Genomic DNA, 56,262 nt, shown 5'->3' with positions numbered 1-56,262 from the left:
CGAACGATCAGTTCCTATTGTTCTGCTTCGACTCTCCGACGATGGATGTCGCCGCCGTGCGGGACACGATCGCCGAACGTGCGACCCACATCGCGGACCTGCGCGTGCGGGCCGCCGACGTCGCCGGGCACCTCGACTACCCGTACTGGGCGCCGCGCGACGAATCCCAGGTGCCGTTGACCGTGCAGGCGCTGCCGGAGTCCAGCTGGCCGCAGTGCCGATCGGCGATCGCCGCGCTGCTCACGAGTACCGTCGACATCCGCGAAAGCCCTTGGCATTTACATCTTTTTCCTGAGGTGCATGGCGCCCCGCAGACATCGGGCCAGGCTCTCGTCGCGGTACTGCAGGTATCGCACGCGGTGGCCGATGGTCAGCGGGCTACCGCTGCCGCGCGCGCGTTGTTCGGCGATGAGGTGGCGGTGGGCGGCGCGCTGCCGGACGTGCCCGGGTATGCCGCGCTGCGCGGGCTGACCGGTTTTCCGGTGAAGCTGGGCCGGCTGCTGAGTGCGAGCCGCGCTGGGTATGTGGCCTACCGTCAGCAGCAAGAGCTCGTCGCGGCGGGCGAGCTGGAGCCCGAACCGCAAGGTTTTCCGCTGATCTCGCTCAATGCCCGGCCCGATGAGCACCGGGAGATCCGGATGATCGTGCGGCCGCGCGAGGAACTTCGCACTGACGATGTCAGTGTGACCGTCGCGGTCATGACGGCGATCGCCACGGCGCTGCCGCAGTATCTGCGCGATCACGGTCAGTGGGTTCCGGACAGGCTGGGCGCGGAGGTGACCGTCGCCGATTCTGGGGAATCTGTAGCACGCAACAATTTCCGCAACGTCGGAGTCGACCTCTGCTGGCGCGAGCCGGAGGTACGCACCCGTGCCCGGAGGATTGCGGACGGCATCGACAGCAGACGCCGTCGTGCCGCGCACCCGGTGCTGGTCGCGCAACGTGCCGGTGGTGCGGCATTGCCCGCGCCGATGATGTGGGTGGGTGTCAACGCCTTCAACACCGATCTCATGCCGCCCACGGTCGCGGGCAACACCGTGGTGTCGAGCGTCGTTCGTGGCGCGGCCGATCTGACTCTCGCCGGTGGACGGGTGGTGTTCACCGCAGGGTTTCCGGCGCTCTCGCCGGTGATGGGCCTGACACATGGGGTGCACGGGATCGGCGACACCGTGACGGTGAGCGTGCACACCAGCGCCTCGGTGATGCCCGATGCCGATCACTATGAGGGCCTGCTGGCCGCCGCATTGACCGAGGTATCTCGCCAATTGCGATGAGTTTTCTCATCACCGCGGGTCGATACCGATATGCCGACGATTACTCCATGCCTTTGGTTCGACACCCGCGCCGAAGAGGCCGCCAACTTCTATGTGTCCGTGTTTCCGAACTCCCGGATTCTCGAGGTTACTCACTACGGACCGAACACCCCCATGCCGGAGGGCACGGTGCTCACCGTTGAGTTCGAGCTCGATGGGCAGCGGTACACAGCGCTCAACGGTGGACCCCAGTTCACATTCGATGAGGCGATCTCGTTTCAGATCGACTGCAGGTCGCAGGAGGAGGTCGACCGCTACTGGGAGGCGCTCACGGCGGACGGGGGAGAAGAGTCCCAATGTGGTTGGCTCAAGGACAAATTCGGAGTCTCCTGGCAGGTGGTCTCGCGCGAGCTGATCGACCTGATTTTCCACTCCGATCCCGTGACCGGTAACGCAGCGATGCAGGCCATGATGACCATGCGCAAGCTCGATGTTGCCGTCGCCAAGGAGGCCGTAGCCGCAGCGCAGTCCGGGTCTTAGTCGTCGTCTCCGAAGTCGACGTTCCAGCCCATGGACTTGTAGCGGCGTTTCTCCGACTCGCGGCGCTGCTTCTCGGCACGTTCGTGCTCGGACCAGTCGCCGATGACGCCGGGGGACGCCTTGGGCAGATCGCCGAACAGCTCGTTGCCGTTGTCCCAGTTGATGAGGAACTCGGGGGTCTGGTGTTCGTCGTCGTCTTCGCCCTTGCCGCCGCGGCCGTGGGCGCCGCCCATGGGGGCCATGCCCATGCCGCCCATACCCATTGCGCCACCTCGGACTCCGGCACCGCCGATGCCGGCGGCGTTGGTTCCGGCGCCGCCCGGTCCGGGAACGCCCGCGCCACCGCGCAATGCTCCTGGGCCGCCGAGGGTTCCGGTACCCGAGCCTGAGCCAGAGCCCGAGGGAGAGCCGAACCCTGCTGCGGTCGTGTTGCCGGGTGCCAGGCCGGAGCCGTCCTTGCCTAGGCCGCCCGCGAGGCCACTGAGAGCATTGCCCAGGCCGCTACCGGAACCGCCGGAGCCGCTTTGGGGGCTGCCGCCGCCCGCACCACTGCCGCCGCCCGAACCCGCGCCCTGGCCTTGTCCGCTCTGGTTACCCGCGCCGTCGCTGAAGGCAGGTTTGGTGTTTTTGTCAGCGAGGCCGTTGGCGAGATTGTTTGAAGAGCTGGGGCTTTGGCCACCGCCGCCGTTCTGGCCTCCTCCGCCTTCACCGCCGTTGTTGTTGATCACAGGATTCGGTGTGCCAGTGCCTGTTTCCGGATTGTAGGCACTCTCAAACTTGCGTTGTTCGCCGCTGAGCGGGTTGGTGTACGTGGACTGTGCGTACCCCTGTAGAAGCTTGAGCTGTTTGTCGTACTCTTTCGGGTCCTTCTTTTTGTCTGGTCCGGGATCGTGGCTGAGCGCCATCTGAATCGCCGCTTGCAGATTCCGGGAATCGCTCCGCAGGATGTCTGCAACGTGCCGGGTCGTGCTCGCCAGACTGTTGGATTTGCCATCTAACGCGACATTCTGCTCGCTCTTGGTGACCCCCTCCTTTGCGGCGTTCGCTGCTTCGCCTGTCCAGAAGTCCGGTTGTCCCAACTTGCCGCTGAGAGTCTTCATCTCATTGGCGGCGGCGTTGAGCTCGGTGGCGATGCCGTTCCATATTTCGGCCTTGGCTGAAACTAGGTCGGGGGCCAGGCGCTTGAGTTCGCCGATTATCTGCTGATAGTCATTTTTGCCATACCAATTGTCATTACCCATGTCGTTTCCCTCCCGCTTGCTAGGGCAATCTCGGTGCGACAGCTGTCGCTACATCAATGGCTTTGTTACACGCGTCGGGAACCAATCTGGGTCCCTCATCGCCGCTGTAGACACGCACTGTGAAGATCACGACGGCCTGCTGGGATGGCAGAACTACGTCGCACTGATTCTGTCGGCCGTCGGAGGAATTCATTGCGCCCGATTTGCCGGCAATCGTGATTGGTTCTTGCAGTTTCAGAGTGCTGTCTTGCTGCAGATACTTCTCTACAGTCGCATTGTGGACTCTGATCGCCAACGACCAAGATCGGTTTTCTTGTCGCCATCGGCACCCGCGTAAAAGAGGGTTTTCGACGCCAATGTCATCGACTTTGGTTGGGTCCACGCCCCACCCTTTGAGCTCGTCTGCGGTGAACGCTGTGCACGGCTCGAAGGCGCTGCCATCTGTGTGTTCGTTGGCGGGAGGGTGTGGCGCTGGCAGGGTGTTGCTTATTGTTGTCGGAGCCGCCGTTGCATGGCTGTTTGAAGGCACATCGCTCGACGTCGACAGCACGGCTTCACCAGCCGTCGGTGTTGTGCAGGCTACGAGGGCGCACCCCACGACTGTGGCTACTGCGAGCCGAACTGAGCTACTGCATGCCAGGTGCATGAGGATCTATCGAAATCTGTCGGCCGCTCAGAGCCTGGGTGTTGTTGGACTCGACCGCACGGATAGCCATCTCGGTAGCGACGAAGCGATCGGCGAAGCCTTGGTACTCCTTGCTGAGTGTGTTCAGCGCTTCACGAAGACTTTCGGCGATTGACTTGTACTGGCCAGCGACTCCCTGGCCCGTGTCCAGCGGAACGTCCTCCCCGAACCCCTTGGCTGCTGCAAGATCGTCAATCTTGTCTAGCTGTGCGTCGACCTTCTCCTTGGCGCGCAGACAGTAGGCTGCAGCCTTTTGGCCCGCGTTCTCGGCCATGTGCAATGTCCGGCCATTGGAAGCGTCGTTCATCGCATTCTGCTGCAGGTCTGGACTGAAGTTGTCCCAGTTGAAGCCAGTGGTCACGATTTCCTCCCCTCGTGGTGGTTGTCAGTATGCCTTTGATGCATCTGTGCGCCAAGGCGTGTTCAGGTGCCCGAGGCGGGCCAGCCAGGCTCGGCTGGAAGTGTCGGGTAGTCATCTCTCGGATGCTCGCCGAGCAGAAGGAAACGGCGCCTCTCGAACGGATCTGGTGCCTTGTCCGCACATGTTTGCCGGTCTCGGTCGTACTCATCCTTCGGCCACATGTTGGGCTCGCTGTCTTGGGGCACTGTATACAGAACGAGACTGGCGCGTACGGTCCATGCGCCGAATACGTCGACACTGGCGTTGGGTGCGGTACCTCGTTGCAACGTCGTCGTGGGATCGGGTCCCTGCGGCGGCGGGACGAGCGAGATCCGGTAGACCTGGACGCCCGTGATGGGGTCCGCCGTGTCAAGGGGCTGTGGGGGGTTGCGGTGCGGGTAGCGGTACTGTCCGCTGGATTGCAGCGTGGCAGTGGCGTAGTCCCAGTCGCACATCTTGACGGTGTAGCCAGCTTGATGGTCTCCGGTCACCGACAGGATGTGTTGTCTCCAGGTTCCGACAATCGGAGTGGTGGTCTGGAACCCGTCGACGCTCAGATACTTGTCTCCTGCGACAGGCGGGCGAATTAAGGAATTGCGCCCGTTGTCGTTGGTAGGTACTGCGCGTTCAAAGCCGGGGTAGTAGAGGGCGGGGCTGGCCATCAATCCGGCAAGGATGTAGGACTCGCGGTAGGCCCGCACGATGACTGCCGGACCGGTGAGCAGGTCGATGCCGGGCTCGGCGGACCAGCGGATCCGCAGATCCTTGGTCAGACCGGTGAACGGAGCCGTGGGCTGGTCGGCGGGACCACTGCGGTCCCAGAGGGTGCAGCCGGTCAGGGTCAACGTGACGGCAAACAACATGCGGGCGACGACCCGCACGGAGGTCCGGCACCGCGGACCGGCTGTCATGCCGGCCACTGCGCAACCATGTTGTAGGCAACCCTGATCGGATCGGCGTTACCGGGCTCTCCGGGCACACCCTTGAGGCCGTTATTTACCTGGGTGTGATAGTTGGATGCGGACATCTTCTCGTTGGGGTGTGCCTTGTTGATTTCCTCAAGAGTCCCGATCTTCTGTGGCCCGTTCGGATGAGCGGCGTCCACTGGCACAAGAATTTGTGGTGAGACCTGGTCGGGATTAAGCGTGCCATTGGCTAAGTAGGCATTGAGAAGTAGGTGCTGTGCGCTTTCTGGCGCCATGTCTACGCCGTTGGTCATACCGCCGTCGCCGACGGACCCGATGATGCTGGATTTGAGCGCGTCGGCCATCATGCCGAACTCGGGCCCTACGCCGGGAATTGCGAGCTTCGCAAGTTTGGTACCGGCGTCGTAGGCCTTGCTCTTAAGGTCGTGCAGAGCTTTCTCGTCTCCGTGTTGCTGGTTATTGGCCGCCGTAAGCCCGGAATCGGCAAGGGCCTGGAACCTGCCCGCCTGATCCAGATCACCGATCGCACCACTACCGGAATTGTGCACGGAATCAGCGTAATGCTGGGTTGCCGTGACCGAGTCGCGGTACAACGCACCGTTGATCGTCTTTGCCGCTTCTGGGTCCGACGACAGGACGTTGAACACGTTCCTGGCTTCGGGAAGTTTCCCGTTGCTGGTGTTGGCATCGGTATCGAACGCGTCGCCGAATCCCGGAAACTGGCCGAATACGTCCTGTGTGCCGCCCGCAATGGCCGCGGTGTACGGCGCGAGACCGTTTGCCATGCCCTGCATGAGGCCAGGGTTGTAGTCGCCGACGGAGGCGAATATACCCATGGGGTGTTTCGCAAGACCGGGGTGTTCGGAGAGGTAGCTGGCGTAGGCGCGGGCCGTCTCACCAGACGTCCGCGCATCTTCCAGAGAAACCCCATCTCCCGGCACGGCTGATGTGCCCGTCCAGCTAAACAGGTTCCCCGCCGCTGCGCCGCGGTCGGGAAATACATGGCTGGTCAGATCGCCAAGGAATTGGTCGTTACGATGGCCGTCGGGCCCGACCAGGATGTCGTGAACGGCAATGTGATCGCGGCTGGTTGCCTTGAATATGTTCTGTAGCTCGGAATCGACGGGGCCCTTGAGGGAGTCGCCGTGCTGGTTTTCGTATTGCAGAATGTCGGCGCCACGTTGCAGTAGTTTGTGGTCGAGCTCGGTGCCGCGTTGAAAGCCCGCGTCGCCATCCATGATGACCTCGGACAAGCGGTTGAGATTCCCTGCAGCGGCACCGATCTGGGCCTCAGGCCTGCTCGGGTTGAAGATGGTTGGGTCATCGCGGTGATAGACGGGTGACTTGTCGTTCAGCAGGTTCTGAACCGAGGTGGGCAGCTTGTCGTACCCACCCGTCGTAAGCTCGGTGGTGGAACCCTGTGCGCCAGGGCGCAATTCGGTCTTCGCGTAGCCGTACTGGTTCGAACCCATCATCTGCAGCGCGTTACCGATAATGCTCTTGTTGTTGCCCAGGCGTCGCTCGGCCCGGTGAATGTCCTCGACTGACATCCCATTCATCTGCGCCTGTAGTTGCCCCAACACCTGCTGCTGCGAACGCGTCAACTGCACCGGCCTGCCCGCGTCGCGATCCGCGATCTGCTCCGGGCTCAGGATCGATGCCGCCTGAACGCGTGCCTTCTGCTCTTCCGTGGCGGTACCGGCGAGAACGTCGTGGACATCGCGTTCGGCTTGTTCGGGGCTCCCCTCGGCGATTTGTTTCTCGGCCATGGTGTGACCGCCGGTGCCCTCGTCGAGCACGCGAGCCAATGAGTCGTCCAACATTTCGCCGCGCGCAACGAGGCCCGTCACCCGCTGGTGAAGTTCCTTCAGTTTGTCGATGACCTTCTGTAATTGGTCTTTGTTCAAACCAGTGATATCCGGCGGCGTCACCGTGTTCGTCTTGGGATAGATGTCCACCTTCGGGGGCGCCGCAGCGTATGCCAAGAAGGAGCCGATGTCGTCGGCCAGAGCTTGCGACTCTCCGTAGGCCTTGTTGGCATGCATCGCCACATACATCGCCTCAAACCCGGAGTTCTCGAAGCGGGCGGCCGAGCGCTTCATCGCATCCCTGGCAGCGTCGCCGGCATCACCTTTCCAGGTCGACATGTCGATGATGGCCTGCACCTTGTCCGCGGCCTGCTGACTGGCATCACCCCGTTTAGATGCGGCATCCGCGAGTGCCTTGATCTGCGGTGGCCAGTGCTGCAACTCGTCGAGCGTCATCCCCATATTTGTTCCCCCCTTAGACCGAGCTGCCGGGCCCGGCTTGCTCGATACCCGCACGATTGAGCTCGTCCCGGTTCACGAATTTAACCGCGGACGCCTTGTGGTTCTCGCCGTGACTAGTGAGCTCTGCGTGATGGTCTGCGGTTTCCTTCTCCCACTCGGAAATCCGGTTGCCCAACGCGTTGGCGGCGCGCCCCGATCCGAAACCGGCCTGCGCGTCGGTCAATGCGCGATGGGCGGCGTCGTGCGCGTCCTTCAGGTCGGAAGCGTGCGTGTGGAGTTGGTCCCCATGAATCTGCAATTCGGCCGGGTCCACATGCAAGTGCCCACCCGATGAACCCGAAACGCTCGCCATGCCTGACTCTCCTCGTCCATACGGCATGCATGCCGCTATATAAAGATCCGACGGGGTAGGGACCCGTTTGGTTCCATGTTTTTTCGACGGATTCACAGACCAGCCACGGGGGCAACGCACACCGCTCGGAGGTCCGGCGCCCACGCTTGACCCGCCTAACTTATCGCTGATAACTTAACGCCGTTATCCTCCGGAGGAAGGCGTTGCGATGCTGGAACGTTTAGCTCGATCGGTTATCGCGGCACCCCGCGTCGTACTCGGCGCGGCGCTCCTCATCGCCATAGCAGCCGCCATCTTCGGGGTCCCGGTGACCAAGCATCTGGCCGCAGGCGGACAGCAGGACCCCAATTCCGAGTCGGCGTATGTGACACGAGTTCTCGCCGACAAGTTCGACATCAGCGACCAATCCCTGGTCTTCATGCTCACCAGCGATCAGGGCGTCAAGAGTCCGCAGATGCGGGCCGTCGCAGCCGATCTGGAGCGCCAGCTCAAAGACTCCGGTGAGGTGCTCAACCTGACCTCGGCGTGGACGGCTCCGCCGCAGGTCGCCGATGATCTCTTCGGCACCGACGGCAAGTCGGGGTTGATCGTCGCCGGACTGACCGGCGGTGAGAACGACGCTCAGAAGCACGCGGCCACTCTCATCAAATCGCTCGCCGTCGACCGCGACGGAGTCTCGGTCAAGGCCGGGGGCGTGGCCACGCTTTACAACCAGATCGTCACGCAGTCCGAGAAGGACCTGCTGGTCATGGAATCGATCGCGATTCCGATCAGCTTCGTGGTGCTGGTCTGGATCTTCGGCGGTCTCTACGCGGCCTTGCTGCCCCTCGTCGTCGGGGTGTTCTCGATCGTGGGGGCGATGTCGATCCTGCGCGGTCTGACGTACGTCACCGACGTATCGGTGTTCGCGCTGAACCTCGCTGTCGCCATGGGATTGGCGCTTGCCATCGACTACTCGCTGCTGATCATCAGTCGCTACCGCGAAGAGGTGAACGCCGGTAAACCGCGCGACGAAGCGCTCGTTCTGACCATGACCACCGCGGGCCGCACCGTGCTGTTCTCGGCGCTGACGGTCGCCCTGGCGCTGGTGGCACTGATCCTGTTCCCGATGTACTTCCTCAAGTCCTTCGGGTACGCGGGTGTGGCCGTGGTGTTCGTCGGCGCCATTGCGGCTCTTGTCATCGTGCCGGCGGTGGTGACTCTGCTCGGTGACCGGATCGATGCTCTGGACGTACGCCGCCTCATTCGCAAGATCCTGGGCAGGCCGGAACCCGCCGCTAAGGAGGTCACCGAGACCTTCTGGTATCGAAACACCAAACAGGTTATGGCCCGGGCGATTCCGATCTCGATCGTGATCGTCACGGCATTGGTGGTTCTTGGCATGCCGTTCCTCAACGGAACGTTCGGATTCCCGGACGACCGGGTGTTGCCGGCATCGGCCTCGGCGCATCAGGTCGGCAACGAGATGCGCCGAAACTTCAACAACAACAGCTCCACCAATCTGTCCGTCATCGCCGAGGGCATCGGTGCGGTGCCGCCACGGGCCATCGACGAGTACGCCACGGACCTCTCGAAGATCGAGGATGTCAAGGAAGTGGCCGCCCCCACCGGTGCGTTCATCCGGGGCATGAAGGTCGGTCCGCCCTCCGGTGCGACCGGGATCAAGGAGGGGACAGCGCTTTTCACGGTCCAGACCGGTGCCAAGCCCTACACCGATGCCGCCGAGCGTCAGCTTGACGCCATCCACGCCCTCCCCGGTCCGGGCGATACCACCGCCAAGATCGGCGGGGGAGCCCAATTGGATCGCGACGCCGTCGACGGCATCGTGCACAAGCTGCCCTTGGTACTGGCCATCATCGCGATCGTCACCTTCGCGCTGCTGTTCCTGTTGACCGGCTCGGTGATATTGCCACTGAAGGCGCTCGTCCTCAACGTGCTGTCGCTGACGGCGACCTTTGGCGCGCTGATCTGGATATTCCAAGAGGGGCACCTGGGTGGATTCGGGACCGAGGTCACCGGCACGATCGTCGCCACCATGCCGATGCTGTTGTTCTGTATAGCGTTTGGGCTGTCGATGGACTACGAGGTGTTCCTCATCTCGCGGATCCGTGAGTACTGGATGGCATCCGGACGTACACGCGCGGACAACGACGAGGCCGTGGCACTCGGGGTGGCCCGCACCGGACGGGTGGTCACCGCGGCAGCGATGATCATGACCATCGCTTTTGCGGCACTGATGGCCGCGCAGGTGTCCTTCATGCGCATGTTCGGCACCGGACTGACCATCGCGATCGTGGTCGACGCCACCATCATCCGGATGCTGCTGGTGCCCTCGTTCATGCGAATGCTCGGGCGCTTCAACTGGTGGGCTCCCAAGCCGCTGGTCAAACTCCATGACCGAATCGGATTCAGTGACTAAGCGTCAGCGTTCCTCGCGCGGGGAAGGAGACCAACTGCGCGACGAAATCATCGACGCCGCAATCGAACTTGTCCTGGACGCCAAGGAGCTGCGTGCGCCGTCCATTCGTGAGGTGGCGCGCAAGATTGGTGTGACCCCGCCGTCGATCTATCTGCATTTCGCGGATAAGGACGAGCTGATGGACGCGGTGTGTGGGCAGTACTACCAACAGCTGGACGATGAGATGGTGGCCGCGGCCGTTGATCAGCCGACCACGCTGGAGCGTCTGCACGCGCAAGGTATGGCCTACGTGCGCTTCGCCGTCGCGACCCCGCTGATGTACCGGCTGGCCACCTCGGCGCCGCCCCGCGATGACAGCGAAGTGGATGAAACGCTGGTCAGTGCGGCATTCGCGCACTTACACAAGGGGGTTCAAGAGCTCGTGGAAGAAGGTTTCTACCCCGACGGCGACACCGTCGCAATGGGCCTGCAGCTGTGGTCGGCGGCGCATGGGGTGGCCTCGATGCTGGTCACCAAACCGTACCTGCCGTGGGGTGATGCGGAACTGTTCGCCGACAACGCGTTACGTGCGGCCTGCTTGGGACAGGCAGTCAGTGATATCGACCTGACCGGGGTGCTGCCGCGTCAGAAGTAGAGCTGCACCGAGGCCAGCGTGCCCGGTGCCGCCGAGTTGTCGGAGAACTCGAAGAGCCCCACCCCGCGCCGACTGCCCAGATGCACGGTGGCTGACACCGACGAGCCTGCGGCCAACAGCTTGTCGACGGTCAAAGAACTTGCTGCCGAGGCGAACTCGGCCAGCGATGCCTCGGTCACGCCGTCGAGCGAGAGGACGGCCTCCGGGGCGAGCAGCCGGGTGACCGTCGGGATGTCCCGGGCCGCCAGCGCGGCCGCCAGCTCCTGGACGCGCTGTTTGCCGGTCTGATGCACGCCCTTGAGTCCGCGCATGAATCCCAGCACACCGTTGAGTCCCTGGTTCTTCAGCAGTTGCGGGCCCAGCTTGGCGCTCGCGAGCAGTCCGTCGCCGCCGGAACCCAAGAGTTGGCTGATCATGGCGCGCAGCTCCCAGTACGCGAACAACCGGTCGATCTTGAGTGATGAGGCCGGCCCGTCCTCCACGACGTCATAGCGCAGATGCATCGGGATGTGCATGGTGACGCCGGTCGACATGGTCGTATGAATCGTCAGATCACGGAGTACCGACATCCCGGCGACCACATCGTTCTCGACGTCGAACACGATCGTGTTGGGCGCGATGAAGGTGTCGTAGAACTTGCTGATCGCGGCCTCGCCGATATGCGGCCGCGAGCCCACCGGATCATTGACCTGGCCGTAGGTGGCGAACAGGCCGACCCAGGCGTCCTTGTCGTGTGCACCGACAGCCGCTGGCGACGCCTGAACGGTCGCCAGCAGCTCGTCGGCAAAGGGTGCGCTGGTCACTGGGCTTTAGGACAGTGCCCCGAGCACCGCGTCGTAGTCGGGTTCCTGAGCGATCTCGGGCACCAGCTCGGTGTAGGCGACGTTGCCGTCGGCACCGATGACGACGATCGCGCGGCCCAGCAGTCCGGTCATCGGGCCGTCGGTGATGACGACGCCGAAGTCCTCGCCGAACGAGCTCCGGAAGGCCGACGCGGTGCCCACGTTCTCGATGCCCTCAGCGCCACAGAAGCGCTTCTGGGCAAACGGCAGGTCCTTCGACACACACAGCACCGGCGCGCCCGCCTCGGCGGCGCGCTGGTTGAAGGTCCGCACGCTGGCCTGGCAGACGGGGGTGTCGATCGAGGGAAAGATGTTGAGGATCACCGGCTTATCCCGGTACTGGTCGCTGGTGACGGGGCCGAGATCGGCGCCTACCAGCTCAAATGCCGGGGCAGGAGAGCCGACAGCGGGAAGCTCGCCGACCGTGTTGATGGGGTTTCCGCGCAACGTGATCTGTGCCATGGCCCCAGTGTTCCAGAGTTCGGTTATCGCTGGGGTGGTGGGGTGGGAGCTAGTTTGAGTGGCGGATGGGGGCTGGATCAGCGCCAGCGGGGCTAGGTTGGATGACATGGCGACGCCCGTCAGCTTCGACAACAGATTCTTCTCGGCAGTGTGGTCTGCCATCGCGCGCCGCGAGCCGGCCGAGATCAAGGAGTTGCGCGCCGAGAACCTGCGCGGCCTGACGGGACATGTCCTGGAGGTAGGTGCGGGAACCGGCTCGAACTTCCCGCTGTATCCGAAGACGGTGACGTCGGTGACGGCGCTCGAACCCGAATCCAGGCTGCGTCCGCAAGCCGAGGAGGCCGCCGCGGCGGCGTCGATCCCGGTGACCGTGACCGCCGGCGTGTTCGAAGATCTGGCCGTCACGGGTGAGGACCGCTTCGATGCGGTGGTGTGCTCGCTGGTGTTGTGCTCGGTCAGCGACCCCGATCGTGCCGCCGCGCAGGCATTCGAGGTACTCAAGCCCGGTGGCGAGGTGCGTTTCTTCGAGCACGTCGCCCACGGGGGTGCACTCGGATTGGCGCAGCGTGCGGTCGACGCGACGTTCTGGCCCCGACTGTTCGGGAACTGCCATACGCACCGGGACACCCTGGCAGCGATCGAACGGGCGGGATTCGAGATCGAGGGGCAGCGCGACGACTGGCTGAAGATCTTCGGTATTCCCATGCCGTCCTCGTCGATCGTGATCGGACGTGCGGTCAAACCCGTCTAGAGCGCTGCGGATCAACCGAATTCAACGACCGTCATCGCCGGCCTGATCCGGCCGGAGAACGGCAGGTCATAGAACAGCGGCGTGGCCAGCTTCAGGAAGTTTCCGCGTCCAGCAGGCATCCGCACCTCACGCACCGTGCGCACACCCTCGAGGGCCCGCAGCTGCCCGTACTGGTGGGCGGTGAAGGAGAACGGCATCGGCGGCACCGTGTAGTGCTCGCTCAGCTTCCAGCCGCGCCGCTGCGAGTACACGCTCATCAACCAGGGGATGGTGTCGAAGACCATCCACCCGCCGGGGAAGCGTTTGGCACAGGCGGCGATGAGGTCGAACACCACATCGCGTTCCAGGTACATCAACAGCCCCTCGGCGGTGATGAGGACGCCGTTGGAGTCGTCGACCTGGTCCATCCAGGAGTGCTCGAGTGCGGACTGCGCGATGTATCGGAGCCGATCGGCGGGCGGAAGCAACTGCTGGCGCAACCGCACGATGGGTTCCAGGTCGACGGACAGCCAGTTCAGCTCGCCGTTGTCGATACGCCAGAAGCTGGTCTGCAGCCCCTCGGCCAGCGCCACCACGGTGGCCCGCGGGTGATTGGCCAGATATTCGTTGGAGACGTTGTCGAATGTCAACGCCCGCAGGGCAATTCCCTGATGCGTGCGGCCGAAGTGGTGGTAGTCGTAATCCAGGCTGTCGCGCAGGACGATGGCCATCGGATCCTCGAGCACACCGTCGGGCCGGTTCGCTTCGGTCGCTCGTTGATTCAAAGTGATGAGCGCGGTTTCGGACACCCCGTCGAGGTGGCGGGCATCAATGGCAGCCATGCACGCCACAGTACTAGCGAACGAGCTTGTGCAACGTTCTCAGATTGCGGGTGGTCGTCGTCGACTTGTATCGCTTCTTGCCGGTCGTCTTGCCGATGGGGCTGCTCAGAGTCTGCGACCTGGGCACCTGCCAATACAGCACGCCGTCGCCGGCGGCGATGCGTTCGCTCTCGTCGAGTTCGCCACCGAGGGCAGCCAGCTCGGTGAGCACCGCGGGGTCGCTGCAGAACATCACGTACGAGTGCACGCCCTCGATCTCCGGCTCCCAGGGGAACGCCGCGATGATGCGGCCGATCGTGTCCAGGTTGTACACCAGCACCCAGGCTTCATATCCGAAGCGATCGCCGAGTACCTGCTGCAGCCGTTCCTTGACCGCTGAGGCGGATTCGGTGGAATCCAACAGCACGTTTCCGCTGGCGAGAATTGTTGTCACACCGGTAAATCCGTCGGCCTCGAGAGCATCGCGGACATCGGCCATCTTCATCGTGATGCCACCGACGTTGACTCCGCGCAGCAGGGCGGCATATCTGGTCACGGCTATCCGAACTGCAGGAGCGTCATGGAGGGGCGAGTTCGGCGCAGAAACCCGCGATCAAGGCGCTTGGAGTTGACGAACTTCCAGATTCCGCGCCCCGGATGCAGCGGTATGTCGATGGCGGCCGTCACCCCCGGAACAGAGGTGAGTGCCTCGCCCTCATCGGGTGTCAGCGCGAACGGCATGGGTGGTGCCACGTAGCGGTCCGACAACGTGAACCCCTGCAGGGTCCGCCTGCTGAACCAATGCGGGATGTTGTCGAACATCATCTGTCCGCCGGGAAAACGCTTGGCGCAGGCCTCGATTAGCCCGAGTGATTCGTCCGGCTGCAGGTACATGAGTAGACCCTCGGCCGTGATGAACACGCCACCTGAGGCGTCGACCCGATCCATCCAGCTCAGGTCCAGGGCCGACTGGGCCAGCTCGACAATCCGTTCATTCTTGGGCAGCAGCTTGTTGCGCAACTCCATCACCGGTGGCAGATCAACGGAGTACCAAGTGAATTGGGTCGTGGATTCCGCGCCGCCCAACCGCCAGAAGCTGGTTTGCATGCCTTCGGCGAGTGCGACCACCGCTGACCGGGGATGCGTCGCCAGATACACACGTGCCTGCGTGTCGAAGGCACGGGCCCGCAGGGCGTGGCTCTGCGACGGGCGGCCGAACTTGCGGTAGTCGTACTCGATGGCGTCGAAGAGTTCTGCGGCCAGCGGATCCTGAATCACCCCATCCGCGCGCTTGGCCTCGGTGCCGCGGTTGTGCAGTGTCCACAAGGTGGTGGCCGAGACACCCTCCAGGCTGTCTCCGCTGATCCGCGATGAGTCACTGGGGCGAAGAGCGTCAGACTCGGTCATGAAGCTGATGCTAGTGAAATGGTGCGACGATCGGTCTATCCCTTGGTTAGGCTGATGGGCATGACCGATTCGAAGGCGAGCGGCGATTCGGCCGCGGACGATGCCAAGCGCAGGTTCCGCGAGGCCCTTGACCGTAAGAACAACAAGGCCAACGCCGCAGCCGACAATAAGGACACCGCCAGCAAGCCGACCCATGCACATGGCCGGGCCGGCTCGCATCGCGAATTCCGCCGTAAGAGCGGTTAAGCCTCTCGCCTCTGGTTGGCCAGTGCCCGGGCGATAATCAGTCCGGCCAGGGCAACCACCCAGCACGTAAGGCCAAAGCCCTTGAGTCCCCAGACGACTGAGGCCAGGGTGAACCCGCCGGCCGTCATCAGCGCTATGCCGACGGTGGCACTGCGCAGACCGGGATGCGCGACATAACCACCGTCCCAGCTGGGCAGTGGGTTGTTCTCCAGCGGTCGCAGGGCCAGGAAGAGTCCGGTCACCAGGACCGCCATCGTCGCGACTTGAAGTACCGACAGCGCGGCGAAATCCGGTGCTGCGGTGTTGTATCGAGGGAACCCGAGGAAATCGAACACCAGGTGCATGCCCAGCAGCGCGGGCATGTGCCAGAGGTACAGCGTCATCGCGCCCGAGTTGCCGATGGCCACGGCCCACCACACCCGAGGGCGCTGAGCCCATCGATTGATGGCGGGCATTGCCGCGATGGCGAGTGCGGACAGGATGATGGCGTGCCCGGCCAGCACCAGCGAGGGCGGAATCATGTTCGGCACCTTCTGCCCGGCCACGCCGACCAGACTGATCGTGTACGGCCCGAAGGTCACCAACGCGATGTTGACCGCGAATACGGCTGCGGCCAGTAGCAACGCCGCCTTCTGGGTGATCAGCTGCCGGCGGTACCCCACGCCCAAAACCGCCGGCAGCAGCCACACCACGAAGTTCACGTATCCGATGCCCTTGGGCGCGTCCAGGCCCAGCCGCAGCACGTCGATTGCCGCGATGCCCAGGTAGATCGCCGCCAGCGCAGTGAACATGGCGCGTGTCGTCGTAATCCGGGCCAGCAGCGGAACCGCCGCCAGGACCAGTACATAGGCGCCCAGGAACCAGAGAAGCTGGGTGCTCACACCGGCGACCGGCTCGTACACGTGCAGCGGCAGGAGCTGCCGAAGTATCAGCAGCGCCACCGCCCAGAAGCCCAGATAGTAGAACACCGGGCGGTACAGCCGGGTGCAGCGATGCATGAGCCAGGACCCCCAGCTGGTGCCGGGCTTCCAGGAGCCCACACTGGCGGCGACACCGGCGAAGAAGAACAGCGGCATGATCTGGAAAACCCAGGTCAGTGCCTGGAAAACGGGGCGGCCGTTGAGCAGGTTGCCCCATAGCAGCACACCGTTGTCGATGGCGCTCACCGCCATGATGGTGTGCCCGAGGACCACGCCGACCAGCGACACGATCCGGATCACGTCAAGTGCGCGGTCGCGCGTTGTCGGAGTGGCAGCGCCCACCTGGGCGGCTGTGGGCAAGCCCAGAGTCATCGTCATGCACCTAGCGTCGCCCAGTGCCGATCACCGACACAGCGCGTCGCTACGCGACCTCGCTAGGTAGTTTCCCCTGGACCTGGCGAGTAGGACTAGCCGCCGAGCGCGGCGATGAGGTCCTTGATCTTGGCGGCCTCGTCCTCGGTGACGGCTTCCTCGGATTCGACTGCCGTCAGGAATCCGACCTTCAGGCCGGCGCCATTGGCGGTTTCCTGCGCGGTGAGCCGCGCCCGTCGGCGCGCGGTGTAGAGACGTTGTCCCAACGTCGCGCTGGGGCTGTTGGCCGCGTCCTTCATCAGATCGTCGTACCGATGGCGCACTCCGCTCAGCGCGACGACGACCGAGGGCGTGACGCGGCTGCGGCCGGCCGCCTTCGAGATCGCACCCTCGAGCTTTCGCAACCCACTGAGGACGACGCCAACGCGTTCGCCGTACTCGGGATCGGTGGGTTCGGGCAGGGTGTCGATGGCGGAGGCGTACATGTGCACCGCCGCATCGACGAGGCTGACAATGACTGGGGCTTCGCCGTCATCCGGCACGACTTCAGGCACGACCCATCGACTCCTTCTGAAAAGACCGGTAACGACCCCGGAGTAGGCAGGGGCCGCCGACAACTTAGCGCCGATCCACGGCCCGGACAACCCTTATCGGATGAACGGTTTCTGGCCCGAGCGTCTCAGTGGGGTGTGTGAACTGTGCTGTGCTACCTATATTTTCGGCACCACAGCTGTGGTCATGGGGTGTAGCGGCAACAGATCTTGATTAGCCGGTGGTCGCCGGTGCCGTCGTTTCCGCCCGGCGTGGGCGTTCTTGCCAGATGACCGCGATCAGGCAGAGCGCCGCCAGGGCGGCCACCGCGAGCGCGAACGTGATCCCCGCGGTGCGTAGTCCCCACGCTTGCGCGGCCAGGCCCTCGCCGATGACCGGCAGGGCGATTCCGATGTAGGCGACGACGAAGTAGCTGGAGGTCACCTCCGCGCGGTTGTCCTCCGGAGTGCGGTCGGCGATGGAGGCCAGTCCGCGGCTGAAGCTGATGCCCTGCCCGATGCCCACGACCACGGCGCTGGCCAGGTACCAGGGCAATGACGAGGTGTGCAGGGCCACCACCACGAGCAGCATCCCGGTCAGCAGGATTGCGCAGCCAAGGATCAGCGCCTTGGCCGCCGGCACCTGCCGGACGAGAATCTGTGCCACACAAGAGGATCCGAATGTGAGGAAGACACTTGCCCCGGCCACCGCGTGGTTGTCGATGCCGAGCACCCCGGACAGGAATCCGGGGGCCACAGCCGTGAAGGAGCCGAGAGCCGCGAATCCGGCGAACCCCGCTGTCGCCGCGGCCGCGAATGTCGCACGAACCTGGGGAGGTAGCGAAAGACGTTGCACACCAAGTGTTCCATGCCTCGGCGCGGTCTCCGGTGCCGCGAGTAGAGCCACTACGGCGATGGACACGAGTCCGATATGGACGATGAACGCGAGGTGGGTGGGCCAGGGTGCGTACTGAACGAGGATGCCGGCCACCAGGGGTCCGAGTCCGAGGCCGCCGGTGTTGGCGATGGTGGCGACGGCGGCCGCTCGTCCCCGCCATTGTTCGGGTGCCGCCTCGATGACGGCGACGGTAGCCGCGCCGGTGAAAAACCCCGCGGACAGCCCCGAGACGATGCGGGCGATCAGCAGCAGCGGAACCGAATCGACGAACAGGAAGATGACTGAGCTGAGGATGGCGAATCCGGCGCCGGTCAGCAACAGGGGCCGACGGCCGAGAACGTCGGACCAGCTGCCGAACAGCAGCAGCGCGAACAGCACGCCGGCCGCGTAGGTCGCATACACGACCGTCGTCGTGAGCACGGAAAAGTGCATCTGCTGCGAGTACAGGGCGTACATCGGGGTCGGCATGGTGGTGCCGATCATGACCGCCGAGAAGCTGAAGGCCAGCAGGATGAACGCGGCCGAACGCCGCAGACGGGCAATCACAACCCAATGTAAGTCATGGGCGGGCCCGTCTCATTCCGCCCGGATCAATGGGCGATCGCCTTTTCCGCGCCGATGCCCGTCAGGGAGCGCACCTCCATCTCCGCGTTCAGCCCGGGGTCGCCCTTGTCGTTGGAGGTCAGCGTCCCGGCGATGCCGAGCAGGAAGGCCAATGGAATCGAGACGATGCCGGGATTGGCGAGCGGGAACCAGGCGAAGTCCGCGCCGGGGATCATCGCCGTCTTCGCGCCGGAGACGGCGGGGGAGAAGACGATGAGCACGATGGTGGAGATCAATCCGCCGTACATGCTCCACAGCGCGCCGCGGGTGTTGAACCGTGCCCAGTACAGCGAGAAAAGGATGGTCGGCAGATTGGCCGCTGCCGCGACCGCGAAGGCCAGTGCCACCAGGAACGCGACATTCTGCCCGTTGGCCAAGATGCCGAGCCCGATCGCGATGACGCCCAGTACCACTGCGGTGATCCGCGACACCCGGACCTGTTCCGCTTCAGAGACGTTGTGGTTCTTAATGACTGAGGCGTAGATGTCGTGTGCGAATGATGCCGATGCGGTGATCGTTAATCCGGCCACCACGGCGAGAATGGTCGCGAAGGCCACCGCCGAGATGACCGCGAGCAGGATCACCCCACCCAGCTCGAAGGCCAACAGCGGTGCGGCCGAGTTCTGGCCACCGGCCGCTGCCAGGATGCGATCGGGTCCGACGAGTGCGGCGGCGCCGTAGCCCAGCGCCAGCGTGAACAGGTAGAAGGCGCCGATCAGTCCGATCGCCCACACCACCGATCGGCGAGCCTCCTTGGCGGTGGGCACGGTGTAGAAGCGCATCAGGACGTGGGGGAGTCCGGCGGTGCCCAGTACCAGCGCGAGTCCGAGCGACAGGAAGTTGATCTTTGATGTCAGGGAGCCGCCGTACTGCGCGCCCGGGGCTAGAACATCGCGGGACGCAACACCTTTGGTGTGGCTGTCGGAGACGGCGTGCTGCGCGGCGCCGAGGATGTCGGAGAAGTTGAAACCGAACTTGGCGAATACCGCGGCCGTCATGAGTGCGGCGCCGCTGATCAGTAGGACCGCCTTGATGATCTGCACCCAGGTGGTGCCCTTCATGCCGCCCACCAGGACGTAGACGATCATGAGCACGCCAACCACGCCGATGACAATCGACTGGCCCAGTCTGCTGTGGATATTGAGCAGGAGCGCCACCAGGCCGCCGGCACCCGCCATCTGCGCCAGGAGGTAGAACAGCGACACCGTCAAGGTGGAAGTCGCCGCTGCCAGTCGCACCGGGCGCTGCCTGAGCCGGAAACTCAGTACGTCGGCCATGGTGAATTTTCCTGTGTTGCGGAGCAATTCGGCGACCAGGAGCAGAGCCACCAGCCAGGCCACCAGGAATCCAATGGAGTACAGAAAGCCGTCATAGCCGTATACCGCGATGGCCCCGGCGATTCCGAGAAAGCTTGCGGCGGAAAGGTAGTCCCCGGCGATGGCGATGCCGTTCTGCGGGCCGGAGAACGCGCGCCCGCCGGTGAAGAATCCCTCTGCGGTCTTGTTACTGCCGCTGGCGCGGATAACGAGGTAGAGGGTGACGGCGACGAAGACGGTGAAGATCGCGATGTTGGTGGCCGGATTGCCGACGGTTTCGGCCGCCAGTATCGATGGGGTGCTCATGCCTGTTCCACCTCGGCACGGATGGCCGCGGCCTTCGGATCCAGCTCGCGGTTGGCGAATCTGACGTAGAGGCCGGTGATGACGAACGTGGTGACGAACTGGCCAAGGCCCAGTACGAGTCCGACGTTGATGTTGCCGAGGAGCTTGATCGCCATGAAGTCGTGCGCGAAAGCTCCCAGCACGACATAGAGGCCATACCACACGAGGAAAAAGGCTGTCATGGGAAAAACGAAGCGGCGCAATGTTTTCCGGAGTTCCTGAAATTCCGCGCTGTCCTGGATTTCCAGGGCTCGTTCGGCGGACAGCTCGGCAGGATCGATGGCGGTCAACGCTGGCTCCTTATGGGTACCTGTCAGGGTGCTGGGAGAGCCTAATGAGAGCCGAGTCACGGCCGTGGGGTTTCTCGCGCTGGTTTGTCAGGTGTTCACCTGGCCGGGCTGGGGTCCAGGGACCCGGGGCTCAGACGCTTCTGCGCGCCGACTCTTCCCCGTACTGCTGGTTGACCGCGCGGAGGAACTTCTCCGCATCGGTGGGCTCGACCGGAGGTAGGTGGATGGTCTCGCTGACGATGCCATCCGGAAGACGCGGCTCGGAGCCGACGTCGGGAATGAAGTTCTTCAGGGCGCCATCGGTGAAGGGCACGCCGGATTTGACCTGGTTGTTGGACACGAGGTCGAACGCCCGCGTCATCGCGTCGCGAGATTCCTCGGGTAGTCCGGCTTTGATGGCCGCGATCTCGGTGGCGGATTTGCCATCGAAGGACTGTGCGAATTCGTACAGATATTGCAGTTGGTTGGACGGGATGGTGACGCTCTTACCCGCGGCCAGGTCCTTGAGCTGCCGATCGTCCAAGAGCGATGCCGTGTTGACGCGGCTCAACACACTTTGATCGCGCTGGCTGTCCGCCTGGAAGTGCTCGCCGTCCCGATTTCCCTGTGCGGAGGTCAGCCCGCTGAAGGGATTGAACGAGGCCGCCAACTCATCGCAAATGGCGTCGATCTGGTGCTGGGCCTCTAATTCGGCTGCCCACCACTTGTCGTAGGCCTTCCGCATCATCCGGGTGAACTTCACGGCGCTCTGGTTCGCCTTCTCGATGACTTCCGCGCTGGTGTGGGGCTGCATGATCCAGCTGGCGGTGAGGTCCTCGGCCACCGTGTAGCCGTGGTCGGTGGCCTCGTTGTACAGGTCGACCGCCTCGCGGCGATATTCGATCGACTGGAACTCCAAGGTGACCAAGGCCTTCGGGGCGTCATCGAGTAGTACCTGGGTGGCCAGGTAGATCGTCTTCTCATCGCTGGCCGCGGTGTCCTGGATCGCACGGGCAGTTTCACCGTCCCAGGGCAGGCCGCCCGGCCTGTCGATCGAATGCTTGTAGTCCTGGGCGCGGTGCTGCAGCTCGGTGGCGGCGAGCATCGCCTGGCGCAACGGCACGATCGACTGTTCGGGGTGGTTGGTCAGCAACCTTCTGGCCGAGTACTCAGACTTCATTGCGGCCTCGACAACGACGCGGCGGACAGGATGGTCTGTCGCACGTACTCTTCGGTGTCTCCGAACCGGGCCTGCGCCTGTTCGGACAGGTCTGCCATGTTGACGCAGCGTGCCGCAAACATGCGCTGCAATTCGGGGATGACTTCGGTGACGAGCCGTCTCACTGCGGTCAGCGATGGGGCATCCCCGGCTTCGACCCTGGTGGGGTTGGCGGCCCGGTTGCATAGCTTCTGGGCCTGTTCTCGTAATTCCGGCGACAGCTTGCGCAACGCCTCTAGATCAACGTCCAATTGGCCTGACAGCGGCAGCCTCCCCGAACACTGTGATCTTGGTCGCCCAAGTTGCCGTAGCCTAGCACCGCTCGGGTTGTCAAAGTTCAGAAGGAAGGAATGTCACATTGGCGAAATTGCAGCTAGCGCAGGACCCGGCCGCCGATGAGTTGCTGGAGGAAAATCCATTAGCGCTTTTAATAGCGATGCTCCTCGATCAACAGATTCCTATGGAAGTGGCCTTCGCCGGGCCCAAGAAGATCGCGGACCGGATCGGCGGTATCGACGCGCACCAGATCGCCGAGTATGACCCCGACAAGTTCATCGCCTTATGTTCCGAACGGCCGGCGATACATCGATTCCCTGGTTCGATGGCCAAGCGTGTCCAGGTACTCGCACAGGAGATCGTCGACGAATACGACGGCCGCGCGGAGAACATCTGGAAGGCGGGGGATCCGGATGGGGCCGAGTTGCTCAAGCGACTCAAGGCGCTTCCTGGATTCGGCGAGCAAAAGGCCAAGATCTTCGTGGCACTACTGGGCAAACAATACGGAGTTCAGCCCAAGGATTGGCGTAAGGCCGCCGGAAACTATGGCGAGAAGGACACGCACCTGTCGGTCGCGGACGTTGTCGACGGCGAGTCGCTCGGTCTCGTGCGGGCGCATAAGAAGGAAATGAAGGCTGCGGCCAAAGCAAAGGCGGCCAAGGCATAACGCCCTGACCGCCTTGCTTGTGTAGTGAACTACGGCAGTGCTGCGAACATCGGTGCCGACGGGACCATGCCAACGCCGGGGGCGGTGGCAGCGGGCAGTCCGGCGACGGGAGCGGCCGCGGCGGCCGGGATTCCGTTGACCAGGGCCGGCGGAATCAGCGTCTGCTGCACACCTGCGGGGAGCAGCTTGGGCAGGTTGGTGGCCCACAGATCAACGGTCTGCGTGACACCGTCCGCGCCGGGGATCTGCCCAACGCCGGGCAGGTTGCTGGTGGCGGGAACCGACGCCGGGGACAGTGCCTGCGCTGCCGCGGGCGTCAGTGCCTGAGCGGCGGCCGGGTTCAGTGCTTGTGCGGCGGCCGGAGCAGCCGGAGCGGCGGGCGCCACACCGGGAGCCGGTGCGACCGCAGGAGCGGCAGGCGTGATCGCCGGGAGGGCAGGTGCCGGGGCAGCGATCGCGGCGGGCGCCGCGGGAGCCACTGGGGCGGCAGCGGGAGCGTTACCGAAGCCCGCGGCGGCCTGGCCCAGGAGCGCGGCAGGGTTGGTCGGGTTCGGCGGCGGGCCGGGAATGGGGTCAGCGCCAGCGGTCGACGCCATGCCCAGCGCGAGGCCGGCTGACGCGAAGGCCGCGATCGACGCGCCCACGAAGACGTTGGGGAGCCGGGACATAAACCGTGACATATTGAACTCCAATGCTGTTTCGCTAGACATGATTGCCGGTGTTAAAACCCAAGGTAATCCGTTACGCGTGTTACTCAAGTGACGCGTGTGGCGTAGATGGAACCGTTACCAAAACGAGTGAGTGAGGTTATCGAAACCCCGATGAGTACCGAGTCGACCAGGGCGAATGCCGAGCCGCTGGTGCCGACACGCGGCGTGGCGGCGTGGCGGCGTGTCCGGGAATGGGGTCCGTGGCTGCTCGTGCTGAGCATCGCGGTACGAGTCGCTTGGGCTTATCTGACTCCGCATGGCGCCGACCTTGTGGATCTGCATGTGTACGTCAGCGGCCCCGCCACTCTGGGGCACGGCAATCTCTATGAGTTCACGTACCCGGACAAGACTCCCGACTTCCCGCTGCCTTTCACGTATCCGCCGTTCGCGGCCGTGGTGTTCTGGCCGCTGCACCTGCTGCCGTTCACCCTGCTCGGCCTGTGTTGGATTCTGGGCACCATCGCCGCGCTGTACGCGGTGGTTCGGCTGAGTCAGCGGTTGCTCGGATTCGACGACGCCCGTGGCGCCGCCGTGTGGACAGCGATCACGATGTGGACCGAACCGGTGCGCTCGACGCTGGACTATGGGCAGATCAACGTGCTGCTGATGCTGCTGATCCTGGTGGCGGTGACATCGTCACGCTGGTGGATCTCGGGAACGCTGGTGGGGCTCGCCGGCGGGGTGAAGCTGACCCCGTTGGTCTCCGGGCTCTACTTCCTGGGAGCGCGCCGGTGGGTGACCGCCCTCTGGGCCGGCGTGGTCTTTGTCGCGACCGTTCTGGTGGGTGTCGCCGTGGTCGGGGCGCAGGGGCGGTACTACTTCACCGACCTGTTGGGTAAGCCGGACCGCATCGGGCCGATCGCCACCGTGTTCAACCAGTCGTGGCGTGGAGGTATCTCCAGGATCCTCGGACACGACGCGGGGTCTGGAGTGCTGGTATTGGCGGCCTACCTGGTCACCGCGGTACTGGCCTTTTTCGCCTGGCGAGCCGTGGACGACAGGTTGGGCCAGATCTGTGTGGTGCAGACGTTCGGTCTGCTCATCTCGCCCATCTCGTGGACACACCATTGGGTGTGGATGGTTCCGTTCATGGTGTGGCTACTGCACGGGCCGTGGCGAGAAAAGTTGGGCGCCAAGATCTTTGGATACGGGTGGTTGGCGCTGTTGTTGGTCGGGGTGCCCTGGCTGCTCAGCTTTGCCCAACCCGACATCTGGCGCATTGACCGGCCGTGGCCGCTGGCCTGGGCCGGGTTGGTGGACATTGTGGCGGCCATGGCGACCCTCGGCTGGATCGCGGTGACGGGCTGGCGAACTCGCCACCCCGCCCATCACTGATCAGCGCGTTGCGGCGTGCGGTGGTCGGTCGGCTAGCGTGGCGCCATGTCTGAACATTGGACCGTCCTGGTCACCGGTGCTTCCAGCGGGATCGGCGCAAGCGCGGCCCGGATCTTCGTCGAGCGCGGGCATCGCGTGTTCGGCACCAGTCGTCATCCCGACACTGTCGCCGACCGTATCGCCGGGGTGCAGTATCTGCGACTCGATCAGACCGACAAGGCCAGTATCGACGAATGTGTCGCGCAGGCGGGCGAGGTGGACATTCTGGTCAACAACGCCGGAGAGAGTCAGATTGGTGCGCTGGAAGATATCTCCATCGATGATTTCGAGAAGCTCTACAACACCAATGTTTTTGGACCCGTTGCCCTGACCAAGGCAGTGCTGCCGGGAATGAGGGAGCGGCGCCGCGGCGCCATCGTGATGGTGGGATCGATGGCGGGCACCCTGCATGTCCCGTTCCGATCGACCTATAGCTCGGCGAAGTCGGCGCTGCACACCGTTGCCGACTGCCTGCGTTACGAGGTGGCGCCGTTCGGGATCACCGTGAGCACCGTGGAACCCGGCGTCATCGCGACCGGAATCGAAACACGGCGCAACCGCATCGTGTCCGAGGGATCCGCCTACCGCGACGCGTTCCAGACTGTCGACGCGGCGATGGCCGCCAGAGAGCAGCACGGTATGGCTTCCGACGATTTGGCTCGACTCGTTGTTGACGTGGCACTGAATCCGAACCCGAAGCCCTTGTATGCCAAGGGCAGTAACGCTCCACTCATCATGGGCGCGCAGCGCCTGCTGCCTGCCGGGCTGTTCCTCAAGTTCCTGGCGCGCATGCACGGGCTGAAGGCGAGGTAGGGCATGTTTCCGCAAGGTATGCACCCCACCGGCTCCTCAGATGCCTTCCACTCCAAGGACATCGGGAGGTTGCTGCTGCAATGCCCGGACCGGATCGGCGTGGTCGCCGCCGTCAGCGCCTTTCTGGCGGACGCCGGCGCGAGCATCATTTCGCTGGCGCAGTACTCGACGGAACCGCAGGGCGGCTGGTTTATGCAGCGCACCGTGTTCCACCGCTCCGGACTCACCGCCGCGCGTGAGGATATGGAGAAAGAGTTCGCCTCTATCGCCGAGAAGTTCGATATCCAGTACCGATTCAGCGAGGCCGCTAAGCCCAAGCGAGTCGCGATCATGGTGTCGCGCACCGATCACTGTCTGCTGGATCTGCTGTGGCGCAATCGCCGCGGCGAGCTCGACATGTCGATCGTGATGGTGATCTCGAACCACCCCGACCTCGCCGAGCAGGTGCGCTCGTTCGGTTTGCCCTTCGTGCACATCCCCGCCACCCGCGAGAATCGTGCCGAGGCCGAACGTAAGCAGCTGGACCTGCTGCAGGGAAACGTCGACCTGGTGGTCCTGGCCCGATACATGCAGATCCTGTCGCCGGAGTTTCTCGACCAGATCGACTGCCCGCTGATCAACATCCACCATTCGTTCCTTCCCGCATTCACCGGTGCGATGCCGTATCGCCGTGCACGGGAACGCGGCGTCAAAATGATCGGTGCCACAGCGCATTACGTGACGCGGGAGCTCGACGAGGGGCCGATCATCGAGCAGGACGTGATCCGCGTCGATCACACCCACACTGTCGAGGACCTAGTGCGGCTGGGATCCGATGTGGAACGGCTGGTGCTATCGCGCGCTGTTGCCTGGCACTGTGAGGATCGGGTGATGCGGCACGGGAATGTCACCGCGATCTTGTAACGCCTGAAGGCTAGCTTCCGGCCTGTGAATCGATCGCCTGGGCCAGTGCGACATCCTTGTCGGTGATGCCGCCCTCGGAGTGGGTGGATAGCACGAATGTCACTGTGCGCCAGCGGATATCGATATCGGGATGATGGTCGACGGATTCCGCGTGCTCGGCGATGCGACGCACTGCGTCTATTCCGTCCAGGAAGGCGTCGAATTTGACGGCGCGGCGCAGGGAGTCACCCTCGCGTGTCCACCCGGGAAGCCCGGAGAGCGCCGCGCTGATTTGGTCGTCGGTGAGCAGGGCCATCAACTCAACGTATAGCGTCGAACACCATGGCGATAGTGGTCGCGGGCGCGGTGATCGACGGGGACAAGCTGCTCATCGCGCAGCGCGCTAAGCCCGCCGAGCTCGCCGGACAGTGGGAGCTTCCGGGTGGCAAGGTCGCCGAGGGCGAATCGGAGCCGCAGGCGCTTGTACGGGAGTTACGCGAGGAACTCGGGATCGATGTCGAGGTTGATACCCGCATCGGTGAGGACGTCGTCGTCGGAAATCTGGTGCTGCGCGCCTACCGCGCACGGTTGGACCCGCATCGCCCGGGCATCCCTCATCCGCACGAGCATCTGGCGTTGCGCTGGGTCACTGCTGATGAACTCGACACGGTGGAGTGGGTTCCCGCGGACGGGGGATGGATCCCCGCGTTGCGGGCGGCGCTAGTGGGCGCGCGCCCGGTGTAGCAGCTTTTTCAGCTCCTTCTCGGAGAGTCCATGCTGCTCGGCCTTCTGCATCTTGTGCACGACAAGAGGGCACTTCATGCAGCGTGGTTTGCTCTTACAGCACTTCTTCTTGGGCTTGAGCCGGGCGACCTTGCTGGCCTTCACTGGGGTCCTACTTCTGGGTCTTAAATGTCTCTGGGGCTGTGTTTGGGCTATGTCGGGCGTCACACGGGATAACGCCAGTTTCGTGAACTGGGGGTTTCACTGCCAGAATTGGCAGACGTGACCCACAGTTTCCGGAACGTAGCCATTGTTGCGCACGTCGACCACGGCAAGACAACCCTGGTCGACGCGATGCTCAAGCAATCGGGTGCGCTCACGCACCGAGGTGATGACGCCGTCGAGCGCCTGATGGACTCCGGTGATCTGGAGAAGGAAAAGGGCATCACCATCCTGGCCAAGAACACCGCGGTGCACCGGCACCACGCGGATGGCTCGATGACGGTCATCAACGTCATCGACACCCCCGGCCACGCGGACTTCGGTGGCGAGGTCGAGCGCGGACTGTCGATGGTCGACGGAGTGCTGCTGCTGGTCGACGCCTCCGAGGGGCCCCTGCCGCAGACCCGTTTCGTCCTGCGCAAGGCTCTCGGCGCGCACCTGCCGGTGATCCTGGTGGTCAACAAGACCGACCGGCCCGATGCCCGCATCGCCGAGGTGGTCTCCGACAGCCACGACTTGTTGCTCGACGTCGCCTCGGACCTGGACGAGGAGGCACAGAAGGCCGCCGAGGACGCGCTCGGGCTGCCGACGCTGTACGCCTCGGGCCGCGCCGGTGTGGCCAGCACAGTCGAGCCCGCCAATGGCGAGATTCCCGAGGGCGACAACCTCGACCCGCTCTTCGACGTCCTGCTTGAGCACATCCCGCCGCCCAAGGGCGACGCCGAGGCCCCCCTGCAGGCATTGGTCACCAACCTCGACGCCTCTGCGTTCCTGGGCCGGCTCGCGCTGATCCGCATCTACAACGGGCGGATTCGCAAGGGACAGCAGATCGCGTGGATGCGCGAAGTCGATGGCCACCCTGTCATCACCAGCTCGAAGATCACCGAGCTGCTCGCCACCGAGGGTGTCGATCGCAGCCCCACCGAGGAGGCAGTCGCCGGGGACATCGTCGCCGTCGCCGGGATGTCCGAGATCATGATCGGCGACACGCTCGCCGACCCCGATCACGCGCACGCGCTGCCGCGCATCACCGTCGATGAGCCCGCCATCTCGGTGACCATCGGCACCAACAGCTCGCCGCTGGCCGGCAAGGTGTCGGGGCACAAGCTGACCGCACGCATGGTCAAGTCGCGGCTGGACTCGGAGCTTGTCGGCAACGTGTCGATCAAGGTCGTCGATATCGGCCGTCCCGACGCCTGGGAGGTGCAGGGCCGTGGTGAGCTGGCGCTGGCCATCCTCGTCGAGCAGATGCGCCGTGAGGGCTTCGAACTGACGGTCGGAAAGCCGCAGGTGGTCACCCGGCAGATCGACGGCAAGCTGCATGAACCGTTCGAGGCCATGACCATCGACTGTCCCGAGGAGTTCGTCGGAGCCATCACCCAGCTGATGGCCGCCCGCAAGGGCCGCATGGAAGAGATGGCCAACCACGCCGCGGGATGGGTCCGTATGGACTTCATCGTGCCCTCGCGTGGCCTCATCGGATTCCGTACCGACTTCCTGACGCTGACCCGCGGCACCGGCATCGCGAACGCGGTCTTCGAGGGTTACCGCCCCTGGGCGGGCGAGATCCGCGCGCGGCACACCGGATCGCTCGTGTCCGACCGGACCGGCAGCATCACCCCGTTCGCCATGATCCAGCTCGCCGACCGCGGCCAGTTCTTCGTGGAGCCAGGTGAGGACACCTATGAGGGCCAGGTCGTCGGGATCAACCCGCGTGCCGAGGACCTCGATGTCAACGTCACCCGCGAGAAGAAGCTGACCAACATGCGCTCGTCGACCGCCGACGTCATGGAGACGCTGGCACGGCCGATCGAGCTCGACCTCGAGCAGGCCATGGAGTTCTGTGCCGCCGACGAATGTGTCGAGGTGACACCGGAAATCGTGCGCGTGCGCAAGGTCGACCTGGATGCCAACACTCGTGCGCGCAATCGCTCACGCGCGAAGGCAGCTGCCAACAACAGCTAGGTGTGGCCGATGGCATGTCTTGGCCGACCCTGAAGGTAACGAGTTCTGCCTGCTCAAGGCTTGCCTCAACCCGGTTTGATCCCTGCCTGGGTGAAGGTGGCGGATGTCGACGACTCGCCTCGCGTTACGGGCGAAATCGGAGCACACTGCGTGGCGTGGCTGATTTCAACTCCATCAAGCGGCTGGTGGTGCACAACGTGCAGCGGTACCTCGTCAACCCGGTGGGGCGACGGCTGCCGGTCGTGCAGCTGGAAACCACGGGTCGCACGTCGGGACAGCCGCGGCGCACCGCGATAGGCGGACGCCTCGTCGGTAACCAGTTCTGGCTGGTGTCCGAGCACGGCGAGCACTCCGACTACGTGCGCAACATCAAAGCAAACCCCGCGGTACGGCTGCGCATCCGCGACCAGTGGCGCACCGGCACCGCACACCTGCTGCCCGATGACGACGCCCGGGCCAGGTTGCAGCAGCTGCCGACGGCCAACAGTGCGGTGGTCCGTGCGGTGGGCACCGAACTGCTGAGCATCCGGGTGGATCTGGACTGATTTTGGTAACAGCGGTTGCCTCGGATGAACTCGTTTGAGGGATAACGGCTTTCGCGTTCGCGTGACCGGGCCCGTGGGTACTATCGCGATATGGAGCAAACTCAGCCCGCAGTGCGCATCATCGAACAGAACGCGGCGGCCGTGCCGGAACTCCCATTCGGTGACACGGCGGATCAGGACGACGCTGACCGGGGCTTTATCGCCGCGCTAGAGCCCGGTGTGGTGACAGACGCCTCAGGGAAGGTTGTGTGGGACAACGACTCCTATGCGTTCCTGCGCGGATCCTGCCCGGCCTCGGTGCACCCGAGTCTGTGGCGGCAGTGCGGGCTGAACATCAGGCAGGGGCTGTACCACGTCACCGAGGGCATCTACCAGGTTCGGGGCCTCGACATCTCCAATATGACGCTCGTCGAGGGTGAACGCGGAGTCATCGTGATCGACCCGCTGGTATCCGCCGAGACCGCGGCGGCCGCGTTGGCGCTCTACCGGAGTCATCGCGGCGACCGCCCGGTGACCGGGCTGATCTACACCCATTCCCACGCCGACCATTTCGGGGGCGCGCTAGGGGTGGTGAGCGAGGAGGACGTCACGGCGGGGCATTGTCCAGTCCTGGCACCGGCAGGATTTCTGGAACACGCTGTGGCGGAGAACGTTTACGCGGGAACCGCGATGACGCGCCGTGCCGTGTACATGTACGGCGCCGTGCTGCCGAGGGGGCCGCTCGGGCAGGTGGGATCTGGTCTTGGCCAAACCAATTCCATCGGCACCGTCACGCTGATCCCGCCGACACTCGACATCACCCATACCGGGCAGGAAGAGACCGTCGACGGGGTGCACATGGTCTTCCAGCTGACTCCGGGTACCGAGGCGCCCGCGGAGATGAACTTTTACTTCCCCGAGCGCCGCGCGCTCTGCATGGCCGAGAACGCCACCCATACCCTGCACAATCTGCTGACATTGCGCGGCGCGCTGGTCCGCGACCCGCACGTCTGGGCGCGGTACATCACCGAGGCCATCAACCTGTACGCCCGGGGTTCCGATGTCGTGTTCGCCTCGCACCACTGGCCCACCTGGGGGACCGAGCGTTTGGTGGAATACCTTGCCCTGCAGCGTGATATATATGCCTACCTGCATGATCAGACGCTGCGCCAGCTCAACCAGGGCCTGGTGGGCTCCGAGATCGCCGAGACGCTGCAGCTGCCCCCGGCGATCGCCGGGGCCTGGCATGCGCGCGGTTACTACGGTTCGGTGAGTCACAACGTCAAGGCGATCTACCAGCGTTACATGGGCTGGTTTGACGGCAATCCGGCGCACCTCTGGGAACATCCACCCGTCGCGAACGCCCAGCGGCACGTGGAGTTCATGGGTGGTGCTGAGGAGGTACTACGCAAGGCGCGCATCGCCTTTGAGCAAGGGGACTATCGCTGGGTGGCACAAGTGGTCAACTATGTGATCTTCGCCGATCCGGCCAACGACGCCGCGAAGGCGTTGCAGGCCAGCTGTTTCGAACAACTTGGGTACGGAGCGGAGAACGCCACCTGGCGCAACTTCTATTTGATGGGTGCATACGAACTAACTCATGGCAGCGTCGGGACCCCGATGGCCGTCGGCTCGCCCACTATGGTGGCGGCGCTGACGGTGGATCAGGTGTTCGATGCGCTCTCGCTGCGGATCAACGGACCCAAGGCGTGGAACGAGCGCTTCGTGAGCGATTGGGCATTCACTGACGAGGATCGCGTGCACCGCGTGGAACTGCGTAACGGTGTGCTGGTGCACTATGACCGGCCCGCGGGGATCAGCCCGCCCGATGTGACCTTCACCCTCACTCGGCCGACCCTCATCAAGGTTCTGCTGGACGGCAAGGACCCCGCGCAGCTTGTTGCCTCGGGCGAGATCACTGTGGAGGGCGACCTGACCGGATTCGCGCGGTTGGTCGGGGTCCTCGATCAGCCGGATCCCAACTTCGCGATCGTGACGCCGTAGCCGACATCGGAGATGAACCATTTGCTCGCTAAGGTTGCCGATCATGTTCTGGGGGAAACACGCCGGTGAGTAATCTGCAGGTCACGTTCGTCAGTGAGTCGATAGCGGAGCCCACGGAGTGGTACTTCCGTGGGCCGCACCACATTGTCGCGGTTTACCAGGGCGGATCTATCCGGACCAAGGAACTGGAGTTCGATCGCGGACTCTCTCGTCGCTATCTGCCGAAGGCCGGTGACGTGCTTGTGGTTCCGGCTGGACGGCGCGTCGCCATTACCGCACAGGGGAAACATGCCGCGTTCTGTCAGCTTGAGGTGCCGACTACTTTGCTCGATCAGCGAGAGCTGGAGGCGAAGGTCGCGCATCCCGACGCGCTGATGCTGCAATTGGCGGCGAGGATGCGCAGCATCGCAGACCGTGACGATGTGATCGCGCGGCTACTGCGTGAGTCATTGGTCGACGTGATGTGGCTGCACCTGAGCGACCACTACGCGGCGATCCGCCGAGACGCGGTAGGTGGCAGAGCATTGGAGCCGGCCGCGCAGGCGCGGTTGATGGAGTACGTCGAAGACAGCTTGGATGCGGATATCAGCCTGGCGGCGCTGGCGCGGCACTCCGAGATGTCGGTCAGTGAGTTCCGCAAGGCTTTCGTGGATGCATTTCGGCAGACGCCCTATCAGTTTGTGTTGAACCGTCGTATGGACCGCGCGAAGAAGCTCCTCGCCGGTACTTCCCTGCCTGTCACTGATATCAGTATTGCCGTTGGTTTTTCGAGCCCCAGCCATTTTGCCACCACATTCAAAGCTCGAGTGGGGGTGACGCCAACCGTCTACCGCAGCGGACTGTGACTGTGTTTTCCGCAAGACGCAGCGGATTTCGAAGGCGCGACTTTCGGGCGCGATCTACAGTGGCCGCACGTGGTCACGGGGGACGTGGTCGCGGGGGTCGGGTAGATTCTGGCCTCGCATTGCGAGAGCCAGAATCTGCTCGACACCATTACCAAACATGTTGCGGTAGAAGTAGAGTGCGTGCCGTGCGAGGGGATCATGTGTGTCAACCCCCATCGTGGCGGTGGTGACGGCTTTGACGGATTACCCAGCGACACCCCGACTGGTTCCCCGGTGGATGCATGCGTTGTTCACCGCGTGTCTCTGGATGGTCGCAGGGTGCGCGGGAGAGATGTCTGGTCCTGCCGAACGCTCAGTAGCGCGTGATGCGCCCGTGCTATCCCACATCACCGTCGAGCGGTTCCATTATCTGACGGACGGCCATTCCGATCCGACTCAAAACTGGGCAGACTTGTATCTACCCGCCGGCCGTCAGGATCCGGACACGATTCCACTGGTGGTGCTGATTCATGGCGGAGCATGGCAAAACCATCTGGGGGCTACGGTCTTCGAGCCATTGGCCAGAGAGCTGGCGGCCCGGGGAATGGCCGTCTACAACATGGAATACCGGCGGGTGGGATCCGGTGGCGGCTGGCCGACCACGTTCCACGATGTGGCGCGCGCGCTTGACTACGTCATCGAGGTGGACAAAAGACACCCGCAGCTCACCACCGACGATGAACTTGTGGTGGGGCACAGTGCCGGCGCGCAGCTCGCGGTATGGGGTGCCACTCGACACAATCTCCGGGATGACGAGGTGGGCTCTCGCCCACGATTCCGGCCCACGCGGGCGGTGTCGCTGGCAGGGCCGCTCGATATGGTCTATGCCGCGGAGCACGGTGACGATCGCATCGTCACGGTGCTCGGGGGCACACCCGATGCCGTGCCGGAGCGTTACCTATCCGTCGACCCCATCCAGAACATCGATATCGATACGCCTGTCATAGCCCTGCACGGCACCAGAGACCACGTGGTCGAACCTGTCAATTCGCAGCGCTATGTCGCGGCGGTGAAGCGCCGGGGTGGCCGGGCCGCCGTCGAGCTGCTTCCCGAGCAGAATCATGTGTCGATTGTGGCGTCCGATAGCTCCGCCTTCGAGCGGGTGGTGCGGGTCATCACCACCACGTCCCAGGCGGAGCTCGACAAGCTGCTGAAGGAGTAGCCGGGTTGTGCCGCCATGCCGTTGCCGTCTCGTTCACGTTCGCCTCTCAGCACCCCAGCGATAAGGTTGGTCCTCATGCCTACCGGGATCCCGCGCCTTCGTCTGTGCGCAGTGCTTGGTGTGGTGCTCCTGGCCGGGTGCTCCGTCAGCGCGCCCCCGGCCGTACAGGGCAGCGAGACGACCAGCTCGACGACGCCGCCACCACCCAAGAAAGAGCAGATCGTGGTCGGTATCGACTCGATCGGTGCCGGGTTCAACCCGCACTTGCTCTCTGATCAGTCGCCGGTGAACTCCGCGATCAGCTCGCTGGTACTACCCAGCGCGTTCCGCCCGGTACCCGACTCGGCGACCACCACTGGCTCACGCTGGGAGCTGGACCCGACCCTGCTGGTCTCCGCTGAGGAGACCAGTCAGGCACCCTTCACCGTCACCTACACGATCCGTCCCGAGGCGCAGTGGACCGATAACGCACCCATCGGTGCCGATGACTTCTCGTACCTGTGGCAACAGATGCTCATTCAGCCCGGGACCGTCGACCCGGCGGGCTACGGAAGCATCACCGATGTGCAGTCTCGCGATGGCGGCAAGCGCGTGGTCGTCACGTTCGACCACAAGTACCCGGCGTGGCGCGAGCTGTTCACCGACCTGCTGCCCGCGCACATCGTGAAGGACATCCCGGGCGGGTTCGCCTCGGGGCTGATCAAGTCGATGCCCGCCTCCGGGGGACGCTTCCGGGTCGACGCGATTGACCCCCAGCGTGACGAGATTCTGCTGGCTCGCAACGACCGGTACTGGGCGACACCCGCGGTTCCCGACGAGATCCTGTTCCGTCGTGCGGGCGCCCCCACGGTGCTGGCGGACTCCATTCGCAATGGGGACACCCAAGTGGCCCAGGTGCACGGCAGCGCGGTGACCTTCGCCCAGCTGTCCAACATCCCCGGAGTGCGCACCGCGCGCATCGTCGCACCGCGCACCTTGCAGTTGACGCTGCGCGCGGGGCAGCCCGCGCTCACCGATTCCACGGTGCGCCGAGGGCTGCTCGGGTTGCTCGATGTCGGGCTGCTGGCGGCGGTGGCCGCGGGCAACGACAACGCCGTCACCCTGGCGGCGGCGCAGGTGCGTTCGCCCTCAGATCCCGGATACAAGCCCACCGCACCCACCGCCCTCACCCGAGACGCGGCCCTCGCCTTGTTCAAGGAGGCCGGGTATGAGGCCGTCGAGGTGCCGCCGCCGCCCGGTGCCCCGGCGGGTCCACCGCAGATCACCCGGGAGGGCGAGCCGCTGAGCCTGGTCATCGGCGCTGCCTCCAACGATCCGACGTCGGTCGCCGTGGCCAACACCGCCGCCGACCAACTGCGCAATGCGGGAGTGCGGGCCACGGTCGCCGCCCTCGATCCGCCCGCGTTGTATGGCCAGGCGATTCCGGACGGTCGCGTGGACGCCATCGTGGGCTGGCATCAGTCCGGCGGTGACCTGGCCACGGTGCTGGCCTCCCGGTATGGCTGCCCGGCATTGCAATCGGTCAGGGTGCCCGATACCCGCACGACCACACCCCCGCCGCCGCCGGCGAGCAATACGCCGTCGCCGCCGTCGAGGGAAGAATCTGTTCGTGCCCCAAGCAATCTCACCGGGTTGTGTGACGAGGGACTGCAGGCCAGCATCGACGCCGCGCTGACCGGGCAGGCCGATGTGGGCAAGGTCGTCGATCAGGCCGAGCCCCAATTGTGGAAGATGGCAACGGTTTTGCCGATCATGCAGGACACCACCATCGCCGCCGCCGGACCCAGCGTGCGGAACGTCGAGCTGGCCGGCGCGGTTCCGGTGGGCATCGTCGCCACGGCAGGAGAGTGGAAGAAGACACGCCCATGACGCGACGACTCATGCTCGTCCACGCGCACCCCGACGATGAATCTCTCACGACCGGAGGAACCATCGCGCGGTATGCCGCCGAAGGTGCCGACGTCCGGGTTGTCACCTGCACGCTCGGGGAGGAAGGCGAGGTGATCGGCGACCGCTGGGAACAACTCGCCGTCGATCACGCCGATCAGCTCGGTGGATACCGGATCGCCGAATTATCCAGTGCGCTAAGTCACCTCGGCGTCGATCGGCCCACCTTCCTCGGCGGTGCGGGGCACTGGCGTGATTCCGGCATGGCGGACACCGGCCCGCTGCACCCTCGGGCGTTCGCGGGCGCCGATGTCGACGACGCGGTCGCGGTGCTGGCGGGATTGATCGAGGAACACCGCCCGCATGTCGTCGTCACCTACGACCCCTTCGGGGGATACGGGCATCCCGATCACATCCAGGCACACACGGTGACCACCGCTGCCGTGGAGAAGGCTTCCTGGAAGGTGGCCAAGCTGTACTGGACCGTCATCGCGACCAGTGCGCTGGAGGCGGGGCTTGCCGCCATGAAGCAGCTGCCTCCGGGATGTGAACCGGCACCCGTCGATCTCATACCCACCTATGCCGATGAGCAGATCAGCGCCGCCATCGATGTATCGGCCTACCGCGATGCCAAGGCCGCGGCGCTGCGCGCGCACGCCACCCAGCTCACGGTCTCCGAGGACGGGACCTCGCTGGCGCTGTCGAACATGATCGCGTTGCCCATCGCGGACACCGAGCATTTTGTATTGGTACGCGGTGTGCCCGGCGTCGACACCGGATGGGAATCCGATCTGTTCGCTGGGGTGGAGTTGTAAGCTCGATTCATGCCACCCGATCAAGACCAGGATCCGAACCAGCAGCACTGGCAGGACCGGCTGGACAACTTCCAATGGGTCGTCGGCTCACTCGTGGCCCAGCTCGACTCTGTCCCCATCTAGACGCCTGAACATCTTCATGCGGGCGTTCGTGCTGTCCGCGCTCATCGTCGACGGCGTCATTAGTGCCATCCTCGGCGCTGCCCTGCTCAACACACGCTTCGGCGGGGTTCTCGTTCCACTCGGGCTCATCGTCAGCGCCGTCCTCAACGCGGTGCTGGTGTGGTGCGCTGTGCAGTGGGCGCCGTCATCGCGATGGGCGGGCGCGCCATTGTGGGCATTCGTGGCGACCACGACGCTGCTCTTGTTCGGCGGGCCCGGCGGCGACGTGGTCTTCGCCGGGTTCTGGCCCGTACTCCTGATGGTGCTCGGCGTGCTGCCCGCGGCGTATGTCTTGCGCCGGGCGAACGACTAACCCAAATACTCCGATTCGAGAACCAGGTCCTTCACCAAGGTCTGGTATTCGACGTGCGTCTCGTGTTCGACGGTCTGCCAGAGCTTGCCCTGCTGCTCCTTCATGTACGCGCGGTACTTGGGCGAGCCGGGGAATCTGACGTTATCGGCGACGACAATCGTGCCCGGATGCAACCAGCCCCGTTCCAGCAGCCGCTGCAGGTCGTCGAGGTACACGTCCTTCCAGTGGTCGATGAACACGAAGTCCAGGCATCCGTCGGTGAATCCGTAATCCTTGGCCAGTGTGTCCAGGGTGGTGCCGTCGTCAGCCGTGCCGGTGAGGCAGGTGGTGCGGTCCGACAGCCCGGCATGCGCCCATACCCGGCGCGCCACCGAGGCGTTGGCTCCCGACTTCTCGATGGAGAAGAACTTGGCGCCGGGAGCCGCACGCGCGATCCTTAGGCCGCTGTACCCGCAATACGCACCGAGTTCCAGGGCGATCTTGGGGTTGGCGCGTTTGACCGCCGCGTCGAGCAGCTGGCCCTTTTCGTCCCCGACATTCATCAGGATTGATTGGTCGTACGCGAAATTGTCGATGGCATCGATCGCGGCGTCGACATCCCCGGCCGGGGCGGTCGCGATGACGTACTCAGCGGTGGCCTCTTCGCGTCCATCGCCCATCTGACCGGTGCGCATGACGTTCAGGCCGCCGAACACCGCACGCAGAAACGAATACCGCAGAAACGGAAGTTTCTGCTTGAGGGTTCTCGTAAGACTCACGAAGATCAGCCTAGCGATCCCGGGCGTTTCCGCAGCGTGACCCCGTTGATGAACCCCCGAGTGGTCGGGTTTTTGGAACGGGCGGATGATCTGAGGGTGACCGACGGTTGTACAAACGTGCCCGACGACGTAACGCCGCTGCCGAATCCCGCCTTTCCCACGCCGAAAGCGGCCTCGCCCGTGTCGGATGCCCGTCGAGCGGGCGGCTCATCGCCGGCGCTGCGGCGGGTGTTGCGTCGTGCGCGCGACGGGGTGACGCTGAACGTCGATGAGGCCTCGCTGGCGCTGACCGCGCGGGGGGACGATCTGGCCGATTTGATGGCCAGTGCCGCGCGGGTGCGTGATGCCGGGCTGGAATCCGCCGGGCGCCTCGGTGCGACCGGGCGTCTGCCGATCTCCTATTCGCGCAAGGTATTCATCCCGGTCACCCATCTGTGCCGCGACAAGTGCCATTACTGCACGTTTGTGACGGTGCCCGGGAAGCTGCGGGCGCAGGGGCAGGGCATGTATCTGGAGCCCGACGAGATCCTGGACATCGCGCGCCGAGGTGCCGAATTGGGTTGCAAAGAGGCACTGTTCACGCTGGGGGACCGGCCCGAGGACCGCTGGCCGGAGGCCAAGCAGTGGCTCGATGAGCGCGGCTACGACACCACGCTGGACTATGTGCGGGCCATGGCGATCCGGGTTTTGGAGGAGACAGGTCTGCTTCCGCATCTGAATCCGGGAGTGATGAGCTGGTCGGAGCTGGCGCGGCTCAAGCCGGTGGCTCCGTCGATGGGCATGATGCTGGAAACCACGTCGCGGCGACTGTTCGAGGATCGCGGTGAGGCGCACTACGGCAGCCCGGACAAAGACCCCACTGTGCGGCTGCGGACCCTGACTGACGCGGGCCGGCTGTCGATCCCGTTCACCACGGGTCTGTTGGTGGGGATTGGCGAGAATCTCACCGAGCGCGCGGAGACTATTCACGCGATCCGCAAGGTACACAAGGAATTCGGGCATGTTCAGGAAGTAATCGTGCAGAACTTCCGTGCTAAATCAGACACCGCGATGAAGGCGGCGCCGGATGCTGAAATCGACGACTTCCTGGCGACGATCGCGGTAACCCGTCTGGTACTCGGCCCCAAAATGCGGGTGCAGGCGCCGCCGAACCTGGTGTCCCGCGGTGAGTGCTTGGCACTGATCGGAGCCGGTGTGGACGACTGGGGTGGGGTGTCGCCGCTGACCCCAGATCATGTGAACCCCGAACGGCCGTGGCCCAATCTGGACGATCTGGCGTCGGTGACGGCCGAGGCCGGATACGACCTGGTGCAGCGCCTTACGGCACAACCGCAGTACGTGCAGGCCGGGTCGGCGTGGATCGATCCACGGGTGCGCGGGCATGTGGAGGCTCTCGCCGACCCGGAAACCGGTTTTGCCCTGGATGTTTCGCCGACCGGATCGCCGTGGCAGGAGCCCGATGAGACCTGGGAGTCGACGGGCCGGGTAGATCTGCACGCGGCGATTGACTCGGAGGGCCGCAACACCGATACCCGTAGCGATCTGGCGAGCGCCTTCGGGGACTGGGAGTCCATCCGCGAACATGTTCGTGAACTGAACGCGCGGGCTCCGGAGAAGGTGGGCGCCGATGTGTTGGCGGCTCTGCGATCCGCCGAGCGAGATCCGGCGGGATGCAGCGATGACGAGTACTTGGCGCTGGCGACCGCCGAGGGTCCAGCGATGGAGGCCCTTGCCGCACTGGCTGATTCGATCCGTGCGGACGTGGTTGGCGATGACGTCACATATGTGGTGAATCGGAACATCAACTTCACCAACATCTGCTATACAGGCTGCCGTTTCTGCGCCTTCGCGCAGCGCAAGGGCGATGCCGATGCCTTCTCGCTGTCGGCCGAGGAGGTGGGTGACCGGGCCTGGGAGGCGTATGTCGCCGGTGCCACCGAGGTCTGCATGCAGGGCGGTATCGATCCGGAGCTGCCCGCAACCGGGTATGCGGATCTGGTGCGCGCGGTGAAGAAGCGGGTGCCCAGCATGCACGTGCACGCCTTCAGCCCGATGGAGATCGTCAATGGCGCCTCCAAGGGCGGCCAGAGCGTCCGCGAATGGTTGACCGAGTTGCGTGCCGCGGGTCTGGACACCATCCCGGGTACCGCCGCCGAGATCCTCGACGACGAGATTCGGTGGGTGCTCACCAAGGGCAAGCTGCCGGCGTCCGAATGGATCGATGTCATCAGCACCGCACACGAGGTGGGGCTGCGCTCCAGCTCCACCATGATGTACGGGCACGTCGATACCCCCAAGCATTGGATCGCACATCTTCGGGTCCTCGCCGGAATTCAGGACCGCACAGGCGGATTCACCGAATTTGTGCCGCTGCCGTTTGTGCACCAAAGTGCCCCGCTGTACCTGGCGGGTGCCGCGCGCCCAGGGCCCACTAACCGGGACAACCGCGCGGTGCACGCGCTGGCGCGCATCATGCTGCACGGGCGTATCCACAACATCCAGACCAGCTGGGTGAAGCTCGGTATCGACGGGACACGGGCGATGCTCGAAGGCGGCGCCAATGATCTCGGCGGCACGCTGATGGAGGAGACCATTTCCCGGATGGCCGGTTCCGAACACGGATCTGCCAAGACCATTGCCGAACTGGAGGAGATCGCCGAGGGCATCGGACGGCCCGCGGTGGAGCGCACCACGACGTACGCGCGGCGGCCGTCCGCCGCGTAACGCCGAGAGTGAATCCATGGCGGGATTTTCCGAGAATCTCCGCCACAGTTTCACTCTCGGCGAGATATGCCGTCGATCGAGATTTCGCCTCAGATAGCGATCAGTACCGTCATCGAAACCACTGTGGTGGTAGGTGGTGCCGACCCGTCCGGAGGAGGGGCGGCTGTGCCACGAGCTGCACCCGCGCCGCGACTGCGAGGGATATCGCTAAGTTGACGGTCTCTGTCCGCACCTGACTGATTGGATCGCGTTGGGTTAACTCCGGTGTTCGGTTTGGGCATCGTGATGTGCGTGATGGCCCGACTCGTAGCGACAAGTGTGATCGTTGCCATGCTTGGGCTCCTGGTAGCCGTCCCGGCTACCGCAGAGCCGAGAGAAATGGCGCCGCAGTCGTATTCGCGGACAACTCGGGATGGCTGGCAGCTGCAGATTCGGCTCGAGAATGAACGCGTTAACGCGGTGCCCAATCTGGCGTCCGCAACCAACTCGCGCGAGGCGTTCATCACTCTCTCGGGCACCGCGACCGCGACCGGCGGCACCAACCCCATCACCGACAGCCTCTTCGTCATCGGCTATCAGCTCGGTTGTCAGTCTGATGTGTCCTCGGGATTGCAGCTGGGCGGGTCGGCAGGTATCGCGCCCTCGGTAAGCCTTGGAGTGGCACCAACACCCTCGGTAGGGGTCGGCGGCAGTGCGGGGGTCAGCGGATTTGTGCAGACAGTGGTGCAGCCGGGCGTCATCGTCAACCTTCCGATGGCCAATATGGTTCTCTCCCATGGTGGTACGGGCGCGCTGGACTTGGATAACGTGCATGTGAAGGCCGACGCCTGCGGTGGCGATGTGACGATCCGTTCGTTCGCGTCGTTGCGCGCATCAACCGAGACCGGCCACACCGAGTTCGCGATCTACGGCGACCCGATCAAGATCTGATGATGAAATTCGTCTGTGTCGCAACGATCTTGATGTGGGTGCTGGGTGGGGTGCCGGTAGCCTCGGCGGATCCGCCGCCGGTTAACCCGATGCCCGCCGTACCCGTGGCAGTACCCGGTGGAACGCCCAACTATGCGGCCACTGCCTCACAGCCACCCTTCGGATTGTCCCCGGCGTCGCCGCGCGGAGCCCGGATCTCCGCTGGGGTTGATTCCGGGTACACCGCCCGAATCGGTGCCGGGATGACCGCCGGGCAGTTGGAGGACCCTCGCGGGATGACCGAAGGAGCAATACCGTGATCAGAACAGTTTGTGTGGCAACGATTCTCGTTGGACTTGCCGCCGGTCTCGCCGTGCCCGCCGCGGCGGCGCCGCCACCGCCGAACCCGGCGCCCTACAACCCGGTCTTCGTGCCCGGGCAGTTGCCCGCGCTGCGACCTTCGCGCGGTACTCAACTGCCGGTGCTGATGTCGGGACCGTCGCGTGGTCCCAGGATTTCGGCCGGTGTAGATGGCGTCGCGGTGCCGGGCGGAGTGAAACCGGGTGTCGGGGTTGGAGATGGGAAGCTGGAAAGCCCGACCGGCGCGCCGCCCCGATAACCCGCCCGCGCAGCGCCCAAGTATTTGGCAGCCGGCGCCATCATCCGCACCGGTGGTGTAACGGGTATCGGTAGCCGTCGGAGGCAGTTACAGCTTGGCGGCCAGCTCGGTGCCCTGCCTGATGGCACGCTTGGCGTCGAGCTCACCGGCCACCGCGGCACCACCGATCACATGGGCACTGATGCCCGCCTCTTTGAGCACGTCATCGAGATCGCGCACCGACTCCTGGCCGGCACAGATCACCACGTTGTCCACCTCGAGCACTCGCGGGTCCTTGCGCTCCTCGCCGAAGGTGATGTGCAGCCCGGCATCATCGATCTTTTCGTAGTTGACGCCCGCCAGCTCGGTGACTTTCTTGGCCTTCAACGATGCGCGATGCACCCAGCCCGTGGTCTTACCCAGCCCCTTGCCGAGCGAGCCCTTCTTGCGCTGGCACAAGTAGACCTCCCGAACCGGCGGAGCGGGAATGGGTTTGGTGAGCGAACCCCGGGACTCGTGATCCTCGGAGATGCCCCACTCGGCGCGCCATTCTTTGAGGTTGAGTGTCGGTGACTCGTCGATGGTCAAGAACTCCGACACGTCGAAACCGATACCTCCGGCACCCACGACGGCCACGCGCTTGCCGACGGGCTTACCGCCCTTGATGACATCGGGATAGGACAGCACCATCGGGTGGTCGATACCGGGGATGGCGGGCACCCGCGGCTTGACTCCGGTCGCCAGGATGACGTGGTCGAACTTGCCGTCGATCAGTTCCTGCGCATCTACCTTCTTGTTCAAAAGCACTGTGACGCTGTGCTTCTTGAGCATCGTGGTGTAGTACCGAATGGTTTCGTTGAACTCTTCCTTGCCGGGGATCCTGCGGGCCATATCGAACTGGCCGCCGATCTCGGCGTTGGCCTCGAAGAGAACCACCTTGTGTCCGCGCTGTGCCGCGGTGACGGCCGCCGACAGCCCGGCCGGCCCGGCGCCGACAACGGCGATTTTCTTGGTATGCCGGGTCGGGAGCAGCTGCAGCGTTGTCTCGTGCCCGGCCCGCGGGTTGAGCAGGCAGCTTGCCTTCTTGTTCACGAACGAATGGTCCAGGCATGCCTGGTTGCATGCGATGCAGGTGTTGATCTCGTCGGCGTGATCCGCTGAGGCCTTGTTCACCCAGTCGGGGTCGGCCAGCAGGGGACGGGCCATCGAAATCAGCTGGACCTGGCCGTCGTTGAGGATCTGTTCGCCCGATTGCGGCATGTTGATCCGGTTGGATGCCATTACCGGGATGGTGACCTCTTGGGCGATCTTGTTGGACAGATCGACGAACGCGTTCTGCGGCACCGAGGTGACGATGGTGGGTACGCGCGCCTCATGCCAGCCGATTCCGGTGTTGATGATCGTGGCGCCGGCTGCCTCGATTTCCTTGGCCAGGGCCACGATCTCGTCCCAGGTCTGGCCCTCTGGCACGTAGTCGGCCATGGAGAGCCGGTAGCAGATGATGAACTCTGGGCCCACCGCCTTGCGGACCGCCTTGACCACCTCGACGGGCAATCTGCGTCGGTTCTCCGGGCTGCCGCCGAATTCGTCAGTGCGGTTGTTGGTGTAGGGCGCGAGGAACTGATTGATGAAATAGCCTTCGCTGCCCATGATTTCGACGCCGTCGTAGCCCGCCTTCTTGGCCATCTTGGCGCTGTGAGCCCAATCGTCGATGGTTTGCCACACACCCTTGGTGCTGAGCTTGCGCGGCTTGAAGGGGGTGATGGGGGACTTCTTGGCCGAGGCACTCACCGAAAATGGGTGGTAACCATAGCGTCCCGCATGTAGCAGCTGCACGATGATCTTGCCGCCATTTTTGTGCACGGCGTTCGTGACAATGCGATGCCGGTACGCCTCAAGGGATGTGGTCAGTTTTCCGGCGAGCGGCTTGAGCCACGCGGTGCGGTTGATGGCGTATCCACCGGTGATGATCATGCCCACCCCGCCCTTGGCACGTTCGGCGAAGTAGGCGGCCAATGCCGGGGTGTCCCAGGGGAAGTCCTCCAGGCCGGCATGCATGGATCCCATGACGACTCGGTTCTTGAGCGTGGTGAAGCCAAGGTCCAAGGGGGACAGCAGGGTTGGATATGGATTACTCATGATTCTCGCTTTCAGTCCGGGCTGGGGACAAGGAAGTGATCATTTCGTCGCACCAATCGGTGAATCCCTCCTCCATGCGGACACCTCCGCGCAGGACGAGATATTGGTGCAGGGCCGCGCCGGTGAGTTGATCCGGAGCGGGAAACTGGCGCTTTTCCATTTCGCGGTAGTTGTCGAGCATGACGGCGTGTGCGTCGCGTTGGACGCGGATGTGTTCGACCACCATGTCGATGTCGCCGTAGGTGCCCGCGCGGATCTTGAGGGCCAGATCGCGCATATCGGTGCCCTCGGCGCTGTTGACCCATCGGGATAGCTCGCGATAGCCGAGCTCGGCAACGGTATAGACCTTCTTGGCCGGTCGCCCTTCTTGGTCGACGACCTGGCAGTGCAGCCAGCTGTCGTCCTCCATGCGGCGCAGAGTCCGGTAGATCTGCTGGTGGGTGGCGCTGTAGAAGTACCCGATCGAGCGATCGAATCGGCTCGTGAGCTCGTAACCTGACCCGTTCTGCTCGGCCAGGGACAACAGGATCGCGTGGGTGAGTGCCACGGCAGCATGCTGACACGAAACGGGACCCCTATGCAACTTGTTGCAGTGCAACAGTCTGCATATAGCTCTCAGTTACGTGTTGCCATTGGTAACATGTAACTGTGAGAAACGTGTAATTGGCCGGAGCGCGCCTGGAGGTTGCCCGTGACATATGTGATCGCCGAACCGTGTGTGGACGTGATGGACAAGGCCTGCGTAGAGGAGTGTCCTGTCGATTGCATCTACGAGGGTGCCCGGACCATGTACATCCACCCGGACGAGTGCACGGATTGCAATGCGTGCGAACCGGTTTGCCCCGTCGAGTCGATTTACTACGAAGAAGACGTACCCGGGGAGTGGGGCGGTTACGTGCGGGCCAACGCGGACTTCTTCCTCGGCCTCGATTCGCCGAACGGCGCGCGCCGGATGGGCAAGATCAACCGGGATGTGCCGCTTGTGGCGCAACTCCCGATCCAGGGCTGAGCGTGCCTGCTGGACGGCAGGCCAAGTTAAACGTTAAGCTAAGTACCTGTAACCGGTGGATACGGCTAGATCGCCTCGGCGAGTTAGGACAGCCTGTGTCAAGAGACGCATCTGGGGACCGGAATACTGGCCGCAACGCATGAACTGGACATCAGCGCAGGAATGAGGAAACCTTCGTGACCTACACGATCGCGGAACCGTGCGTCGACGTTATGGACAAGGCATGTATCGAAGAATGCCCCGTCGACTGCATCTATGAGGGTGGGCGCATGCTCTACATCCACCCCGACGAATGTGTGGACTGCGGTGCTTGCGAACCGGTATGCCCGGTGGAGGCCATCTTCTATGAGGACGATGTGCCGGATCAGTGGACGGGCTACATCCAGGGCAACGCTGACTTCTTCGTAGACCTGGGCTCGCCCGGCGGTGCCGCGAAGGTCGGCAAGACCGAGTACGACCCGCCGTCGGTCAAGGAGCTTCCGCCCATGGGTGAAGGACACTGAGCTCGCCGTCCGAGTCCCGACCGCGGGCGTTGGCTGTGTCGTCCCGGCTGCCGGAATTTCCGTGGGACACCATCGCCGATGCTAAGGCGACTGCCGCGGCGCACCCCGAAGGGATCGTTGACCTTTCGGTCGGTACCCCCGTGGATAGCGTGGCGCCGCTGATCCGCGATGCGCTGGCCGCGGCCAGCGACCTTCCCGGATACCCGGCGACCGCCGGTACCCCCGCATTGCGGCAGGCAATCCGCGGCGCGGTGTCCCGGCGATACGGCATCGTCGCGCTCGCGGACGATGCCGTGCTTCCCGTCGTCGGCACCAAGGAGCTCATCGCGTGGTTGCCGACCCTGCTCGGGTTGGGCGCCGACGATCTGATCGTCATCCCCGAATTGGCATACCCCACCTATGAAGTGGGCGCCCGGCTGGCCGGTGTGCCGACGGTCCGGGCGGACTCGCTGACACAGTTGGGGCCGCAGCGCCCCTCGTTGATCTATCTCAACTCGCCCAGTAATCCGACTGGGGCGGTACTCCCGGTCGAGCATCTACGCAAGGTCGTCGAGTGGGCGCGCGAGCGCGGCGCCCTCGTGGTTTCCGATGAGTGCTACCTGGGCCTGGGGTGGGACGCCGAGCCGGTGTCGGTGCTTGATCCTCGGGTCTGCGATGGCGATACCGCCGGGTTGTTGGCCGTGCACTCGTTGTCCAAGACGTCGTCGCTGGCGGGGTATCGGGCCGGATTCGTGCTGGGAGATGCGTCCGTGGTCGGCGAGCTGCTCGCGGTGCGCAAGCATGCCGGGATGATGGTGCCAGGGCCAATACAGGCGGCGATGACGGCAGCGCTGAGCGAGGATGACCATCAGCGCGATCAGCGCGCACTCTATGAGAGTCGCCGCGGCAGGCTCTCGAAGGCTTTGACCGGCAATGGCTTCCGCATCGACCATTCTGAGGCGGGTCTGTATCTCTGGGCCACCCGGGGCGACTTGTGTGATGACGCGCTGGCATATCTGGCGCAGCGCGGGATCTTGGTGGCACCCGGACGGTTCTACGGACCGCGTGGCAAGGAACATGTGCGGGTGGCCCTCACGGCCACCGATGAGCGCATCGACGCCGCCGTCGCGCGGCTCGTCGACTAGTTGCGCTGACCGTCGAAGACTCGGCCTACCACACGTAACGTCCCGCCGGATTTCGGCATTACCTGAGGTTTCGTTGCGCAATCTCCAGATTCCTCGACAGCTGCGGGGAATCAGGGCGATGCTGGATACATGGACGCCATCACCAACGTGCCGGCTCCCATCAACGAGCCGGTGCTCACGTACGCTCCGAACACCCCCGAACGCGACCGGTTGACCACGGCACTGTCTGACCTCGCCGCGACGCCCATCGACCTGCCGCATGTTATCGGTGGCGCTCGCCGGATGAGTGACGGTGAACGCATCGATGTGGTGCAGCCACACAACCACCGCGCCGTGCTGGGGACAGTCACCAACGCGGGTCATGCCGAGGCCAGTGACGCGGTTGAGGCTGCTCTTGCCGCTAAAAATGATTGGGCAGCACTGTCTTTCGATGACAGGTCGGCTGTCTTCTTGCGTGCTGCCGATCTGTTGTCGGGGTCGTGGCGGCCCACCCTCAACGCCGCGACCATGCTCGGACAGTCGAAGACTGCCTACCAGGCCGAGATCGATTCGGCCTGCGAGCTGGCCGACTTCTGGCGGTTCAACGTGCAGTTCGCGCGGCACATCCTGGCCGAGCAGCCCAGTAGTGGCGGTGGCGCGTGGAATCGGATGGAGTACCGCCCGCTGGAGGGCTTCGTCTACGCCATCACGCCGTTCAACTTCACCGCGATTGCGGGAAACCTTCCCACGGCCCCAGCGCTTTTGGGAAACACTGTGGTGTGGAAGCCGTCCATCACCCAGGCCTTTGCCGCGCATTTCACCATGGAGCTGCTGGAGGCCGCCGGATTACCGCCCGGGGTCATCAACCTGCTCAACGGAGACGGGATCGCGGTATCGGATGTGGCGCTCGCCGATCCGCGCTTGGCGGGTATCCATTTCACCGGCTCCACCCGGACGTTTCAGCATCTATGGCGCGAAGTCGGCACCAACATCGACAGGTACAACACCTACCCTCGGCTTGTCGGCGAGACCGGAGGCAAGGACTTCGTCGTCGCGCACACCTCCGCGCGGCCGGATGTGTTGCGTACGGCGCTTATTCGTGGCGCCTTCGACTACCAGGGGCAGAAGTGTTCCGCGGCCTCTCGCGCCTTTGTGGCCCGGTCGGTGTGGGATCAGATGGGCGATGAGTTCCTTGATGCGGCATCCGGGCTGACGTACGGGGACGTCACAGACCTCTCGAACTTCGGTGGTGCCGTCATTGACGAGGAGTCGTTCAAGCGCAACGCGGCCGCGATCGATCGTGCCAAGAGCGCCGGGGTGACGATCGCGGCGGGAGGCGAATACGACGATAGCGAAGGATATTTCGTCCGCCCCACCGTGCTGCTCTCGGACGACCCGACCGACGAGGCGTTCTCCACCGAGTACTTCGGGCCAATCCTGGCGGTACACGTCTATCCCGACGACGACTATGAGCGCATCCTCGACGTCGTTGACACCGGCTCCCGCTACGCGCTGACCGGTGCCGTGATCGCCGATGACCGGCAGGCCGTTCAGGCGGCCAGTGACCGGCTTCGATTCGCGGCCGGAAACTTCTACATCAACGACAAGCCCACTGGTGCCGTCGTCGGTCAACAGCCCTTCGGTGGTGGCCGGGCGTCGGGCACCAACGACAAGGCTGGATCGCCGCTCAATCTGCAGCGCTGGCTGCTGCCGCGATCCATCAAGGAAACATTCGACGCTCCAACGGATTATCAATACCCGCATATGGATGAGCCGCTTGCGGGAAGACCAGCAGCCGGGGAGCGTGCGGATGGCTGAGTGGTTCGGCAAAACGGCCAGGCCTGCCATCTTGGCGGCCAGTAGATCGGCGCGGCTGCGACACGCCGCCGAACGGATGCCATTGACGCGGCAGGTGGTGCGTCGTTTCGTGCCCGGTGAATCTCAGGACGATGTACTCGCCGCCAGCACCGCGCTGCTCGATTCCGGGCGGTTCATCTCGATTGACTACCTCGGTGAGGACACCACCGATATCGGGCAGGCCACGAGTACCGTGTCGGCCTATCTGTCCCTGCTGGACGCACTGGCGCGGCGCAGCGACACCGTGCACACCGGCGTGCGCCCGCTGGAAATCTCGCTGAAACTCTCCGCGTTGGGTCAGGCGCTGCCGCGCGATGGGGAACAGATAGCCCTGGAGAACGCACAGCTGTTGTGTGCCAAGGCCGATCAGGCCGGGGTGTGGGTTACCGTCGATGCCGAGGACCACACCACTACGGATTCCACCCTGAGCATCGTGAGCGAGTTGCGTGCCGATTTTCCGTGGCTGGGCACCGTGCTGCAGGCCTACCTGAAGCGCACGTACGCCGACTGTGCAGACCTGTCCGGCAAAGGCTCGCGCATTCGATTGTGCAAGGGGGCCTACCACGAGCCAGAGTCCGTCGCGCACCGAGATCCCGAGGACGTCGATGTCGCCTACTTACGCTGTCTGCGCGTCTTGATGGAGGGCGACGGGTACCCCATGGTGGCCTCACACGATCCCGCCATCGTCGATGCCGCGAGTCTGATGGCGCGCGAGACGGGCAGGGGTCCGGGCGATTACGAGTACCAGATGCTCTACGGGATTCGTGACGCCGAACAGCGCCGTCTTGCCGGCGAGGGACACCATGTGCGCGTGTACGTGCCCTTCGGCGAGGAGTGGTACGGGTACTTTGTGCGGCGCATTGCCGAGCGGCCCGCCAACATGACCTTTTTCCTGCGCGCGCTGGTCTCCGGAGGCTAGCTTTAGGCTGGCGTCATGCTGCTGACGTCCCTTCACCCCACGTCGCCCGACCTCGCGGACGCGGTTCGCATCGGCGAGGACAGCTGGGGCCGCGGCGACCTGGTGGGTGCTGCGACGGCAGCAGCCGAACGCATTGGCGGCGCTTCGGGTCCCATCGCGGTGCTCGCTCGCCCGAGCATAGATACAGTCCTGGCGGTGCTTGCCGGGCTCATCGCAGGGGTCCCGATAGTGCCGGTACCGGCAGATGTCGGGGAGGCGGAACGGCGCCACATCCTCACCGACAGCCGGGCGATCGCGTGGCTGGGTGAATCTCCGGACGAGTCGGATGGATTACCGCATGTGCCGGTGCGGCGGCACGCACGGTCGTGGCATCAGTACTCCGAACCGCGACCGGAGTCGACGGCATTCATCGTGTACACCTCGGGGACAACCGGTGCGCCCAAGGGCGTGCAGCTGAGCCGGCGCGCAGTGGCGGCCAGCCTCGACGGTCTGGCGGATGCGTGGGCGTGGACGCCCGATGATGTTCTGGTGCATGGACTTCCCTTGTTTCACGTACACGGGCTGGTGCTCGGCCTGGTCGGGTCACTGCGGGTGGGAAATCGGTTCGTGCATACCGTCAAACCGACACCCGAGACCTACGCCGCCACACCAGGCACGATGTACTTCGGTGTGCCGACGGTGTGGTCACGGGTGGTGGCCGACGAATGCTGTGCGCGTGCACTGTCTTCGGCGCGGCTACTGGTGTCGGGGAGCGCGCCGCTGCCGGTGCCGGTTTTCGACGGGCTGCGCCGGCTTACCGGCCATGCCCCCATCGAACGCTACGGCGCCACCGAAACCGTCATCACGCTGTCCACGCGTGCCGATGGAGAGCGCCGCGCAGGGTGGGTCGGTCACCCGTTGACCGGTGTGCGAACTCGGCTGCTGAACGAGGACGGCACCGCAACCCCACACGACGGGGGAACCGTCGGCCAGCTGCAGGTTGCAGGACCGACATTGTTCAGTGGATACCTGAATCTGCCGGAGAAGACGGCAGAGGTGCTCACCGAGGACGGCTGGTACCGCACCGGTGATGTCGCCGTCGTCGACGGCGACGGAATGCACCGCATCGTCGGACGCGAATCGGTCGACCTGATCAAATCGGGTGGCTACCGCGTAGGCGCCGGTGAAATCGAAACCGTGCTGCTGGGTCACCCCGGGGTCGTGGAAGTCGCGGTGGTGGGCGTTCCCGACGAGGACCTGGGGCAACGCATCGTCGCCTACGTTGTCGGTGATGTGGTGGAGAGTGACGTCATCGCGTACGTGGCGCAACAGCTGTCCGTTCACAAACGCCCGCGTGAAGTGCGGCTCGTGGACGGGCTGCCCCGCAATGCGATGGGCAAGGTCCTCAAGAGGGAGCTGATCTTATGAACTGGACCGAGGAGCTCGTAGACCAGATCGAATTGCACTGGACAACCCAGCTGCGCCCACGGCTGGACGGCCTGAACGACGACGAGTATTTCTGGGAGCCGGTGCGCGACTGCTGGAGCCTGCGTCCCCGCAGCACCTCGAAGGCGCCTCTGCTAGGAGGTTCCGGCGATCTTGTCATCGAATTCGCCGCCCCACCACCAAATCCAGCGCCGGTGACCACTATCGCCTGGCGGCTCGGCCACATCCTCGTGGGCGTGCTGGGCGCACGCATCGCCAGCCATTTCCCAGAGAATTGGGCAGGCCCGCTCATCGACTACATGACCTACGACTACCCGGTCACCGCTGCTGATGCCCTGAAGCGACTCGACGGTTTTTACGCGGCGTGGCGCGAGGGCATCATGAGCAAGGACGAGGCCGGACTCCTGGCCCCCTGCGGCCCGGCCGAGGGGCCATGGGGCCACCGGTCCTTCGCGACGCTCGTCCTGCACATCAATCGCGAGCTGATCCACCACGGAGCCGAGATCGCGCTACTGCGCGATCTGTACGCCTGGCGCCAGAACTAGTTGGCGTGCAGGGCGGCGTTGAGCTCGAACGCGCCACCGTCGCGCGACACCACCTCGACCGCACCGGTCTGCGAATTGCGCCGGAACAGCAGATTGTTGGCACCCGATAGCTCCAGCGCCTTGATGGTCTTGCCATCGGGCGTGGCGACCTTGGTGCCCGCCGTGACATACAGCCCGGCCTCGACGATGCAGTCATCGCCCAGGCTGATGCCCACACCGGAGTTGGCGCCCAGCAGCGAGCGCTGGCCTACGGAGATCACCTGGCTGCCGCCACCGGACAGGGTGCCCATGATCGACGCGCCGCCACCGATGTCGGAGCCGTCGCCCACGACGACACCGGCCGAGATGCGGCCCTCGACCATCGAGGCGCCCAGGGTGCCGGCGTTGAAGTTCACAAAGCCCTCGTGCATGACAGTCGTACCGGGGGCCAGATGCGCACCCAGACGCACCCGGTCGGCGTCGGCGATACGCACGCCGGTGGGCACCACGTAGTCGACCATGCGGGGGAACTTGTCGATGCCGAACACCGTCACCACTCCGCGTGCGCGCAGCCTGGCGCGCACCGTCTCGAATCCTTCGACGGCGCACGGGCCGTAGTTTGTCCACACCACATTGGTGAGCACGCCGAACAGTCCATCGGTGCTGGCTCCGTGTGGCTGGACCAGCCGGTGCGACAACAGGTGCAGCCGCAGGTAGGCGTCATAGGCGTCGGCGGGCTTGTCCGCGAGCGAGCCAATGGTGGTGCGCACCAACACCTTCTCCACGCCACGTTCTGGGTCCGACCCGGCCAGTGCCGATAGCTCGGCAGGTGCGTCTGCCGCAGAGATCCGCTCGGTGCCCGGGGTGCCGGGTGCGTCGGTCAACTCGGGCGCCGGGAACCAGGTATCCAGTACCGATCCGTCCGCCGCGATGGTCGCCAGGCCAAGTGCTACTGCTCCGCTCACGCCCTACACGCTAGCCTGAGTCGATGGCGCTTGAACTCGCTGGTGACCCGGTGGCCCTGACTGCTGCCCTGGTGGACATACCCAGCGAGTCCCGGCACGAGGCGATTATCGCGGACGCGGTCGAGGTTGCCCTGCGGGAACAGGCCAGGGGATTCGAGGTCATCCGCAACGGCAACGCGGTGCTGGCCCGCACTCATTACGGCCACAAGACCCGGGTGATGCTGGCCGGACATTTGGACACGGTGCCCGCCGCCGACAACGTGCCCAGCCATTGGGAGCGGGGAGAGGACGGCGACATTCTGTTTGGCTGCGGCACCGTGGATATGAAGTCCGGGGATGCGGTCTTCCTGCACCTGGCCGCCACCGTGATACCTCGCGTCGACCTGACACTGGTGTTTTACGACTGCGAGGAGATCGAGTCCTCAGCCAATGGGCTGGGCCGCATCGAGCGTGAACTGCCCGAATGGCTCGACGCCGATCTTGCCATCCTTGGTGAGCCCACTGCCGGTCTCATCGAGGCGGGCTGTCAGGGTACCTTGCGTGTCGTGATCCGCGCCGACGGCACCCGCGCGCATTCTGCGCGATCCTGGCTGGGGGACAACGCTATTCACAAGCTCGGTGCTGTCCTGGACAGGCTCGCGGCCTACCGCGCACGCATCGTCGACATCGACGGGTGCGAATACCGGGAAGGGCTGTCCGCTGTGCGGATCGACGGGGGTGTCGCCGGGAACGTCATCCCCGACGCCGCAGCGGTCACCGTCAACTTCCGGTTCGCCCCCGACCGCAGCCCCGAGCAGGCGCTCGCGCATGTGCGCGAGGTGTTCGACGGGCTCGAGGTCGAGATCGAACTCACCGACTCCGCCGCTGGGGCACTGCCGGGTCTTGACCGCCCCGCCGCCGCCGAATTGGTCGGCGCGGCAGGGGGAGTGGTACGTGCCAAGTACGGATGGACCGATGTCTCCCGGTTCGCGGCGCGCGGGATCGCCGCGGTCAATTACGGGCCGGGTGACCCAAACCTCGCGCACACCCGCGGCGAACACGTTCCGGTACAGCAGATCACCGATGTCACCGAGGTGCTCCGGCGCTACCTCAGCGCGTGACGGGTGCCGCGTAGGTCCCCGGCGTCTGACCGAGGGTGCGCCGGTACACGTCGATGAAGGCGCTCGGTGTGGCCCAACCACATTGATGAGCCACGTAGGTGACGGGCCGATCCTCCGCGAGCATCCGCAACGCGTGATGAAGCCGGATCTGGGTGCGCCACTGCGGATACGTCATACCCATGTCGGTGCGGAACAACCTGGTCAGGGTGCGCTCGCTGGCACCCACACGCCGGCCCAGCTCGGTCACCGTCCATACCTGCGTCAGGTCGTCCTCCACCAGTGCACACGCCTCGGCCAGACGTTGATCGCGCGGTGTGGGCAGCTTCAGTGCTTGCTCCGGGCTGCGCCGCAGTTGGTCGACGAGAACGACATTCAACCGCGTGACTTCATCGTCGGGTAGGTCGCCGGGAACTGAGCAGGTCATGATCAGCTCACGCAGCAGCGGGGATACCGCGATCACGGTCGGGGTTGTCAGTTCCACCACGTACTTCTCGGGGTCGAAGGCCACGGAATGAAACTCGGTGGGGCCGTAGAAGCGATGCTCGTGACCGGCGCCTGCCGGTATCCACAGTGCGCGGTTCGGGGGTGCGATCCAGGTGCCGTCGTCCGTCGTCACGGCGATAACGCCAGAGGCGGGATACACAATCTGATGCACTTCGTGCCAGTGGCGGTTGATGCGTTGCCCGCCGCTCACCGACATCACTCCGGTGAGGTGGCTGCTAATCAACATAAGATGGCATTTTATCGAAAAGCTCGCACTCTAGAGACCCTGACCTTCGTGCTATCGCGACCTGAGCGGGAATAGCCGCCTGACCGCGCGGGGTTGGCCAAGAGGTGAAACTCGGAGTGGCGATCGGTCGACCTCTCAGTGTGCAGAGCGATACCAACCTGGTCGACGCCTTCATCGCGCACGGGCGCCGGGTCACCGACGCCGGTGTTGGCACGTTGTGGCTCGGGCAGATGTATCACTACGACGCGATCACCATGGCCGCGGTGGTGGGGCAAGCGATATCCCCGGAAAAACTCCGCACCGTGGGGGTATCGGTCATCCCGATCAATCCGCGCCATCCCATCGAGGTATCGGCGGCGGCGCAGACCGCGCAGGCCGCAACCCACGGGAGATTCCAGCTGGGGCTGGGGCTGGGTGCGCCGGTGATCGAGGGTCCGAGCTACGGCCTGCAGGTGGCCAAACCGATACGCCGTCTGCGCGAGTACCTCACCACGCTCCGGCAACTGCTGGACAGCGGCACCGCGGAGTTTCATGGTGAGACCCTCACGGTCGCACCGAAATTCACGACCTCGCAGCCCGGCGGCGAAAATATCCCCCTCTTGGTGGCGGCCATGGCGCCGCAGGCCCTGCGTGCCACCGGCGAGCTCGCCGACGGCACGATTCCGCTGCACGCGGGACCACGGGCGCTCGGTGAGGAGATCGTGCCCGTCATCGACGGGGCCGCCGAACGGGCCGGGCGTCCGCGTCCGCGCGTTATCGCGGGCGTCGCCGTTGTCGTCACCTCCGATGTGGAACGGGTCCGCGCGCTCGCGATCGAAGACATGGCGTTCTACGAGAGCATCCCGTCGTATCGGAAAGTGCTTGACGCCGAGGGGGTTCAGCACACGGGGGAACTGGCGATCATCGGCGACGAGCAGCATGTGGCCAAGGAGCTGCAGCGATACTTCGATGCGGGAGCCACCGAGGTGTTCGCGAGTCACACCGAATTGGGCGGAACGGAGGACGAGGCTCGCACGCTGGTGCTCCTGGGGGAACTGTCCCGCGGGAATTGAGTTGCCGGCGGCCCCTAGGCTGACAGCGTGCCAGAAAGTACCGAACCCCAACTGCACGGACCGGTGCAGTTGCGCCGTGACCGCTGCGAGAACATCACCGCCGACCAACGTTTGTTGGACACCCGGGACACCACCACCTGGACGCACACCGACCCGTGGCGCGTGTTGCGCATCCAGGGTGAGTTTGTGGAGGGATTCGACGCGCTGGCGGAAACACCCAAAGCAGTAACAGTTTTCGGCTCCGCCAGGACGAAGCAGGATTCACCCGAATATCGGCTTGGGCGTGAGCTGGGCGTTGCCCTGGTGAAGGCGGGATACGCCGTCATCACCGGGGGCGGACCGGGCGCCATGGAGGCCGCCAACCGCGGCGCCAGTGAATCGGGTGGCTACTCGGTAGGCCTGGGTATCGAGCTGCCTTTCGAACAGGGCCTCAACGAATGGGTGGACCTGGGCATCAACTTCCGGTACTTCTTCGTCCGCAAGACCATGTTCGTCAAGTATGCCCAGGCCTTCGTCTGTCTGCCCGGTGGATTCGGCACCCTCGATGAACTCTTCGAGGCGCTCACCCTGGTGCAGACCCGCAAGGTCACGCGGTTCCCGATCATCCTGCTGGGCACCGAGTATTGGTCGGGGCTGATCGACTGGATCCGCGGAACGCTGCTGCCCGCCGGAAAGGTGGGTGAGCAGGACATCGCGCTGCTCTCGGTGACCGATAGCGTCGAAGAGGCCGTGGAGATCATTCTCAAGTCGGCGGCGAACGGGAACGGGGCACGATCATGAGTTGGTCGGTCTGCGTGTACTGCGCTTCCGGGCCGCGGCACCCCGAACTACTGGATCTGGCCTCTCGTCTGGGCACCGCCATCG

60 protein-coding genes (2 of these 60 cut by a window edge) are annotated in these 56,262 nt (G+C 64.4%); 34 read left to right on the top strand and 26 right to left on the bottom strand.

Annotated elements, in window-relative coordinates:
* Both B4394_RS02460 and B4394_RS02455 read left to right on the top strand, forming a co-directional pair.
* Positions 1-1,274, top strand: the 3' portion of a protein-coding gene (locus B4394_RS02460) for a WS/DGAT domain-containing protein (protein WP_078314234.1). 88 nt of this gene lie to the left of the window's left edge; the window shows 1,274 of its 1,362 coding nt (coding positions 89-1,362); the start codon falls outside the window, past its left edge; the stop codon is at positions 1,272-1,274.
* 30 nt (positions 1,275-1,304) lie between these two features.
* A complete protein-coding gene (locus tag B4394_RS02455; protein WP_078309731.1) occupies positions 1,305-1,793 on the top strand; it encodes a VOC family protein in 489 nt (162 codons plus the stop codon).
* Here B4394_RS02455 and B4394_RS25890 read toward each other — a convergent pair.
* From B4394_RS25890 to B4394_RS02425, 6 genes are all read right to left on the bottom strand, one after another.
* Positions 1,790-3,034: a hypothetical protein gene (locus B4394_RS25890; RefSeq protein WP_353647397.1), complete on the bottom strand. Its 1,245-nt coding sequence runs from the start codon at positions 3,032-3,034 to the stop codon at positions 1,790-1,792. The genes B4394_RS02455 and B4394_RS25890 overlap by 4 nt on opposite strands.
* Before the next feature lie 19 nt (positions 3,035-3,053).
* A complete protein-coding gene (locus B4394_RS25885) occupies positions 3,054-3,680 on the bottom strand; it encodes a DUF3558 domain-containing protein (RefSeq protein ID WP_078314010.1) in 627 nt (208 codons plus the stop codon).
* Positions 3,661-4,080 carry a hypothetical protein gene (locus B4394_RS02440; protein WP_078314009.1) on the bottom strand — a complete coding sequence of 140 codons (420 nt, stop codon included), beginning with the start codon at positions 4,078-4,080 and terminating at the stop codon, positions 3,661-3,663. The genes B4394_RS25885 and B4394_RS02440 overlap by 20 nt, the downstream gene beginning before the upstream one ends.
* Positions 4,081-4,142: 62 nt before the next feature.
* Positions 4,143-4,982, bottom strand: a complete 840-nt coding sequence (locus B4394_RS02435; protein WP_078314233.1) for a hypothetical protein — start codon at positions 4,980-4,982, stop codon at positions 4,143-4,145.
* 44 nt (positions 4,983-5,026) lie between these two features.
* On the bottom strand, positions 5,027-7,315 hold the full coding sequence (locus B4394_RS02430; RefSeq protein ID WP_078314008.1) for a TPR repeat domain-containing protein: 2,289 nt from the start codon (positions 7,313-7,315) through the stop codon (positions 5,027-5,029).
* Positions 7,316-7,328: 13 nt separating this feature from the next.
* Positions 7,329-7,667: a WXG100 family type VII secretion target gene (locus B4394_RS02425; protein WP_078314007.1), complete on the bottom strand. Its 339-nt coding sequence runs from the start codon at positions 7,665-7,667 to the stop codon at positions 7,329-7,331.
* A 208-nt stretch (positions 7,668-7,875) separates the two neighbouring features.
* On the opposite strand from B4394_RS02425, the gene B4394_RS02420 reads away from it, so the two are divergent.
* Both B4394_RS02420 and B4394_RS02415 read left to right on the top strand, forming a co-directional pair.
* Positions 7,876-10,086: an MMPL family transporter gene (locus B4394_RS02420; protein ID WP_078314006.1), complete on the top strand. Its 2,211-nt coding sequence runs from the start codon at positions 7,876-7,878 to the stop codon at positions 10,084-10,086.
* Positions 10,079-10,720, top strand: coding sequence for a TetR/AcrR family transcriptional regulator (locus tag B4394_RS02415; RefSeq protein ID WP_078309936.1), 642 nt, complete (start codon positions 10,079-10,081; stop codon positions 10,718-10,720). Before B4394_RS02420 ends, B4394_RS02415 begins: the two co-directional genes overlap by 8 nt.
* Here the strand turns inward: B4394_RS02415 and B4394_RS02410 are convergent.
* Entirely contained in the window at positions 10,711-11,523 is an 813-nt protein-coding gene (locus tag B4394_RS02410) for a nuclear transport factor 2 family protein (RefSeq protein WP_078309716.1), read from the bottom strand. The two genes, B4394_RS02415 and B4394_RS02410, sit on opposite strands and share 10 nt — an antisense overlap.
* A gap of 6 nt (positions 11,524-11,529) precedes the next feature.
* Positions 11,530-12,024, bottom strand: coding sequence for a thiol peroxidase (gene tpx / locus B4394_RS02405; protein ID WP_078297550.1), 495 nt, complete (start codon positions 12,022-12,024; stop codon positions 11,530-11,532).
* A 106-nt stretch (positions 12,025-12,130) separates the two neighbouring features.
* Between tpx and B4394_RS02400 the strand changes: the two genes are divergently transcribed.
* Positions 12,131-12,775 carry a class I SAM-dependent methyltransferase gene (locus tag B4394_RS02400; RefSeq protein ID WP_078314005.1) on the top strand — a complete coding sequence of 215 codons (645 nt, stop codon included), beginning with the start codon at positions 12,131-12,133 and terminating at the stop codon, positions 12,773-12,775.
* A gap of 11 nt (positions 12,776-12,786) precedes the next feature.
* Here the strand turns inward: B4394_RS02400 and B4394_RS02395 are convergent, their stop codons facing one another.
* The 3 genes from B4394_RS02395 to B4394_RS02385 are packed head-to-tail and all read right to left on the bottom strand — an operon-like array spanning position 12,787 to position 14,982.
* A complete protein-coding gene (locus tag B4394_RS02395) occupies positions 12,787-13,596 on the bottom strand; it encodes a class I SAM-dependent methyltransferase (RefSeq protein WP_078314004.1) in 810 nt (269 codons plus the stop codon).
* 13 nt (positions 13,597-13,609) lie between these two features.
* The gene (locus tag B4394_RS02390; RefSeq protein ID WP_078309710.1) at positions 13,610-14,131 is read right to left on the bottom strand and encodes a DUF1697 domain-containing protein; all 522 of its coding nucleotides are present in this window, start codon (positions 14,129-14,131) and stop codon (positions 13,610-13,612) included.
* 2 nt (positions 14,132-14,133) lie between these two features.
* Positions 14,134-14,982, bottom strand: a complete 849-nt coding sequence (locus B4394_RS02385; protein ID WP_078314003.1) for a class I SAM-dependent methyltransferase — start codon at positions 14,980-14,982, stop codon at positions 14,134-14,136.
* Positions 14,983-15,042: 60 nt separating this feature from the next.
* Here B4394_RS02385 and B4394_RS02380 point away from each other — a divergent pair, with 60 nt between their 5' ends.
* Complete coding sequence (locus B4394_RS02380) at positions 15,043-15,228, top strand: DUF5302 domain-containing protein (protein WP_078289448.1); 186 nt, start codon at positions 15,043-15,045, stop codon at positions 15,226-15,228.
* Here the strand turns inward: B4394_RS02380 and B4394_RS02375 are convergent.
* From B4394_RS02375 to B4394_RS02345, 7 genes are all read right to left on the bottom strand, one after another.
* Positions 15,225-16,526, bottom strand: a complete 1,302-nt coding sequence (locus tag B4394_RS02375; protein WP_078314002.1) for an acyltransferase family protein — start codon at positions 16,524-16,526, stop codon at positions 15,225-15,227. The two genes, B4394_RS02380 and B4394_RS02375, sit on opposite strands and share 4 nt — an antisense overlap.
* A gap of 89 nt (positions 16,527-16,615) precedes the next feature.
* Complete coding sequence (locus B4394_RS02370) at positions 16,616-17,005, bottom strand: hypothetical protein (RefSeq protein ID WP_078309931.1); 390 nt, start codon at positions 17,003-17,005, stop codon at positions 16,616-16,618.
* Positions 17,006-17,285: 280 nt separating this feature from the next.
* Positions 17,286-18,494 (bottom strand): MFS transporter, encoded by a 1,209-nt coding sequence (locus tag B4394_RS02365; protein WP_078314001.1) that lies wholly within the window; start codon positions 18,492-18,494, stop codon positions 17,286-17,288.
* 44 nt (positions 18,495-18,538) lie between these two features.
* Positions 18,539-20,173 (bottom strand): monocarboxylic acid transporter, encoded by a 1,635-nt coding sequence (locus B4394_RS02360; RefSeq protein ID WP_078314000.1) that lies wholly within the window; start codon positions 20,171-20,173, stop codon positions 18,539-18,541.
* On the bottom strand, positions 20,170-20,502 hold the full coding sequence (locus B4394_RS02355) for a DUF485 domain-containing protein (RefSeq protein WP_139359867.1): 333 nt from the start codon (positions 20,500-20,502) through the stop codon (positions 20,170-20,172). Before B4394_RS02355 ends, B4394_RS02360 begins: the two co-directional genes overlap by 4 nt.
* 130 nt (positions 20,503-20,632) lie before the next feature.
* Positions 20,633-21,661, bottom strand: a complete 1,029-nt coding sequence (locus B4394_RS02350; RefSeq protein ID WP_078309699.1) for a TPR repeat domain-containing protein — start codon at positions 21,659-21,661, stop codon at positions 20,633-20,635.
* Positions 21,658-21,951, bottom strand: a complete 294-nt coding sequence (locus B4394_RS02345; protein WP_078309698.1) for a hypothetical protein — start codon at positions 21,949-21,951, stop codon at positions 21,658-21,660. Before B4394_RS02345 ends, B4394_RS02350 begins: the two co-directional genes overlap by 4 nt.
* A gap of 116 nt (positions 21,952-22,067) precedes the next feature.
* On the opposite strand from B4394_RS02345, the gene B4394_RS02340 reads away from it, so the two are divergent.
* A complete protein-coding gene (locus B4394_RS02340) occupies positions 22,068-22,643 on the top strand; it encodes an HhH-GPD-type base excision DNA repair protein (RefSeq protein ID WP_170914966.1) in 576 nt (191 codons plus the stop codon).
* A 29-nt stretch (positions 22,644-22,672) separates the two neighbouring features.
* Here B4394_RS02340 and B4394_RS02335 read toward each other — a convergent pair whose 3' ends face one another.
* Positions 22,673-23,311 carry a hypothetical protein gene (locus B4394_RS02335; protein WP_078313999.1) on the bottom strand — a complete coding sequence of 213 codons (639 nt, stop codon included), beginning with the start codon at positions 23,309-23,311 and terminating at the stop codon, positions 22,673-22,675.
* A 153-nt stretch (positions 23,312-23,464) separates the two neighbouring features.
* Between B4394_RS02335 and B4394_RS02330 the strand changes: the two genes are divergently transcribed.
* From B4394_RS02330 to purU, 3 genes are read left to right on the top strand one after another with little or no spacing between them, the layout of a single operon-like run.
* The gene (locus tag B4394_RS02330) at positions 23,465-24,688 is read left to right on the top strand and encodes a mannosyltransferase (RefSeq protein WP_078309925.1); all 1,224 of its coding nucleotides are present in this window, start codon (positions 23,465-23,467) and stop codon (positions 24,686-24,688) included.
* 45 nt (positions 24,689-24,733) lie between these two features.
* A complete protein-coding gene (locus B4394_RS02325) occupies positions 24,734-25,540 on the top strand; it encodes an SDR family oxidoreductase (RefSeq protein WP_078309693.1) in 807 nt (268 codons plus the stop codon).
* A gap of 3 nt (positions 25,541-25,543) precedes the next feature.
* A complete protein-coding gene (purU, locus tag B4394_RS02320) occupies positions 25,544-26,443 on the top strand; it encodes a formyltetrahydrofolate deformylase (protein WP_078313998.1) in 900 nt (299 codons plus the stop codon).
* A gap of 10 nt (positions 26,444-26,453) precedes the next feature.
* On the opposite strand, the gene B4394_RS02315 is transcribed toward purU, so the two are convergent.
* A complete protein-coding gene (locus tag B4394_RS02315; RefSeq protein ID WP_078313997.1) occupies positions 26,454-26,738 on the bottom strand; it encodes a 4a-hydroxytetrahydrobiopterin dehydratase in 285 nt (94 codons plus the stop codon).
* A gap of 26 nt (positions 26,739-26,764) precedes the next feature.
* On the opposite strand from B4394_RS02315, the gene B4394_RS02310 reads away from it, so the two are divergent.
* Positions 26,765-27,166 carry a (deoxy)nucleoside triphosphate pyrophosphohydrolase gene (locus B4394_RS02310; protein ID WP_078313996.1) on the top strand — a complete coding sequence of 134 codons (402 nt, stop codon included), beginning with the start codon at positions 26,765-26,767 and terminating at the stop codon, positions 27,164-27,166.
* Here B4394_RS02310 and B4394_RS24990 read toward each other — a convergent pair.
* A complete protein-coding gene (locus B4394_RS24990; RefSeq protein WP_099051564.1) occupies positions 27,143-27,310 on the bottom strand; it encodes a hypothetical protein in 168 nt (55 codons plus the stop codon). The genes B4394_RS02310 and B4394_RS24990 overlap by 24 nt on opposite strands.
* A gap of 117 nt (positions 27,311-27,427) precedes the next feature.
* Here B4394_RS24990 and typA point away from each other — a divergent pair, with 117 nt between their 5' ends.
* The 8 genes from typA to B4394_RS02270 all read left to right on the top strand — a co-directional run bounded on the left by typA (position 27,428) and on the right by B4394_RS02270 (position 37,083).
* Positions 27,428-29,332, top strand: coding sequence for a translational GTPase TypA (gene typA, locus B4394_RS02305; protein ID WP_078309685.1), 1,905 nt, complete (start codon positions 27,428-27,430; stop codon positions 29,330-29,332).
* A gap of 155 nt (positions 29,333-29,487) precedes the next feature.
* Positions 29,488-29,877 carry a nitroreductase/quinone reductase family protein gene (locus B4394_RS02300; RefSeq protein WP_286141872.1) on the top strand — a complete coding sequence of 130 codons (390 nt, stop codon included), beginning with the start codon at positions 29,488-29,490 and terminating at the stop codon, positions 29,875-29,877.
* A 90-nt stretch (positions 29,878-29,967) separates the two neighbouring features.
* A complete protein-coding gene (locus B4394_RS02295) occupies positions 29,968-31,860 on the top strand; it encodes an alkyl/aryl-sulfatase (protein WP_078313995.1) in 1,893 nt (630 codons plus the stop codon).
* Positions 31,861-31,925: 65 nt separating this feature from the next.
* A complete protein-coding gene (locus B4394_RS02290; RefSeq protein WP_078309681.1) occupies positions 31,926-32,705 on the top strand; it encodes an AraC family transcriptional regulator in 780 nt (259 codons plus the stop codon).
* A gap of 277 nt (positions 32,706-32,982) precedes the next feature.
* Complete coding sequence (locus B4394_RS02285) at positions 32,983-33,906, top strand: alpha/beta fold hydrolase (RefSeq protein WP_078313994.1); 924 nt, start codon at positions 32,983-32,985, stop codon at positions 33,904-33,906.
* Positions 33,907-33,981: 75 nt separating this feature from the next.
* Positions 33,982-35,775 (top strand): ABC transporter family substrate-binding protein, encoded by a 1,794-nt coding sequence (locus B4394_RS02280; RefSeq protein ID WP_078313993.1) that lies wholly within the window; start codon positions 33,982-33,984, stop codon positions 35,773-35,775.
* Between the two features lie 11 nt (positions 35,776-35,786).
* Positions 35,787-36,608 carry an N-acetyl-1-D-myo-inositol-2-amino-2-deoxy-alpha-D-glucopyranoside deacetylase gene (mshB, locus tag B4394_RS02275; RefSeq protein ID WP_078309675.1) on the top strand — a complete coding sequence of 274 codons (822 nt, stop codon included), beginning with the start codon at positions 35,787-35,789 and terminating at the stop codon, positions 36,606-36,608.
* A gap of 139 nt (positions 36,609-36,747) precedes the next feature.
* Positions 36,748-37,083 (top strand): hypothetical protein, encoded by a 336-nt coding sequence (locus B4394_RS02270; protein WP_078313992.1) that lies wholly within the window; start codon positions 36,748-36,750, stop codon positions 37,081-37,083.
* On the opposite strand, the gene B4394_RS02265 is transcribed toward B4394_RS02270, so the two are convergent.
* Positions 37,080-37,841: an O-methyltransferase gene (locus B4394_RS02265; protein ID WP_078309672.1), complete on the bottom strand. Its 762-nt coding sequence runs from the start codon at positions 37,839-37,841 to the stop codon at positions 37,080-37,082. The genes B4394_RS02270 and B4394_RS02265 overlap by 4 nt on opposite strands.
* A 117-nt stretch (positions 37,842-37,958) precedes the next feature.
* Between B4394_RS02265 and B4394_RS02260 the strand changes: the two genes are divergently transcribed.
* The 4 genes from B4394_RS02260 (at position 37,959) to B4394_RS02245 (ending at position 42,093) form a co-directional block, all read left to right on the top strand.
* The gene (locus B4394_RS02260) at positions 37,959-40,565 is read left to right on the top strand and encodes a bifunctional FO biosynthesis protein CofGH (RefSeq protein WP_170914960.1); all 2,607 of its coding nucleotides are present in this window, start codon (positions 37,959-37,961) and stop codon (positions 40,563-40,565) included.
* 291 nt (positions 40,566-40,856) lie between these two features.
* Positions 40,857-41,495 (top strand): MspA family porin, encoded by a 639-nt coding sequence (locus tag B4394_RS02255; RefSeq protein WP_078309914.1) that lies wholly within the window; start codon positions 40,857-40,859, stop codon positions 41,493-41,495.
* Positions 41,496-41,497: 2 nt separating this feature from the next.
* On the top strand, positions 41,498-41,794 hold the full coding sequence (locus B4394_RS02250; RefSeq protein WP_170914959.1) for a hypothetical protein: 297 nt from the start codon (positions 41,498-41,500) through the stop codon (positions 41,792-41,794).
* Positions 41,791-42,093: a hypothetical protein gene (locus tag B4394_RS02245; protein WP_078309669.1), complete on the top strand. Its 303-nt coding sequence runs from the start codon at positions 41,791-41,793 to the stop codon at positions 42,091-42,093. The genes B4394_RS02250 and B4394_RS02245 overlap by 4 nt, the downstream gene beginning before the upstream one ends.
* Positions 42,094-42,180: 87 nt before the next feature.
* On the opposite strand, the gene B4394_RS02240 is transcribed toward B4394_RS02245, so the two are convergent.
* Both B4394_RS02240 and B4394_RS02235 read right to left on the bottom strand, forming a co-directional pair.
* Complete coding sequence (locus tag B4394_RS02240; RefSeq protein WP_078309667.1) at positions 42,181-44,211, bottom strand: NADPH-dependent 2,4-dienoyl-CoA reductase; 2,031 nt, start codon at positions 44,209-44,211, stop codon at positions 42,181-42,183.
* Entirely contained in the window at positions 44,204-44,758 is a 555-nt protein-coding gene (locus B4394_RS02235; RefSeq protein ID WP_078313991.1) for a PadR family transcriptional regulator, read from the bottom strand. The genes B4394_RS02240 and B4394_RS02235 overlap by 8 nt, the downstream gene beginning before the upstream one ends.
* 144 nt (positions 44,759-44,902) lie before the next feature.
* Here B4394_RS02235 and fdxA (B4394_RS02230) point away from each other — a divergent pair, with 144 nt between their 5' ends.
* The 7 genes from fdxA (B4394_RS02230) to B4394_RS02200 all read left to right on the top strand — a co-directional run bounded on the left by fdxA (B4394_RS02230) (position 44,903) and on the right by B4394_RS02200 (position 51,572).
* Positions 44,903-45,220 carry a ferredoxin gene (gene fdxA / locus B4394_RS02230; RefSeq protein WP_078313990.1) on the top strand — a complete coding sequence of 106 codons (318 nt, stop codon included), beginning with the start codon at positions 44,903-44,905 and terminating at the stop codon, positions 45,218-45,220.
* A gap of 176 nt (positions 45,221-45,396) precedes the next feature.
* Positions 45,397-45,723, top strand: coding sequence for a ferredoxin (fdxA, locus tag B4394_RS02225; RefSeq protein ID WP_078289378.1), 327 nt, complete (start codon positions 45,397-45,399; stop codon positions 45,721-45,723).
* A gap of 35 nt (positions 45,724-45,758) precedes the next feature.
* Complete coding sequence (dapC, locus tag B4394_RS02220; RefSeq protein ID WP_078313989.1) at positions 45,759-46,847, top strand: succinyldiaminopimelate transaminase; 1,089 nt, start codon at positions 45,759-45,761, stop codon at positions 46,845-46,847.
* A 129-nt stretch (positions 46,848-46,976) separates the two neighbouring features.
* Positions 46,977-48,644 carry an L-glutamate gamma-semialdehyde dehydrogenase gene (gene pruA, locus B4394_RS02215; protein WP_078309662.1) on the top strand — a complete coding sequence of 556 codons (1,668 nt, stop codon included), beginning with the start codon at positions 46,977-46,979 and terminating at the stop codon, positions 48,642-48,644.
* The gene (locus tag B4394_RS02210) at positions 48,637-49,602 is read left to right on the top strand and encodes a proline dehydrogenase family protein (protein ID WP_078314229.1); all 966 of its coding nucleotides are present in this window, start codon (positions 48,637-48,639) and stop codon (positions 49,600-49,602) included. The genes pruA and B4394_RS02210 overlap by 8 nt, the downstream gene beginning before the upstream one ends.
* A gap of 15 nt (positions 49,603-49,617) precedes the next feature.
* Positions 49,618-51,009: an acyl-CoA synthetase gene (locus B4394_RS02205; RefSeq protein ID WP_078313988.1), complete on the top strand. Its 1,392-nt coding sequence runs from the start codon at positions 49,618-49,620 to the stop codon at positions 51,007-51,009.
* Positions 51,006-51,572, top strand: coding sequence for a DinB family protein (locus tag B4394_RS02200; protein WP_078313987.1), 567 nt, complete (start codon positions 51,006-51,008; stop codon positions 51,570-51,572). Before B4394_RS02205 ends, B4394_RS02200 begins: the two co-directional genes overlap by 4 nt.
* On the opposite strand, the gene dapD is transcribed toward B4394_RS02200, so the two are convergent.
* Positions 51,569-52,516 (bottom strand): 2,3,4,5-tetrahydropyridine-2,6-dicarboxylate N-succinyltransferase, encoded by a 948-nt coding sequence (gene dapD, locus B4394_RS02195; protein ID WP_078309656.1) that lies wholly within the window; start codon positions 52,514-52,516, stop codon positions 51,569-51,571. The genes B4394_RS02200 and dapD overlap by 4 nt on opposite strands.
* A gap of 23 nt (positions 52,517-52,539) precedes the next feature.
* Between dapD and dapE the strand changes: the two genes are divergently transcribed.
* Positions 52,540-53,616: a succinyl-diaminopimelate desuccinylase gene (gene dapE, locus B4394_RS02190; protein ID WP_078309654.1), complete on the top strand. Its 1,077-nt coding sequence runs from the start codon at positions 52,540-52,542 to the stop codon at positions 53,614-53,616.
* On the opposite strand, the gene B4394_RS02185 is transcribed toward dapE, so the two are convergent.
* On the bottom strand, positions 53,606-54,346 hold the full coding sequence (locus B4394_RS02185; protein WP_078309652.1) for an AraC family transcriptional regulator: 741 nt from the start codon (positions 54,344-54,346) through the stop codon (positions 53,606-53,608). The two genes, dapE and B4394_RS02185, sit on opposite strands and share 11 nt — an antisense overlap.
* Before the next feature lie 104 nt (positions 54,347-54,450).
* Here B4394_RS02185 and B4394_RS02180 point away from each other — a divergent pair, with 104 nt between their 5' ends.
* The 3 genes in view from B4394_RS02180 to log are tightly spaced (at most 27 nt apart) and all read left to right on the top strand, a layout consistent with a single transcriptional unit that may run on beyond the window.
* Positions 54,451-55,398 (top strand): TIGR03564 family F420-dependent LLM class oxidoreductase, encoded by a 948-nt coding sequence (locus tag B4394_RS02180; RefSeq protein ID WP_078313986.1) that lies wholly within the window; start codon positions 54,451-54,453, stop codon positions 55,396-55,398.
* A 27-nt stretch (positions 55,399-55,425) separates the two neighbouring features.
* The gene (locus B4394_RS02175) at positions 55,426-56,178 is read left to right on the top strand and encodes an LOG family protein (protein ID WP_078309648.1); all 753 of its coding nucleotides are present in this window, start codon (positions 55,426-55,428) and stop codon (positions 56,176-56,178) included.
* On the top strand, positions 56,175-56,262 hold the 5' portion of the coding sequence (gene log / locus B4394_RS02170; protein WP_078309646.1) for a cytokinin riboside 5'-monophosphate phosphoribohydrolase. It continues 455 nt past the right edge of the window; 88 of the gene's 543 nt are visible here — the first part of the coding sequence; it begins with the start codon at positions 56,175-56,177; its stop codon lies beyond the right edge, outside the window. The genes B4394_RS02175 and log overlap by 4 nt, the downstream gene beginning before the upstream one ends.

Source organism: Mycobacterium sp. D16Q16, from assembly GCF_002013745.1.
In the GTDB taxonomy this organism is placed as follows: Bacteria; Actinomycetota; Actinomycetes; order Mycobacteriales; family Mycobacteriaceae; genus Mycobacterium.
Note: the sequence above shows the minus strand (reverse complement) of the source record. Positions and strands in the feature narration are given on the sequence as shown.

Excerpts from the sequence above, each read along its gene's own strand:
- B4394_RS02455 (WP_078309731.1), top strand. The coding sequence starts at position 1,305 with ATGCCGACGATTACTCCATGCCTTTGGTTCGACACCCGCGCCGAAGAG.
- B4394_RS25890 (WP_353647397.1), bottom strand. The coding sequence starts at position 3,034 with ATGGGTAATGACAATTGGTATGGCAAAAATGACTATCAGCAGATAATC.
- B4394_RS25885 (WP_078314010.1), bottom strand. The coding sequence starts at position 3,680 with ATGCACCTGGCATGCAGTAGCTCAGTTCGGCTCGCAGTAGCCACAGTC.
- B4394_RS02435 (WP_078314233.1), bottom strand. The coding sequence starts at position 4,982 with ATGTTGTTTGCCGTCACGTTGACCCTGACCGGCTGCACCCTCTGGGAC.
- B4394_RS02430 (WP_078314008.1), bottom strand. The coding sequence starts at position 7,315 with ATGGGGATGACGCTCGACGAGTTGCAGCACTGGCCACCGCAGATCAAG.
- B4394_RS02425 (WP_078314007.1), bottom strand. The coding sequence starts at position 7,667 with ATGGCGAGCGTTTCGGGTTCATCGGGTGGGCACTTGCATGTGGACCCG.
- B4394_RS02420 (WP_078314006.1), top strand. The coding sequence starts at position 7,876 with ATGCTGGAACGTTTAGCTCGATCGGTTATCGCGGCACCCCGCGTCGTA.
- tpx (WP_078297550.1), bottom strand. The coding sequence starts at position 12,024 with ATGGCACAGATCACGTTGCGCGGAAACCCCATCAACACGGTCGGCGAG.
- B4394_RS02400 (WP_078314005.1), top strand. The coding sequence starts at position 12,131 with ATGGCGACGCCCGTCAGCTTCGACAACAGATTCTTCTCGGCAGTGTGG.
- B4394_RS02395 (WP_078314004.1), bottom strand. The coding sequence starts at position 13,596 with ATGGCTGCCATTGATGCCCGCCACCTCGACGGGGTGTCCGAAACCGCG.
- B4394_RS02385 (WP_078314003.1), bottom strand. The coding sequence starts at position 14,982 with ATGACCGAGTCTGACGCTCTTCGCCCCAGTGACTCATCGCGGATCAGC.
- B4394_RS02380 (WP_078289448.1), top strand. The coding sequence starts at position 15,043 with ATGACCGATTCGAAGGCGAGCGGCGATTCGGCCGCGGACGATGCCAAG.
- B4394_RS02375 (WP_078314002.1), bottom strand. The coding sequence starts at position 16,526 with ATGACGATGACTCTGGGCTTGCCCACAGCCGCCCAGGTGGGCGCTGCC.
- B4394_RS02370 (WP_078309931.1), bottom strand. The coding sequence starts at position 17,005 with ATGTACGCCTCCGCCATCGACACCCTGCCCGAACCCACCGATCCCGAG.
- B4394_RS02360 (WP_078314000.1), bottom strand. The coding sequence starts at position 20,173 with ATGAGCACCCCATCGATACTGGCGGCCGAAACCGTCGGCAATCCGGCC.
- B4394_RS02350 (WP_078309699.1), bottom strand. The coding sequence starts at position 21,661 with ATGAAGTCTGAGTACTCGGCCAGAAGGTTGCTGACCAACCACCCCGAA.
- B4394_RS02335 (WP_078313999.1), bottom strand. The coding sequence starts at position 23,311 with ATGTCCCGGCTCCCCAACGTCTTCGTGGGCGCGTCGATCGCGGCCTTC.
- B4394_RS02330 (WP_078309925.1), top strand. The coding sequence starts at position 23,465 with ATGAGTACCGAGTCGACCAGGGCGAATGCCGAGCCGCTGGTGCCGACA.
- B4394_RS02325 (WP_078309693.1), top strand. The coding sequence starts at position 24,734 with ATGTCTGAACATTGGACCGTCCTGGTCACCGGTGCTTCCAGCGGGATC.
- purU (WP_078313998.1), top strand. The coding sequence starts at position 25,544 with ATGTTTCCGCAAGGTATGCACCCCACCGGCTCCTCAGATGCCTTCCAC.
- B4394_RS02315 (WP_078313997.1), bottom strand. The coding sequence starts at position 26,738 with ATGGCCCTGCTCACCGACGACCAAATCAGCGCGGCGCTCTCCGGGCTT.
- B4394_RS02310 (WP_078313996.1), top strand. The coding sequence starts at position 26,765 with ATGGCGATAGTGGTCGCGGGCGCGGTGATCGACGGGGACAAGCTGCTC.
- B4394_RS02295 (WP_078313995.1), top strand. The coding sequence starts at position 29,968 with ATGGAGCAAACTCAGCCCGCAGTGCGCATCATCGAACAGAACGCGGCG.
- B4394_RS02285 (WP_078313994.1), top strand. The coding sequence starts at position 32,983 with ATGCATGCGTTGTTCACCGCGTGTCTCTGGATGGTCGCAGGGTGCGCG.
- B4394_RS02280 (WP_078313993.1), top strand. The coding sequence starts at position 33,982 with ATGCCTACCGGGATCCCGCGCCTTCGTCTGTGCGCAGTGCTTGGTGTG.
- mshB (WP_078309675.1), top strand. The coding sequence starts at position 35,787 with ATGCTCGTCCACGCGCACCCCGACGATGAATCTCTCACGACCGGAGGA.
- B4394_RS02270 (WP_078313992.1), top strand. The coding sequence starts at position 36,748 with ATGCGGGCGTTCGTGCTGTCCGCGCTCATCGTCGACGGCGTCATTAGT.
- B4394_RS02250 (WP_170914959.1), top strand. The coding sequence starts at position 41,498 with ATGAAATTCGTCTGTGTCGCAACGATCTTGATGTGGGTGCTGGGTGGG.
- B4394_RS02240 (WP_078309667.1), bottom strand. The coding sequence starts at position 44,211 with ATGAGTAATCCATATCCAACCCTGCTGTCCCCCTTGGACCTTGGCTTC.
- pruA (WP_078309662.1), top strand. The coding sequence starts at position 46,977 with ATGGACGCCATCACCAACGTGCCGGCTCCCATCAACGAGCCGGTGCTC.
- B4394_RS02210 (WP_078314229.1), top strand. The coding sequence starts at position 48,637 with ATGGCTGAGTGGTTCGGCAAAACGGCCAGGCCTGCCATCTTGGCGGCC.
- B4394_RS02205 (WP_078313988.1), top strand. The coding sequence starts at position 49,618 with ATGCTGCTGACGTCCCTTCACCCCACGTCGCCCGACCTCGCGGACGCG.
- B4394_RS02200 (WP_078313987.1), top strand. The coding sequence starts at position 51,006 with ATGAACTGGACCGAGGAGCTCGTAGACCAGATCGAATTGCACTGGACA.
- dapE (WP_078309654.1), top strand. The coding sequence starts at position 52,540 with ATGGCGCTTGAACTCGCTGGTGACCCGGTGGCCCTGACTGCTGCCCTG.
- B4394_RS02185 (WP_078309652.1), bottom strand. The coding sequence starts at position 54,346 with ATGTTGATTAGCAGCCACCTCACCGGAGTGATGTCGGTGAGCGGCGGG.